Source organism: Actinomyces sp. (genome assembly GCF_030524025.1).
Taxonomy (GTDB): domain Bacteria; phylum Actinomycetota; class Actinomycetes; order Actinomycetales; family Actinomycetaceae; genus Actinomyces.
On sequence record NZ_JAUNHI010000008.1, the window covers coordinates 1 to 57,671 of the forward strand.

Annotated in this window: 41 protein-coding genes and 1 riboswitch (1 of these 42 running past the window's edge); of the genes, 19 read left to right on the top strand and 22 right to left on the bottom strand. The window is 72.0% G+C overall.

Annotation, left to right across the window (positions count from 1 at the left end; all coding sequences use genetic code 11):
• The first annotated feature begins 147 nt into the window (after positions 1-147).
• Positions 148-1,566, top strand: coding sequence for a glycosyltransferase 87 family protein (locus tag Q4C85_RS04785; RefSeq protein ID WP_303140169.1), 1,419 nt, complete (start codon positions 148-150; stop codon positions 1,564-1,566).
• 234 nt (positions 1,567-1,800) lie between these two features.
• On the top strand, positions 1,801-2,949 hold the full coding sequence (locus Q4C85_RS04790) for an App1 family protein (protein ID WP_303140172.1): 1,149 nt from the start codon (positions 1,801-1,803) through the stop codon (positions 2,947-2,949).
• A gap of 51 nt (positions 2,950-3,000) precedes the next feature.
• On the opposite strand, the gene Q4C85_RS04795 is transcribed toward Q4C85_RS04790, so the two are convergent.
• The gene (locus tag Q4C85_RS04795; protein ID WP_303140175.1) at positions 3,001-3,915 is read right to left on the bottom strand and encodes a VIT family protein; all 915 of its coding nucleotides are present in this window, start codon (positions 3,913-3,915) and stop codon (positions 3,001-3,003) included.
• 321 nt (positions 3,916-4,236) lie between these two features.
• On the opposite strand from Q4C85_RS04795, the gene Q4C85_RS04800 reads away from it, so the two are divergent.
• Positions 4,237-4,536 (top strand): YtxH domain-containing protein, encoded by a 300-nt coding sequence (locus tag Q4C85_RS04800; protein WP_303140178.1) that lies wholly within the window; start codon positions 4,237-4,239, stop codon positions 4,534-4,536.
• Between the two features lie 108 nt (positions 4,537-4,644).
• On the opposite strand, the gene Q4C85_RS04805 is transcribed toward Q4C85_RS04800, so the two are convergent.
• Positions 4,645-5,448, bottom strand: a complete 804-nt coding sequence (locus Q4C85_RS04805) for a trimeric intracellular cation channel family protein (protein WP_303140180.1) — start codon at positions 5,446-5,448, stop codon at positions 4,645-4,647.
• Between the two features lie 85 nt (positions 5,449-5,533).
• Here Q4C85_RS04805 and Q4C85_RS04810 point away from each other — a divergent pair, with 85 nt between their 5' ends.
• Complete coding sequence (locus tag Q4C85_RS04810) at positions 5,534-6,451, top strand: cation diffusion facilitator family transporter (protein ID WP_303140183.1); 918 nt, start codon at positions 5,534-5,536, stop codon at positions 6,449-6,451.
• Between the two features lie 106 nt (positions 6,452-6,557).
• Here the strand turns inward: Q4C85_RS04810 and Q4C85_RS04815 are convergent, their stop codons facing one another.
• Both Q4C85_RS04815 and Q4C85_RS04820 read right to left on the bottom strand, forming a co-directional pair.
• Positions 6,558-8,396 carry an ABC transporter ATP-binding protein gene (locus Q4C85_RS04815; RefSeq protein WP_303140185.1) on the bottom strand — a complete coding sequence of 613 codons (1,839 nt, stop codon included), beginning with the start codon at positions 8,394-8,396 and terminating at the stop codon, positions 6,558-6,560.
• Complete coding sequence (locus Q4C85_RS04820) at positions 8,393-10,201, bottom strand: ABC transporter ATP-binding protein (protein WP_303140187.1); 1,809 nt, start codon at positions 10,199-10,201, stop codon at positions 8,393-8,395. Before Q4C85_RS04820 ends, Q4C85_RS04815 begins: the two co-directional genes overlap by 4 nt.
• A gap of 298 nt (positions 10,202-10,499) precedes the next feature.
• Between Q4C85_RS04820 and Q4C85_RS04825 the strand changes: the two genes are divergently transcribed.
• Together Q4C85_RS04825 and Q4C85_RS04830 are read left to right on the top strand one after the other, a co-directional pair.
• Positions 10,500-10,778, top strand: a complete 279-nt coding sequence (locus tag Q4C85_RS04825; protein WP_303140190.1) for a hypothetical protein — start codon at positions 10,500-10,502, stop codon at positions 10,776-10,778.
• A gap of 134 nt (positions 10,779-10,912) precedes the next feature.
• A complete protein-coding gene (locus Q4C85_RS04830) occupies positions 10,913-11,845 on the top strand; it encodes a copper homeostasis protein CutC (RefSeq protein ID WP_303140192.1) in 933 nt (310 codons plus the stop codon).
• 195 nt (positions 11,846-12,040) lie between these two features.
• Here the strand turns inward: Q4C85_RS04830 and metE are convergent, their stop codons facing one another.
• Together metE and Q4C85_RS04840 are read right to left on the bottom strand one after the other, a co-directional pair.
• Positions 12,041-14,374 carry a 5-methyltetrahydropteroyltriglutamate--homocysteine S-methyltransferase gene (gene metE / locus Q4C85_RS04835; protein WP_303140194.1) on the bottom strand — a complete coding sequence of 778 codons (2,334 nt, stop codon included), beginning with the start codon at positions 14,372-14,374 and terminating at the stop codon, positions 12,041-12,043.
• Between the two features lie 103 nt (positions 14,375-14,477).
• A complete protein-coding gene (locus tag Q4C85_RS04840) occupies positions 14,478-15,596 on the bottom strand; it encodes a methylenetetrahydrofolate reductase (RefSeq protein WP_303140196.1) in 1,119 nt (372 codons plus the stop codon).
• 4 nt (positions 15,597-15,600) lie between these two features.
• A riboswitch (SAM riboswitch) is annotated at positions 15,601-15,687 on the bottom strand.
• A gap of 262 nt (positions 15,688-15,949) precedes the next feature.
• Between Q4C85_RS04840 and Q4C85_RS04845 the strand changes: the two genes are divergently transcribed.
• Positions 15,950-16,753, top strand: coding sequence for an alpha/beta hydrolase (locus tag Q4C85_RS04845; protein WP_303140198.1), 804 nt, complete (start codon positions 15,950-15,952; stop codon positions 16,751-16,753).
• 43 nt (positions 16,754-16,796) lie between these two features.
• Here the strand turns inward: Q4C85_RS04845 and Q4C85_RS04850 are convergent, their stop codons facing one another.
• Both Q4C85_RS04850 and Q4C85_RS04855 read right to left on the bottom strand, forming a co-directional pair.
• Complete coding sequence (locus tag Q4C85_RS04850; RefSeq protein ID WP_303140200.1) at positions 16,797-17,165, bottom strand: DUF192 domain-containing protein; 369 nt, start codon at positions 17,163-17,165, stop codon at positions 16,797-16,799.
• A 71-nt stretch (positions 17,166-17,236) separates the two neighbouring features.
• A complete protein-coding gene (locus tag Q4C85_RS04855; protein ID WP_368501412.1) occupies positions 17,237-18,103 on the bottom strand; it encodes a PfkB family carbohydrate kinase in 867 nt (288 codons plus the stop codon).
• 149 nt (positions 18,104-18,252) lie between these two features.
• Here Q4C85_RS04855 and hrpA point away from each other — a divergent pair, with 149 nt between their 5' ends.
• Positions 18,253-23,025, top strand: coding sequence for an ATP-dependent RNA helicase HrpA (gene hrpA / locus Q4C85_RS04860; protein ID WP_303140201.1), 4,773 nt, complete (start codon positions 18,253-18,255; stop codon positions 23,023-23,025).
• Between the two features lie 21 nt (positions 23,026-23,046).
• Here hrpA and Q4C85_RS04865 read toward each other — a convergent pair whose 3' ends face one another.
• On the bottom strand, positions 23,047-24,606 hold the full coding sequence (locus Q4C85_RS04865; RefSeq protein ID WP_303140204.1) for a phospholipase D-like domain-containing protein: 1,560 nt from the start codon (positions 24,604-24,606) through the stop codon (positions 23,047-23,049).
• 412 nt (positions 24,607-25,018) lie between these two features.
• The gene (locus Q4C85_RS04870; protein ID WP_368501413.1) at positions 25,019-25,819 is read right to left on the bottom strand and encodes a hemagglutinin; all 801 of its coding nucleotides are present in this window, start codon (positions 25,817-25,819) and stop codon (positions 25,019-25,021) included.
• Positions 25,820-26,177: 358 nt separating this feature from the next.
• Between Q4C85_RS04870 and Q4C85_RS04875 the strand changes: the two genes are divergently transcribed.
• Positions 26,178-26,714 (top strand): SprT-like domain-containing protein, encoded by a 537-nt coding sequence (locus Q4C85_RS04875; protein WP_303140210.1) that lies wholly within the window; start codon positions 26,178-26,180, stop codon positions 26,712-26,714.
• A 126-nt stretch (positions 26,715-26,840) separates the two neighbouring features.
• Here the strand turns inward: Q4C85_RS04875 and Q4C85_RS04880 are convergent, their stop codons facing one another.
• The 3 genes from Q4C85_RS04880 to Q4C85_RS04890 all read right to left on the bottom strand — a co-directional run bounded on the left by Q4C85_RS04880 (position 26,841) and on the right by Q4C85_RS04890 (position 29,107).
• Positions 26,841-27,287, bottom strand: a complete 447-nt coding sequence (locus tag Q4C85_RS04880; RefSeq protein ID WP_303140212.1) for a methylated-DNA--[protein]-cysteine S-methyltransferase — start codon at positions 27,285-27,287, stop codon at positions 26,841-26,843.
• Positions 27,284-27,604 carry a hypothetical protein gene (locus tag Q4C85_RS04885; RefSeq protein WP_303140213.1) on the bottom strand — a complete coding sequence of 107 codons (321 nt, stop codon included), beginning with the start codon at positions 27,602-27,604 and terminating at the stop codon, positions 27,284-27,286. Before Q4C85_RS04885 ends, Q4C85_RS04880 begins: the two co-directional genes overlap by 4 nt.
• 462 nt (positions 27,605-28,066) lie before the next feature.
• Positions 28,067-29,107, bottom strand: coding sequence for a LacI family DNA-binding transcriptional regulator (locus Q4C85_RS04890; RefSeq protein WP_303140214.1), 1,041 nt, complete (start codon positions 29,105-29,107; stop codon positions 28,067-28,069).
• Between the two features lie 404 nt (positions 29,108-29,511).
• On the opposite strand from Q4C85_RS04890, the gene Q4C85_RS04895 reads away from it, so the two are divergent.
• The 6 genes from Q4C85_RS04895 to Q4C85_RS04920 all read left to right on the top strand — a co-directional run bounded on the left by Q4C85_RS04895 (position 29,512) and on the right by Q4C85_RS04920 (position 39,440).
• Complete coding sequence (locus Q4C85_RS04895) at positions 29,512-30,837, top strand: MFS transporter (RefSeq protein ID WP_303140216.1); 1,326 nt, start codon at positions 29,512-29,514, stop codon at positions 30,835-30,837.
• Positions 30,838-30,914: 77 nt separating this feature from the next.
• Positions 30,915-32,099 carry an L-rhamnose isomerase gene (rhaI, locus tag Q4C85_RS04900; RefSeq protein WP_303140218.1) on the top strand — a complete coding sequence of 395 codons (1,185 nt, stop codon included), beginning with the start codon at positions 30,915-30,917 and terminating at the stop codon, positions 32,097-32,099.
• A gap of 12 nt (positions 32,100-32,111) precedes the next feature.
• Positions 32,112-33,659 (top strand): rhamnulokinase family protein, encoded by a 1,548-nt coding sequence (locus Q4C85_RS04905; RefSeq protein WP_303140220.1) that lies wholly within the window; start codon positions 32,112-32,114, stop codon positions 33,657-33,659.
• Between the two features lie 52 nt (positions 33,660-33,711).
• Positions 33,712-34,539, top strand: coding sequence for a class II aldolase/adducin family protein (locus Q4C85_RS04910; RefSeq protein ID WP_303140222.1), 828 nt, complete (start codon positions 33,712-33,714; stop codon positions 34,537-34,539).
• 96 nt (positions 34,540-34,635) lie between these two features.
• Entirely contained in the window at positions 34,636-36,414 is a 1,779-nt protein-coding gene (locus tag Q4C85_RS04915) for a CocE/NonD family hydrolase (protein WP_303140224.1), read from the top strand.
• Positions 36,415-36,446: 32 nt separating this feature from the next.
• Positions 36,447-39,440, top strand: a complete 2,994-nt coding sequence (locus Q4C85_RS04920) for a glycosyl hydrolase (protein WP_303140226.1) — start codon at positions 36,447-36,449, stop codon at positions 39,438-39,440.
• Positions 39,441-39,626: 186 nt separating this feature from the next.
• Here Q4C85_RS04920 and Q4C85_RS04925 read toward each other — a convergent pair whose 3' ends face one another.
• A complete protein-coding gene (locus Q4C85_RS04925) occupies positions 39,627-40,895 on the bottom strand; it encodes a glycoside hydrolase family 1 protein (protein ID WP_303140228.1) in 1,269 nt (422 codons plus the stop codon).
• Positions 40,896-41,354: 459 nt separating this feature from the next.
• On the opposite strand from Q4C85_RS04925, the gene Q4C85_RS04930 reads away from it, so the two are divergent.
• Genes Q4C85_RS04930 through Q4C85_RS04940 form a run of 3 tightly spaced genes read left to right on the top strand, consistent with a single transcriptional unit; the run spans position 41,355 to position 47,400 of the window.
• Positions 41,355-42,974, top strand: a complete 1,620-nt coding sequence (locus Q4C85_RS04930; RefSeq protein WP_303140230.1) for a family 78 glycoside hydrolase catalytic domain — start codon at positions 41,355-41,357, stop codon at positions 42,972-42,974.
• Positions 42,886-44,427 carry an alpha-L-rhamnosidase C-terminal domain-containing protein gene (locus tag Q4C85_RS04935; protein ID WP_303140231.1) on the top strand — a complete coding sequence of 514 codons (1,542 nt, stop codon included), beginning with the start codon at positions 42,886-42,888 and terminating at the stop codon, positions 44,425-44,427. Before Q4C85_RS04930 ends, Q4C85_RS04935 begins: the two co-directional genes overlap by 89 nt.
• A gap of 33 nt (positions 44,428-44,460) precedes the next feature.
• Entirely contained in the window at positions 44,461-47,400 is a 2,940-nt protein-coding gene (locus tag Q4C85_RS04940; RefSeq protein WP_303140233.1) for an alpha-L-rhamnosidase, read from the top strand.
• Between the two features lie 409 nt (positions 47,401-47,809).
• On the opposite strand, the gene Q4C85_RS04945 is transcribed toward Q4C85_RS04940, so the two are convergent.
• The 3 genes from Q4C85_RS04945 to Q4C85_RS04955 form a co-directional block, all read right to left on the bottom strand.
• The gene (locus Q4C85_RS04945; protein ID WP_303140235.1) at positions 47,810-47,998 is read right to left on the bottom strand and encodes a helix-turn-helix transcriptional regulator; all 189 of its coding nucleotides are present in this window, start codon (positions 47,996-47,998) and stop codon (positions 47,810-47,812) included.
• 239 nt (positions 47,999-48,237) lie between these two features.
• Complete coding sequence (locus tag Q4C85_RS04950) at positions 48,238-48,423, bottom strand: hypothetical protein (protein WP_303140238.1); 186 nt, start codon at positions 48,421-48,423, stop codon at positions 48,238-48,240.
• Positions 48,424-49,134: 711 nt separating this feature from the next.
• Positions 49,135-50,406, bottom strand: a complete 1,272-nt coding sequence (locus tag Q4C85_RS04955) for an MFS transporter (RefSeq protein WP_303140241.1) — start codon at positions 50,404-50,406, stop codon at positions 49,135-49,137.
• Positions 50,407-51,245: 839 nt separating this feature from the next.
• Here Q4C85_RS04955 and Q4C85_RS04960 point away from each other — a divergent pair.
• Entirely contained in the window at positions 51,246-52,847 is a 1,602-nt protein-coding gene (locus Q4C85_RS04960) for a carboxylesterase/lipase family protein (protein ID WP_303140242.1), read from the top strand.
• Between the two features lie 78 nt (positions 52,848-52,925).
• On the opposite strand, the gene Q4C85_RS04965 is transcribed toward Q4C85_RS04960, so the two are convergent.
• The 5 genes from Q4C85_RS04965 to Q4C85_RS04985 all read right to left on the bottom strand — a co-directional run.
• Positions 52,926-54,404: an MFS transporter gene (locus Q4C85_RS04965; protein WP_303140244.1), complete on the bottom strand. Its 1,479-nt coding sequence runs from the start codon at positions 54,402-54,404 to the stop codon at positions 52,926-52,928.
• Positions 54,405-54,550: 146 nt separating this feature from the next.
• Positions 54,551-55,309, bottom strand: a complete 759-nt coding sequence (locus Q4C85_RS04970; protein ID WP_303140247.1) for a 2-C-methyl-D-erythritol 4-phosphate cytidylyltransferase — start codon at positions 55,307-55,309, stop codon at positions 54,551-54,553.
• Positions 55,310-55,336: 27 nt separating this feature from the next.
• Positions 55,337-55,831 carry a CarD family transcriptional regulator gene (locus Q4C85_RS04975; RefSeq protein ID WP_126382938.1) on the bottom strand — a complete coding sequence of 165 codons (495 nt, stop codon included), beginning with the start codon at positions 55,829-55,831 and terminating at the stop codon, positions 55,337-55,339.
• 112 nt (positions 55,832-55,943) lie between these two features.
• Positions 55,944-56,642 carry a response regulator transcription factor gene (locus Q4C85_RS04980; protein WP_303140253.1) on the bottom strand — a complete coding sequence of 233 codons (699 nt, stop codon included), beginning with the start codon at positions 56,640-56,642 and terminating at the stop codon, positions 55,944-55,946.
• Positions 56,642-57,671 carry the 3' portion of a cell wall metabolism sensor histidine kinase WalK gene (locus tag Q4C85_RS04985; protein WP_303140255.1) on the bottom strand. Its footprint extends 257 nt past the window's final position, so only the last 1,030 of its 1,287 coding nucleotides appear in the window; its start codon lies beyond the right edge, outside the window; the stop codon is at positions 56,642-56,644. The genes Q4C85_RS04980 and Q4C85_RS04985 overlap by 1 nt, the downstream gene beginning before the upstream one ends.

The window sequence follows — 57,671 nt, forward strand, 5'->3', positions numbered from 1 at the left end:
GTCATATGTCCCGATCTCGAGGTGCCATATCTCCCGATCTCGGCGAGGGGGAGGGCACCCGACTCGGGACCTCGGCTCCGGACCCGTGTCGCCCAGCCCCGTGTCACCCAGGCCACCCCCTGGAATCACTCATCTAGACTGCCAGGCGTGCAATCCCTGAGACGCGCGCTCAGCGCGCCAGCAGCCGTGGTCTGCGGGTGGCTCGTGCTGGCCGCTACGTGCTATCCGAGTCTGTGGGACAAGGACGGCGCCGGCCTGTTCAAGCTCGACGCCTGGATCTACTACCACGCAGTGGCGCAGTGGCATGCCGGCGGGAGCCTGTACGACTGGTACGCCAATCCGGCGGACCACCTGTGGCCCTTCACCTACCCTCCCTTCGCCGCTGCGGTCTTCACACCGTTGACCTGGGGAAGCGACCGCACGGCCCAGGTCCTGCTCGTGGCCGCCACACCGGTGTGCGCGACGGCGGCCGCGTGGGCGGTGCTGCGCGCCTTGGGCGTGGCCCGCTCCGTGGCCCGCGGCGGCGCGCCGTGGCTGGCCGCCGCCGGGGTGATCGTCCTGGAGCCACTGCCCAAGACGATGGAGTACGGCCAGGTCAACGCCATTCTCATGGCGCTGGTGGCCCTCGACCTGCTCGTCGTGCCCAAGCGCTCGCGGTGGCGCGGGGTGCTCAGCGGGCTTGCGGCGGCCTTCAAGCTGACCCCGGCCATCGCGGTGCTCGTCCTGCTGGCGCGCTGCGAGCTGCGGGCCGCGGCAACGATGGTACTCACCGCGCTGGGCGTGACCGCGCTGTGCTGGGTGGTGTGGCCTGCGGAGTCCGCCGAGTTCTTCGGCTCGGCGATGTGGGATCCGGGTCGTGCCGGGCTGAGCGACTACTCGGGCAACCAGAACATCATGGGGCTCGTGGCCCGTTGGCTTCCCGAGCAGGCGTGGCGCCCCGCCTGGGCCCTCGGCTCCCTCATCGTGCTGCTGGTTGCCTCCGCCCTTCTCGTCGCGCTGACGCCGCAACGCTGGGGCCCCGCCGCTCAGCGCTCCCGTGGAATCCTCGGCCGTGTCCTCAGCGGTGTGGCCGGGGACGGCGGTCCTGCTGGCGCCGACGGCACCGCGGCCGATCGCCGGACGCGCGAGGCCGACGACGGGCTCGTCATGCTCCTGGGACTCGTCGTCACCATGACCGCGGGACTACTCGTGTCCCCGATCACCTGGTCGCACCACTGGGTGTGGTGCCTGCCGCTGCTCATCGCGCTGACGGCAGCCGCCCACCGGTGGCAGAGCCCGGCGCTGTGGGTGACCGCGCTCATGGGGGCGGCCGTCTTCGCACTGGCGATGCAGTGGTGGTTCCCCGAGCAGAACCACGTCGAGCAGGACTGGCCCCTGTGGGCCGGCGCCGTCGGATCGTCCTACACGTGGTTCGCGCTTGCCGCCGGGGCGGTTCTGTGGCGCGAGATCCCCTGGCGCCGCGCCGCCCGGGCCGGGGCCGCACAGGCCCCCGGCACCCCTGACACGGACCCACGGGGCGCCGCCACCGGCCCAACTGAGCCGGCCAGACAGAACCCGCCCGACTGAGCCGGCCCGACGGCGGTCTGGGGCCGGTTCGAGGTGCTGGTCCCACCGGTGCTCGGCACCCACCTGCTGTGCTGCCGTCCCCGGGTGGCTGACCGTGTCGTCGTCGACGAGCTTGTCCAGGTCCTCACGTGGGGCACCTGCCAGGCTGGCCAGCGCGAACCGGCGGAAGCCCTGACCTGTCGGCGAACGCTATAACGTGTGGGGCCGGGGCCGAACTCACCGTAAGATCTGCCCGTGCCTTTCTCCGCCATCGCCCGTGCCGTCGAGGACCAGTTCCACCACGACACGATCCCCGTCCTGCGACGCCGCGGGTGGCGACCACGCGTCATCCCCTACGACGGCTACGGGTCCTCCGCCAACGGGCACCGGCGGCAGGGTGAGGGGGACATGGCTCGCGTCCTGGCGCGCATGGTCCTGCGTCCCCACGACGCCCCGAAGGAGGGGCCGCTGTTCGCACGCCTGCCCGAGGAGATCCCCACCTCAGCTCGGGACGTGCGCGCGGTCCGCGACATCACGGCGACCAACCTCCTGGCCGCTCAGCGCGGATGGCGGATGTTCATCGACGTGCCGGTGCCCTACCTGCCGGTGACCGTGCGGGTCGGTGCCGCTTCGGTGCGCACCCGGGCCGACCGCAACGGTTACGTCGACGTCGTCGTGCGCGGTCACGGCCTGGCCCCGGGCTGGCACGAGGCGAGCATCGAGGCCGCCGGCACCCCCACGGTGCGGGCGTCACTGCTGATCGTCGCCCCCGGGCCGCGGCTGGGCGTCGTCTCCGACATCGACGACACTGCCATGGTCTCCCATGTGCCCCGCATGTTCGTCGCGGCATGGAACCAGCTGGTCAAGCACACCTCGAGGCGCGAGCCCGTGCCGGGCATGGCGCAGCTGCTCACCGGCATCCAGCAGGCCCATCCCGGCACCCCGGTCATCTACCTGTCCACCGGTGCGTGGAACGTCGTGCCCACCCACCGGGCCTTCTTCAGGCGCCACGGATTCCCGCGCGGGCCGATGCTCATGACCGACTGGGGACCGACCAACACCGGCCTGTTCCGCTCGGGCATCGAGCACAAGCGCACGGGCCTGCGCCGTCTCATGATCGACCTGCCGGAGGTCAGTTGGGTGCTTGTCGGCGACGACGGCCAGCACGACCCGCTCATCTACGGCGAGGTCGCCCGCGAGCACTCCGACCGCGTGGCCGCGGTGGCGATCCGGCGCCTGAGCCCCGCCGAGCATGTCCTGGCCGGCACCCAGCTCGCCCATCCCACCGGGCTGGGCCCTGAGGCACGCACGCTGGCCGAGGCCGACGTGCCCGTCGTCGTCGGCGCCGACGGTTACACCCTGGCCCGCCGCCTGCCTCCCGGGCTGCTCGCCGCCGAGGCATAAGCCGCCGGGGCCGCCCGAGCCACCGGGGCCGCGGGGCAGGCGGTCACGCAGTCAGACGCTGACGCCGATGAGGTGGCCGATGCACCAGGTCACGGCCATCGCCAGCGCCCCGCCGGCGACGACGCGCAGGATCGCGGGACGTACGGGCGCATAACCCAGGTGCGCGGAGACCCCACCGGTCAGGGCCAGGCCCAGCAGCACCGCCACGAAGGTGAGCGGGATCTGGACCGACACCGGCAGCAGGACGATCGCCAGCATCGGCAGCATCGAGCCGATTGTGAAGGCGACGGCGCTCGACAGCGCCGCGTGCCACGGGTTGGTGTAGTCGTCCTCGCGCAGGCCCAGCTCGGCGTCGAGATGCGCACCGACCGCGTCGTGCGCGCTCAGCTCGATGGCGACCTGCCGGGCTGTGGCCGCCGACAGTCCCTTGTCCCGGTAGTGGGAGGCGAGCTCGTCGACGCCCGCGGCGGGATCGGCCGCCAGCTCGGCGCGCTGGCGCTCGACCAGCGCCCTCTCGGTGTCGGACTGTGTCGAGACCGACACGTACTCCCCGGCCGCCATCGACACCGCGCCCGCCAGGATGCCTGCGACACCCGCCGCGACGATCGCGCCGGTGTTGGTCGGGTCGGCGGCGGCGACACCGATGACCAGACCCGCCACGGAGACGACGCCGTCATTCGCGCCCAGGACGCCCGCGCGCAGCCAGTTGAGTCGCTTGGCCAGTAAGGAGGCGGCGTCGCGCGCCGTCGCGCCATGGTCCTGGGCCTCGTCGCCGTCCTGGGGCTCGCGAGTCTTCTCCCGGGGACCCGGGCGCGGACCACCGCCGGGGCTGTCCGCGGTGCGCGCCACCGGTGCAAGCCAGACGGCGGTGGGGCAGTGGGCACCCGCCTGACCGGGCAGGGGCCCGGCGTCCATCGGGGACAGGAGGCTGTCGCGCGTCGGGTGGGAGGTGCTGATCGTGTTCACCCTTCAACGGTAAATCTAATGATTTTGGCTGTATAGCAACGAAAGTCTTACCTAAGCGAGGTGTGGCTGACCTGCAGGGGTGCCCGCCGACCAGGCGCGGCGGGCTCCCGACCCGACCGGTGGCGGAGCGCCTGCCTCAGGTCGGTGCTGCGCCCCGCCGTGTCATATGTCCCGATCTCGCGGTGCCATATGTCCCGATCTCGCGGAGGGCGTGGGTCCGGGGCACGTGCGCCCGGCCTGAGGCTCCCGCTCCACCCCCGGGGATCGATCATCTAGAGTAAGGCCGACACACCTGCCCTCGATCCGCCTTCAGGAGGCACCATGGCGAGCAAGATCCCCTTCCTCCTCGGACTCGGCGCCGGCTACGTGCTGGGCACCCGTGCCGGGCGAGCGCAGTACGAGCGGATGAAGACCGCCGCCTCCCGCCTCGCCGAGCAGCCCTACGTGCGCGACAAGGTCGACGCGGCCTCGAGCCGCGCGGGCGCCTTCGTGCGTCAGCAGGGCGAGGTCGTCACCGACAAGGTCGCCGACGCGGTCAAGGAGCGGCTCTTCGGCGCCCCCGCGCCGCAGTCCACCTCGCCGGTGCAGGTCGACGATGCCGAGGTCCGCCCGGCCCCCTGAACGGCCGGCCCGCAGGACGCGCCGTCCTCACTGGCGCCGCCGTCCGCACGGGGCGCACCCGCCCCGCCTCCGCGCGGGCCGCAGCCCTCGAGGCGGTCATCACTCGTCTCAGAGGTCCTCGGGGTCCACGTGACGACGCCTGCGCGCCGCAGGACCCTTGGCCGGACGCCTGGGACGGGCGAGCAGGGTCCGGCGCCACCCGGTGGCCACCGTCCCGCCGACGGGCCGACACCGCGCCGCCCCCGAGCGCTCCGCCCGTCGTCGCTCCCGGTCCCCGACGACCGGGAGCTTCCAGGACCTCCAGTAGGCCATGAGGCAGGTCACCGCGCCGACGAGCGTGGCCGCCAGCATGGCCACCGCCTCGGGCAGGCCGAGCCGGACCAGTGCGACCTCGGTGGCGGCCGAGCACAGGGCAGGCACGGCGTAGAGCTTGTTGCCGCCGAAGACCGCCGGCGTCTCCCCCACCGACACGTCCCGGATCATCGAGCCGCCGATCGCGGTCAGGCATCCCAGGAGCAGGGAGGGCATGACCCCCAGACCGTTGGACAGTGCCTTGGAGGCGCCGGTCGCCGCCCACGTGCCCAGCACGACGGCGTCGGCGACGACGAGGAAGCGACGGGCCGGGCGCGAGGTGAAGGGGATCCACCAGGCGATGGCCGCTCCGGCGCAGGCGGTGTAGAGGTAGTACGGGTCGGTCAGCGCGAAGGGAGGCCCCGCCTGGATCATGAGGTCGCGCAGAATTCCGCCGGCCGTGGCCGTCAGCATCGCCAGGACCACGAAGCCGACCGCGTCGAAGTTCCTCCTGCGGGCGATGAGGCCGCCCAGGATGCCGTTGAGCAGGACGCCGCACAGGTCCAGGACCCGGAAGGTGCCCGACAGGGTGGTCGAGGAGACGAGATCATAGGCGGTCACGCCGTTATCCTGCCCCGAGCGCCGCCGGAACGGTCGACCGAAACCCTGAGTCGGACGAGGACGGGGCCTGCGGCAGACTGACGGGGTGACATCCCCCCGCTACGCTCCGCCCACCGACCTCAGCGCCTACGCCTGGTTGTCCATTGGCGCCGCCTTGGCCACCATCGGCATGAAGGCCTTCGCCGCCTGGCTGACCGGATCGGTGGGTCTGCTGTCGGATGCCGCCGAGTCCCTCGTCAACCTCGTGGCGGCCGTCGTCGCGCTCATCGTCCTCAAGATCTCGATCAAGCCGGCCGACGAGGACCACCAGTTCGGGCACTCCAAGGCCGAGTACTTCTCGGCAATCACCGAGGGGGTCATGATCTTCGCGGCCGCGGCCTTCATCGTCGTGTCGTCGGTCGAGCGGATCATCACCCCGGTCATGCCCGTCCAGCTCGGCATTGGCCTGGCGATCTCGGTGGGCGCCTCGGTCATCAACGGCGCCGTCGCGTGGGTGCTCTACCGCAAGGGCCGTGCCGAGCGCTCGGCCACCCTGCTGGCGGACTCCAAGCACCTGGCCACCGACGTCGTCACCTCCGTGGCCGTGCTCCTGGGAGTCGGGCTCGTCGCGCTCTTCGAGATGCCGGTGCTTGACGCCGTGGTGGCCCTCGGCGCCGGGCTCAACATCATGTGGTCGGGGTACAAGGTCATCAAGGAGTCGATCAACGGGCTGATGGATGTCGCGCCCAGCGCCGAGGCGCTGGCGGCGATCAACGAGGTCCTCGACCGGCACCGCCACGAGGGCAGGATCGACTTCCACGCCGTGCGGGTGCGCGAGGCCGGCAGCCGGCGCTTCGCCCACATCCATGTCCTCGTGCCCGGAGCCTGGAGCGTCAAGCAGGGGCACGACTTCACCGAGGAGCTCATCGACGAGCTCGTCCGCGTCGACGCCAACCTCCGGGTCTCGGCGCACCTCGAGCCCATCGAGGACCCCCGGTCCTACGAGGACGTCGAGGACGTCTGAGCCCGGCCCTGAGACAGGCCCCGTGGCCGGTCGGGGGCGGCGCGGACCGAGGGCGCCACCAGCGGGCGGGGCACCGGCATCGGGGCCCCGCGGCGGCGAGCTGCGCTCAGGACTCGCGGGCGAGCAGGCGGCACAGCGGGCCGTCCTCGACCGCGAGGAGCTCGGCCGGCCCGCCCTCCTGCACGACGCGCCCCTGGTCGAGCACGACGACGTGGTCGGAGACGGCGATGTCGTGCAGGCGGTGCGTCACCTCGACGACGGTGACCGGCCGGCCCTCGCCCCGGCCCACGGCCGCCCATCGGCGCACCGACTCCCGCACCCGCGCCTCGAGGGCCGGGTCGAGGTGGCTGGTGAACTCGTCGAGGATGAGCACGCTGGGGCGCTGGAGCAGCGCCCGGGCCAGCGCGAGCCGCTGACGCTGCCCCCCGGAGACAGTAGCGCCCCGCTCCCCGATGACGGTGCGGTACCCGTCCTCCATGGCCACCACCTCCTCGTGCACGCAGGCCACGCGGCACGCCGCCTCCAGCTCGGCGTCCTGCGCTCCGGGGGCGCCCAGCCGCAGGTTCTGGGCGACCGTTGCGCGGAACATGTGCGCGCGCTGGGTGACCAGGGCGAGCTCGCCGCGCAGGGACTCGGCGCTCAGGTCACGCACATCGGCGTCGTCGACGAGCACGCGGCCGCCCGACGGATCGTCGAAGCGCAGGGCGAGCTGGACCACGGTCGTCTTGCCCGAGCCGGAGGCACCGACCAGGCTCGTCCACCGCCCGGCGCGTGCGCGCAACGACACTCCCTCCAGGGCGGGCCGCGAGGCACCGGGGTAGGTGTAGACCACCTCGTCCCAGACGAGCTCGTGCGCCGGCGCCGGGGCCAGGTCGAGGCCGCCGTCGGGCAGCTCGACCGGCGCCGTGACCACCGCGTGAACGCGCTCGGCGGCGGCCAAGGAGTCGCCCAGCGCCGCGGTGAAGTCCTCGACCCCGCGCACCGTCTCGCTCAGGCGCAGCACTGCCGCCGCGGCGGCCGCCAGGGCGGCGATGCTCGCCGTCCCCGCACGCACGGCCCCGGCCCCTGCGGCCACGACGGCCACCGGCCCGGCCAGGACGAGCAGCTGGACACCGCCGCGGCGCAGGGAGGCGGCGAGGGCGGCCGGCGCCCCGGCCCCGACGACCTCCCGGTCGAGGCCTGCGGTCTGGGCCATGCGCTCAGCGCTGCGCCCGTAGCCGACGACCTCGGCCAGGCCCTGGACGGAGTCGGCGACGTGCTGGGTGAGTCCGGCGCGTGCCGCCGCCCGCCGTCGGGAGGAAGCCAGGCCGGCCCCCCAACCCGCCGCGGGCACGGCCAGGATCGCCAGGGCCAGTGTGAGCGCGCCCGCGCCGGCGGCCCACCAGGACACCGAGCCACCGATGACGGCCAGGACGGTCGGCGGCACGGTGGCGGCGCAGACGGCGGGGGCGAAGGTGTGGGCGAAGAAGACCTCGATCCGGTCGACGTCCTTGGTCGCCCGCGCCAGCAGGTCGCCGGAGCGGGAGGTCACGGTTACCCTGGGGGCCCGTGGGGCCAGGGCACTGAAGATCTGGGCACGCAGCAGCTCCAGGGAGGCGAAGGCGACGAGGTGCCCGAGGAACTGCTCGCCGTAGCGCAGGAGCGCCTTGAGCAGGGACAGGCCCGCCATCGCCACGACGGTCCGCCACACGGCGCCGGGCTGCCGTCCGTCGGCCAGGGCCAGCGCCGCGACGACCACGGCATGCGCCGCGAGCGCGAACAGGCCCACCCCGGCCAGGTGGTCCAGGACCCGGCAGGCCGCCGAGCCCAGCAGGGGAGGCAGGACGGGGCGGGTCACGGACAGCAGCCAGGCCACCAGCGTCCGGCGGGAGGGGACGGTGGCCCGGGCCCCCGCGGTGGTGCGGGCCGGCTCGTTGGAGGGCACGCTCTCGTCCCGAGTGCTCATCGCAGACCTCCGGCCTCAACGGCGATGACCCGGTCGGCGCCGCTCAGCGCCCCGGCCCGGTGGGAGACGGTGACGACGGTGCGCCCCGCCGAGATCCGGTCGATTGCCTCGATGATCCGCGCCTCGCTGGTCAGGTCCACCTGGCTGGTGGGCTCGTCGAGGAGCAGCAGGGGCCGGTCGGCCAGGAAGGCCCGGGCCAGGGACACCCGCTGAGCCTGGCCGCCGGACAGACCCATGCCCTGCTCGCCGACCTGGGTGCCCAGGCCCTCGGGCATGCGGCGGACCTCCTGGGCCAGTCCGGCGGTCTCCAGGGCGACCCACAGGCGCTCGTCGGTGGCGTCGGGGTCGGCCAGGCGCAGGTTGTCGGCGATCGTCCCGGTGAACAGCCAGGTCGTCTGGGCCACGACGGCGCTGGCGGCCCGCACCTGGTCCTGGGTGGCGGCGCTCGCCACGACCGTCCCTACGCGGACCGTTCCGGCCGCGGGCAGGAGGTCGCCGGACAGCAGGGACAGGAGGGTGGACTTGCCCGATCCCGAGGGTCCGACCACGGCGAGCCTCTCACCGGGGGCGACCTCGAGGTCGACGTCGCTGAGGACGGCGGCTCCCCGCTGGCCCCAGGTGGCCGTCACACCACGGAGACTAACGGCGGCCTGCCGGGACGGCGGCCGGCCGGGTGCCTGCGGCGTCGTGCTGGGCAGTGCCCCTCCGGGAACGGCGGGAGCCTGCCGGTCGGCCTGGGCTGCGAGGTCTGCCCGGTCGCCCGGATCGGTTCGGTCGCCCCGGTGGGCCCGATCAGGCCGGTCGGTGCGCCGACGGCCCAGGAGGGCGCGCAGGGCGCGCTGGTTGGCCAGGCCGCCCATGCCGACGTAGAAGAAGGCCCCGACATGGTCGAGCGGCACGAGGAGCACGAGGGAGACGAGGACCAGGGCGAGGGCGCCGTCCAGCCCGATGCTTCCCGACTCCAGGCGTGCCAGGGCCATGCCGGTCGAGGCCGTCACGAGGAACAAGGAGAACAGGGCGTCGGTGACCAGGATGACCGTCTGGTTGCCTGCGAGCAGCCCCATGACGGCCCGGCGGTTGTCCTCGCCCGCGGCGCGCAGCTCACGGGACCGGCGCTCGGCGGCACGCGCCAGGACGAGGGTCGTCAGGCCCTGGATGGCGTCGAGATACTCCGCGCTCAGGCGGGTGCGCTGAGCGCGCGAGGCCGACGAGGAGCGGCGGAAACGCCGGTGGAAGCCCACGATGACGGCGGGGACGAGGATGAAGGCTGCGGCCAGGACGGCGGCCGGTGGGCCGTCCACCGTCACGCCCACCAGGAGGAGGACGAGCAGCGGTGCGGCGGCCGCCGCGATGGTCGGGGCCAGGAAGGTCTGGCGGTACAGGGCGACACGCTCGACGCCGTCGGTCAGGAGGCTGATCGTCGCCCCTGAGCGGGCCGATCCGGCGTGAGCCGGGCCGAGGTCGAACAGGTGGGCCAGGGCGCGGCGGCGCAGCTCGCCCTCCTCAGTGGCGGCGCTGCGGCGGGCGATGAGCTGGACGGCGGTGGCGGCCAGCGCCGAGATGAGCGCCGCCGTGCCCGCCTCGACGAGAGCAGCACCGGGGGTGTCCACGGCCGGCCACGCGCTGAGCAGGCCCGCGCTCGCCGCCAGGGAGGTGATGGCCCGGGCCAGGCAGATGAGCGCCCATGCCTCGGCCAGACAGGAGACGACCGTCAGCGCGGCCGCGGCCGTATTGGCCCGGCGGCCGCTGCGGGTGCCGACCGGGACACGGGCGCCGGGTCGATCCTCAGGCGACGGGTGAGGCATCGGGCTTTCTCCTCGGGCATGCGGGCGTCAAGCACTCGTCGACGGCCGGCCGGCGTCGCCCGCCGGAGCCGGCCGTTCGAGCCGGTGGTCGTTCACTGCGAAGAGTACATCATGACGCAGCGTCATAAAATTGGCTGTCGTAGCCGCATCGCCGGGCAGCCGGAGCGAGCGCGGCGGGACCGGCGCTCCCGGTGCACAGACGCCCCACAGCGCACGCCGGTTGTCCCGACAGGCCCAGGAGGTCAACTGGTTCCACACCGGGGCACCCGCCCCGGCCGTCCAGACCACGGAGGCCCTCATGAACAGCACCACACCCGCCAGCCTCGCCCGGAGCCTCGAGATCCGCCAGGCCGTCGCCGGGAGCAAAGGCGTCGGCATCCTGCGCACAGGCGCCGGCGCGCTCCAGGTCCTGGCGATGATCGGCAGCGCCATCCTCATCCTGCTCGGGGTGCTCATGGGCGGACGCGCCTTCGTCGCCGCCGTCGACCCCAGCGGCCTGGTCACCCACACCACGGTCGTGACCTCCTCGGCGACCGCCGACCTGCGCGAGCCGGCCACCCGCAGCCGCGAGTCCTGAGTCGGGCCGGTCGCCTTTCCAGCCGGACGCCCCTCCAGGAGGACCGGCGCGCACACCCGACCGAGCCGCGATGAGCAGCCCTGGGACGGGGACACGGTGGCGCCGTCCGTGACACACTCCTGTCCATGAACGCGATGAGGCTTTCAGGAGCCGCGCCCTCCCTGCGCCACCACACGGCCCCCCAAACCGAGACGCCGTGGCGTGACCCGGCCCATGTCGTCGTCGAGACCTGCGTCGAGGACGTCGAGGGTGTGCGCTTGTCGGCCCGAGCCGGCGCCGACCGGGCGGAGCTGTGCGACAACCTGGCCGTCGGGGGGACAACGCCGTCGATCGGCACGGTCGAGGCGGCGATCTTCGCAGCCGCCGAGGAGGTCGCGCATCGACGGGCCGTAACGGGGCCGCGGTGGGCCGAGCGCCCTGAGGGCGCCCCCTTCGGACTGCGCGTCATGATCCGCCCGCGGGGCGGCGGATTCATCTTCACCTCGGACGAGCGCCGCTCGATGATTGCCGACGTGCGGCGCATCGCCGCCCTGTCGCGGGAGATGAGCGAGTACACCCGGCCCCAGCGCTTGGGACGCCACGGCAGGGCGCTGCCCCCGGCCGTCGACCTCGGCTTCGTCATGGGGGCGCTCACCGAGGACCGCACAGTGGACCGCGGCCTGCTGCGTCTGCTCATCGACACGGCCGACGGTGCTCCGGTCACCTTCCACCGGGCGATCGACACCTGTCGCGACCTGGTCGAGGCCTACGGCGACCTGGGCGGGATCGGCGTCGACTACGTCCTGACGGCCGGAGGGGCCCCCACCGCGGCACAGGGGGCGGAGATCCTGCGCGGGATGGTCGAGGCCGGGGAACCCAGGGTCATCGCGGCGGGCGCCGTGCGCCCCGACTCCCTGGCGGCTGTCATTGAGGCCAGCGGCGCCCGGGAGGTGCACATGCGCTGCACGGCGCCAGGCACGACCCTGGCCGAGCCGCAGCGCACCGACGAGGCACAGGTCCGCCGCGCCGTCGAGGCCGCCCGCCGCCTCACCCCGCCCCCTGTCCCCCGCCGAGATCGGGACAAGTGACACCTCGAGATCGCCGCATCCGGCACGACATGCGGATCCCCGGGACGGATGGTTCCCGGGGATCCGCACGTCGTCGGCTCCGCTTCACATCACGGCGTCATATCTACCGATCTCGAGGTGCCATAAGTCCCGATCTCGAGGTGCCATATCTACCGATCTCGGCGTGAGAAGGGTGCGCGGGGTGGGGCGGGCGGGTCAGGGGCGCAGGCGTCGCGCCGCCTCGACGAGGTTGCGCAGACTGGCCTCGGTCTCGGCGTAGGCGCGGGTCTTGAGACCGCAGTCGGGGTTGACCCACACGCGCTCGACCCCCAGGGCGGTCACGGCCCGCTCCAGCAGCTCGGTGCACTCCTCGGCACTGGGCACGCGCGGGGAGTGGATGTCCCACACGCCCGGGCCGAGCTGCCGCTCGAAGCCGTGGGCGGCCACCGCCGGCAGGATGTCCATGCGCGAGCGGGAGGCCTCGATGGAGGTGACGTCGGCGTCGAGGTGGTCGACCGCGTCGATGACGACGTCGAACTCCGAGTAGCACAGGTGGGTGTGGATCTGGGTCGACGGCGCCGCACCACCGGTGGCCAGGCGGAAGGAGCCCACCGACCACTCGAGGTAGTCGGGACGGTCCTGGCGGCGCAGCGGCAGGGTCTCGCGGATGGCGGGCTCGTCGACCTGGACCACGCCGATCCCGGCCGCCTCGAGGTCGGCGACCTCCGCGCGCAGGGCCAGGCCGAGCTGGTCGGCCACCTGGGCGCGCGGGACATCGTCGCGCACGAAGGACCAGGCCATAATGGTCACCGGACCGGTGAGCATCCCCTTCATCGGCTTGTCGGTCAGCGACTGGGCGTAGCTCGACCACGCCACGGTCATCGGAGCAGGGCGGGTGATGTCGCCCCACAGGATCGAGGGGCGGGTGCAGCGCGAGCCGTAGGACTGCACCCAACCGTGCTCGGTGGCGCTGAATCCGTCGAGGAGCTCGGCGAAGTACTGGACCATGTCGTTGCGCTCGGCCTCCCCGTGGACGAGGACGTCGAGGCCCAGCTCCTCCTGGAGGGACACGACCCGGGCGATCTCGGCGCGCATCGCCGCGTCGTAGCCGGCGGCATCCAGCTCGCCCTTGCGGTGGGCGGCGCGGGCCTTGCGGATCTCCGCGGTCTGGGGGAAGGAGCCGATGGTCGTGGTCGGCAGCTCGGGCAGCCCGAGGCGCTCGTCCTGGGCGGCCTTGCGCGCCGCGTAGGGGGCGCGGGTACGGTCGGCGTCGGTGACGGCGGCGACCGCCGCACGCACCTCGGGGCGGTTGACGCCCGGGTGGGCGGCGCGCTGGGCGCGCAGCTCGGCGTCGCGGGCAAGCTCGTCACTGATGGCCTCGCGCCCCTGGTCCAGACCACGGGCCAGGGTGAGGACCTCCCCGACCTTTTGGTCGGCGAAGGCCAGCCAGGAGCGCACGGCCGGGTCGAGCGCGGTCTCGCGCTCGACGTCGTGGGGCACGTGCTGCAGGGAGGTCGAGGTGGCCACCGAGATCGCCGTCCCCTCGGGCAGGGAGGCGCGCAGCCCCTCGAGGGTGTCCAGGGCGGCCGCCAGGTCGGTGCGCCAGATGTTGCGGCCGGACACGACCCCGGCGACGACGGACTTGCCGGCCAGCGCCGCGAGGTCCTCGGCCGGCGGCACGGCGCCCGCCACGAGGTCGAGGGCCACGGCCTCGATGGGGGTGGAGGCCAGGACCGGCAGCGACTCCCCCAGGGAGCCGTAGGTGCCGGCCACGAGGATCGCGGGGCGCTCGACGATCGCCCCCAGCCAGGTGTAGGCGTCGCGCACGGCGGCCAGGATCCGCCCCTCCTCGACATCCCAGGCGTCGGAGGTCAGGGCAGGCTCGTCGAGCTGGACCCACTGGGCGCCCGCGGCCTGTAGGTCGGCCAGGAGGTGGCCGTAGGCGTCGACGACGTCGCCCAGGCGGTCCAGCGGGTGGAAGTCCTCGCCGGCCTCGTCGGAGGCCTTGGACAGCAGGAGGTAGGACACGGGCCCCACGACGACCGGGCGCGGGGTGACGCCGGCCGCCACGGCCTCGCGGACCTGGCCGGCGATGGTGGCCTCGGCGTAGTCGATCGGCGTGGTCTCGTCAATCTCGGGGACGAGGTAGTGGTAGTTGGAGTCGAGCCACTTCGTCATCTCCATGGCGGGCCTGTCGCCCTCGCCGCGGGCCAGGATGAAGTACCCGTCGAGGTCGACGGCGCCGGGACGTGCCGGGTCGACGCCGAGGAGGTCGCGGAAGCGGGCCGGAACGGCCCCGAGGGTGGCGGTGACCTGAAGGACCTGGTCGTAGAGGGTGAAGTCCGCCGGAACGGAGGAGGGCTCGGTCAGCCCCAGGCCCGTGAGGCGCTCACGGGTGGCGGTGCGCAGCGCCGCGGCCTGCTCGCGCAGGGTCGAGGCGTCCGAGGCGCCGCGCCAGTAGGCCTCGACGGCGCGCTTGAGCTCGCGGTCGGCCCCGATGCGGGGGTATCCGAGGATGGTGGCTGCGGGCAGTGCGGCGGTTGTGCTCATGGGGTGGTTCGTTTCCTGTCGTGGTGCTGGAACGGACGGGGGGCGGTAGGTTGCGCGGTCGCACGGTGGTCGCACGGTGGTCGCACCGTAGCGTGCGGGGGGGTCAGGGCCCTGCTCCGGGGTCGGGAGGGCGGGGCGCAGGGGCGGGCCAGCCCGGTCCCGGCGGGCCCGGGTGGGCGCGCCGGTCCCCTCCCGGGCTGGCGTTGAGGTAGTCGCGGCTGACCTCGTGCTGGGCCTGGCGGCTGGGCACGGAGCCCGAGAGGATCCCGCCGAGCCGGAGCTGGGAGATGACGTCGAGGGCGGGGCGGGTGCGGTTGAAGGTGTAAAGGTGCAGGCCGGGGGCGCCCCCTTCGAGGACCTCGGTGGCCAGCCGGAGCGTGGCGTCGATGCCCCGGGTGACCTGGCCCGTGCCGACCGCGCCCTCGCTGCTCAGGGCGGCGCGCAGCGCGGTGGGCACGCACACCCCGGTGAGGGACTCCAGGCGGGTCAAGCGCCGCAGGTCGGTCAGCGGGATGATGCCGGGAAGGATGGGCATGCTCACCCCGGAGTAGAGGCAGGAGCGGGTCAGTGCGAGGTAGTCCTCAGCCTCGTAGAAGACCTGGCTGATGGCCAGGTCGGCGCCCGCGGCCTGCTTGGCGGCGAGGATCTCCACCCCGAGCCCGTGGTCGACGTCGGCGGGGTAGGCGGCCACGGCCACCTGGAGGTGCCTGGCGCCGTCGTCGAAGTACTCGGCCTCGACCTCCCGGATGACGCGCACGAGGTCCTCGGCATGGGGCAGCTCGCCGACGACGTCGTCGGGCTGGACGCCGGCGGGCGGGTCGCCGCGCAGTGCCAGGAAGCGACGCACCCCCATGTCCAGGAAGCGGCGCACGATCCCGACGGCGTCGCGCTTGCGGTAGCCGATGCAGGTCATGTGGGCCATGAGGGGCACCTCGGAAGTGTCCAGGACGTGGGCGACGACGTCCTCGGAGGGATTGTGCTCCTCGACGACATGCACCCGGGTGGGCCGCGGCGATCCGGGGCCCGTGTCCACATCGCGCGGCCCGCCGGCCGTTGTCACGAAACGGGGGCGGTAGGTCACCGAGACGAAGTCGGGCCGGGCGCGCAGCAGGCGGCCGAGCGCCCCCCAGGTCTGGGAAGAGTGCGGGCCGGGTCGGGGCGGGAAGAGCTCGAGGGACAGGCTCGGGCGGCAGGTCCCCGTGCCGGGGTGCGTGCGGGTCATACGGGCTCCATCGGTCCTGGCGGAAGCACCCACCGGATCGGGGTTGCTGCGGCGTCGCGGAGCCAGGTCTCTCAGCCGCTCTGGATGGACTCCGCCACCTTATCGTCCCCGAAGCCGGAGGCGAAATCCAGGTCCGTGGATCAAGACGGTGGATCAAGAACATCGCTCAAGACCATCGCTCAAGACCATGGCTCGCCGGAGCCGGGTGGCCGCGGGTGGGGTGCGGCGGGCACGGGCGAAGCGGTGGGCGCGGGCGGGCGCGGGGCGCCGGCGGGTCACGCTGGGAGCGCAATCATGGGTCCTCCTCCTAGAGGATGGTGACCCGGGGGCTGCGCTGCCCTAGGTTGGCCACTATGACCGAGGTCCGCATCGCCACCGCCCGAGGCATCGCCCTGGCCGGGACGCTGCACCTGCCCGAGGACGCCGCTGCGCTCGACCTTGAGGCAGAACCTCCTGTTCCCATGCGGTCGGAGGGCGTGGTCATCCTCGCCCACGACTTCCTTACCGACCGTCACGGCCTGGGCGACCGGCTCGACATGATCGCCGCCGCCTACCGGGGCAAGGGGCTGGCCACCCTCCAGTTCGACTTCTCGGGCCTGGGGCAGTCCGAGGACGACGTCATCACCCTGGCCGGGGAGGTGGAGGACATCCAGGCGGTGTCCGGGTGGCTGGCCTCGCACGGCTACGTCCGTCAGGCGATCCACGCCAACGGCTTCGGCGCGACCGCAGCGCTGCTCGCCAGGCCGGAGCGGGTGCGCACGGCTGTGCTCGTGGGGGCCGTGGTCGGACCGCAGTCGATCCTGTGGGAGAACGTCTTCTCCCCCGAGCAGCTCGACGAGCTCGACCGTCACGGCATGACCCGGCTGCCCGACGACAACCCCAACCCGCGCCAGTGGGACGTGCTGAGCAAGGAGACGCTCGCCGATGTCTCGCTCCAGTCCCCGGACAAGACGATGGCCGACCTGCCCTGGCCGGTGCTCATGCTGCAGGGGGCGCTGACCGACGAGCTGCCGGACACCGCCGACGCCGCCGCCCAGGGCTTCGCGCTGCTGCCCGAAGGCAGCCGCCTGCACCGGGTGCGGGCCGCGGACACCGCCGAGGCGCAGGCGGAGGTGGCACGCCTGGGCGCCGAGTGGGTCACCCGGCGCCTGCGGTAGACACGGCCGGGCCGTCAGCCGGCTCGGCACACATGGCGGGGTCCTACCGCCTGGCCAGGTGGCCACCGGGCTCGATGCCCAGCCGGGCGGCCTGTCCGGCAGGCAGTTCGACGACGGCCGCGGCCCTCAGCCGCGGCAGACCGACACGTCCTGGAGGCATGCTCCGCACGGACAGCACCCGCCCAGTCCTCGTCACGTGAACGACGTCAATCGTGTACCTCATGCCCACGCAGTGCACCGAGCTGCACCGGGTGATCCACAGCGCACCGTCGAGGTCGTCCGTGCCGAGCAGCCCGATCCGCCGCTCACGCCTCCGGTCGGCCACCCACAGAGGAACACCACTGTCGACCCCGTTGACAACGAGTGTCTGTCCTGCCTGCCCTTCAGCCCACACGGGGGCGTTCCTCGCCATACGGAGCAGAGTAGGTCGACTCCCAGAAGGAGCGGCAAGGGGCATGCGGCCCTAGACAAGGGACTGGAGCGTCACGTGCCTGACCAGGCGACCCACCCGGACCGCGGCCGCAACCGGCAGGGCCGGCTTGCCGCGTTGACGACGCCCATCTTGAGGCGCTCCGGCACTTCGTGACGGTCATCAACGACCGCCCCCGCCTGGACCGCCTCATGAGCGCGACCAGCGTCGAGGAACTCCAGAGCGTCCTCCGCCAGGAGATCTGAGCCGCATGCGCCCCTCCGGCGGGCCCGCGGCGGGCCCCGGGACCACACTTCGCACCCCCACGACACAGGAGCGCCCGACATGACCAAGAGACTCGACATCTCCTTCATCTGCGGAGCAGGCCTCGGTTCCAGCCTCGCCTGCCAGATGGAGGCCGAGGAGGTCCTCCACCAGGCAGGCGTCCGCGCCGACATCATCGTCTCGGCGGAGAACTTCAAGCCCACCATCGAGAAGTACGAGCTCGACCCGTCGATCACCGTCGTCGACCGCGCTGCCACGGCACTGGCCACCTCGACGGCCGGGGCAACAACCTCACCCGTCAACCCCTGACGGTGGGTCCCCGCAAGAGCCCACGCCAACGCGCCGTGGAAGACGTCCCCGGCGCCCAGGGTGTCGACCGGGTCGACGGCAGGCGGGAGGACCTCACCGCTGCTGGGCTCCGGGGCAGCACCGCACCACCAGCGCACCCTCTCAGGCCCGCGGGTCAGCACAACAGCCGCCACCCCACGCTCCCGCAGCCACCGCATGACGTCGTCGGGCTCCGTGAGCGGGCCCTGGGGCCCCGGTGGGAAGAACCGCGCCGAAGGCGCGACGAGGTCGCACACCCCCCGCAGATCTGCAGCAGTGTCCTTCCACGAGCCCGCAGAACAATCCGGTGTGGACGGCGCCATCAGCATGCGAGTGCTCGCTCATGCCCCTATCCAAGCGCACGGTCCCGCCCCGGGCGAGATCAGCGTCGAACCGGCCTGCCCGCATCATCACCGGAAACATGACCTGACGCGCCCGGAGCCACTCCCCCGGGCGGATGGGGGACAATGGGCCGCCTATGGACACCGCCGAGAGCCCCGAGGACATGCCGCTGCCCGCCGTTGCCGGCGGGCTCGACGACGCTCCCGTCGAGGAGCCCGCCGACTCGGCCTCCGGCCGACGGCCCCATCGCGAGAACCGGCCCGGTGGCGGTCACGGCCGGGCGGAGCACGACGAGAACCGTACCGGTCGCAGGGCGCGGCGTGGTGACCCCGGCGGCCGGCGGAACCCGGGCGGGCAACACCGCCCGGCCCGGCCCCGACGCCGGCAGTGGACCGGCTACACCACCGAGCAGCTGGCTGCGCGCGCAGCCAGTGTCCCGGCCATCGTCTACCCCGAGGAGCTGCCCGTCTCGGCCCGCCGCGCGGAGATCGCGACAGCCATCAGCGACCACCAGGTCGTCATCGTCGCCGGGGAGACCGGCAGCGGCAAGACCACCCAGCTGCCCAAGATCTGCCTCGAGCTCGGCCGGGGCGTGGCCGGTATGATCGGGCACACCCAGCCCCGGCGCATCGCGGCGCGCTCGGTGGCCGAGCGCATCGCCCACGAGCTGGGCACCCCCATCGGACGCGACGGCGTCGTGGGCTACCAGGTGCGTTTCACCGAGGAGACCGGCCCGGCCACCCTCGTCAAGCTGATGACCGACGGCATCCTGCTGGCCGAGATCCAGTCCGACCCGATGCTGCGCCGCTACGACACGATCATTGTCGACGAGGCCCACGAGCGCAGCCTCACCATCGACTTCATCCTGGGCTACCTCGCGCGTCTCCTGCCCGACCGCCCCGACCTCAAGGTCATCATCACCTCGGCGACCATCGACTCGGCCCGCTTCGCCGAGCACTTCGGGCGGATACTCACTCCTCAGGGCGGATCCGGGCCGCAGTCGGACGGTGACGGCGTCCCCGGTGCCGACGGCCCTCACAACCGTGAGCAGGCCGGCCCCACGGCGGTGGTCCCCGCCCCCGTCATCGAGGTCTCGGGACGCACCTATCCGGTCGAGATCCGCTACCGGCCCCTGCTCGTCCAGGACGAGGAGGACACCGGCGACGGGGGCACGGCGGGCGAGCGCCCGGCCGAGGAGGACCGCGACCAGGTCACCGGGATCCTCGAGGCCGTCGATGAGCTCATCGCCACCGGCCCTGGCGACATCCTCGTGTTCCTGGCCGGCGAGCGCGACATCCGCGACACCGAGGCGGCCCTGATCGACCACCTCGGGCCCCGCTACACCCCCGACGGACGCAGCCGCACCCCCGGGGCGGTCGAGGTCGTGCCCCTCTACTCGCGCCTGAGCGCCGCCGAGCAGCACCGCGTCTTCGAGGCCCACTCCACCCGCAGGATCGTCCTGGCCACGAACGTGGCCGAGACCTCCCTGACCGTCCCCGGCATCCACTACGTCGTCGACCCCGGCCTGGCACGCATCTCCCGGTACTCCAACCGCACGAAGGTCCAGCGCCTGCCCATCGAGGCGGTCAGCCAGGCCAGCGCCAACCAGCGGTCGGGGCGCTGCGGGCGCGTGGCCGACGGCGTGGCCATCCGCCTGTACTCCGAGGCCGACTTCCTGGCGCGGCCCCAGTACACCGAGCCGGAGATCCTGCGCACCTCCCTGGCCAGCGTCATCCTCCAGATGGCGGCGCTGGGCCTGGGAGCGGTCCAGGACTTCCCCTTCCTCGACGCCCCCGACCCCCGGGCCGTGCGCGACGGGATCCAGCTGCTCACCGAGATCGGCGCCATCGAGCCGCCCGGCCCCGCGGGCGGCTCCCCGTCCAGGCAGGGCCGGGGGACGCCCGGCGGCCGGGGCGACCGGGGCTCGGGGTCCGGGGCGCCGGCCCCATCGTCCCGGGGGCCACGGCTGACCGCCGTCGGGCGCCGGCTGGCGCGCCTGCCCATCGACCCGCGCCTGGGGCGGATGCTCCTGGAGGCCGGTGATCTGGGCTGCGCCGGCGAGGTCATGGTCATCGTGGCGGCCCTGTCGATCCAGGACGTGCGCGAGCGGCCCGCCGAGCGCCAGGAGGCCGCCGACGCCATGCACCGGCGCTTCGCCGACCGCACGAGCGACTTCCTCACCTACCTCAACCTGTGGCGCTACCTGCGCACCCAGAGCCGTGAGCTGTCCGGCTCGGCCTTCCGGCGCATGTGCCGCGCCGAGTTCCTCCACTACCTGCGGGTGCGCGAGTGGCTCGATGTCCACACCCAGCTGCGCCAGCTCGCCCGCCCCCTGGGGCTGGACGCGGCGCCCGTCGAGCTGCCCACCGCCCGCGCCATCCGCGCCGCCCGGGCGGCCCTGGAGCCCGGCAGCCACGAGGCGCAGATCGCCCATGGGGATGTCGCGGCCGCCGTCGTGGCCCTGGGCCGGTCGGCCGACACCCCCGACGCCGACTCCATCCACCGCTCCCTGCTCGTGGGCCTGCTGTCCAATGTCGGCCACTGGGACGAGCGCCGCCGGGAGTACGCCGGGGCGCGGGGCACCCGGTTCACGATCTGGCCCGGTTCGGGGCTGCGCCGCACGACCTATGACTGGGTCATGACCGCCGAGCTCGTCGAGACCAGCCGCCTGTTCGCGCGCACGGTGGCCAAGGTCGACCCCGGTTGGGTCGAGGAGGCCGCCGAGCGAGCCGGCCTGGCCAAGCACGTCGTCTCCGACCCCTACTGGTCGACCCGCCACGGCGCCGCCATGGTCCATGAGAAGGTGCTGCTCTACGGGATGACGCTGGTCGCCGACCGCCCGGTGACGCTGGCCTCGGTGGGCACCCCGGCCGCCCGCGAGGTGGCCCGGGAGATGTTCATCCGCTCGGGCCTGGTCGAGGGCGGTTGGCACGCCCGCCACGGCTTCGTCGAGCGCAACCGGGCCCTGCTCGAGGAGCTGGCCGATGTCGAGCGCCGACGGCGGACCCGCGGGCTGCTGGCCGACGACGAGGCACTGTTCCGCTTCTACGACGACCGCCTGCCCGAGGAGGTCACCGGGGCCGCGGACTTCGACGCCTGGTGGCGGCGCGAGCGCTCCCGCCGCCCCGAGCTGCTCGACTTCACCCGCGAGCTGCTCCTGCCCGAGGGGGAGGACACGAGCGGTTTCCCCGACGCCTGGGTCCAGGGGGACCTGACCCTGCCCCTGTCCTACCTCTTCGAGCCGGGCCGGGCCGAGGACGGCGTGACGGTCCAGGTCCCGGTCGAGGTCCTGGGCCGGGTCTCCCCCGAGGGCTTCGACTGGCTCGTGCCGGGGCTGCGGCCCGAGCTCGTCGTGGCCACCATCCGGGCCCTGCCCAAGCGGGTGCGCCGCCAGCTCGTGCCGGCCCCCGACGTCGGCGCACAGGTGTGGCGGGCCATCGTCGAGCAGGACCCGCGGGCCGCCGGGGCCCCGCCCGAGGCCGCCCCGGGCGCTCAGTCCGCCAGGGCGGCCGGCACGAGAGGCGCTGCCGGTCGTGAGGGCGACACGGCCCCGTCGACGTCCTTCCGCCACGCCTTCAGCCAGGCGGTGCACGGGCTGCGGCAGGTCGAGATCAGCGACGAGCACTGGTCCGAGGCCCGCGAGCGCCTGCCCGAGCACCTGCGCATCACCTTCGCCGCCCTCGACGCCGAGGGTCGGGAGGTTGGCCGCAGCCCCGACCTCATCGACCTGCGCACGCGTCTGGCCCGCAGCACCGAGCAGGCCGTGCGTTCGGTGGTGCACGGGGCGGTGGCCCAGGCGATGGCCGAGGCCCAGCAGCGGGCCGGCCGCGGGAAACGCTCCCGGGCGGGGGACCGACGTAGCCGTGGACGCACCGGGGCCTCCACGGCGCAGATACCCCCGGGCGCGCCGGGTCGGGGCGGGCCTGGGGACAGCCCCGCCGACGCCGGTCGGGCGCAGGCAGGACAGGGACTGGCCGAGCGCACCGGGCTGGAGGACTGGCCGGTCGGCGTGCCCGGCCTGAAGGCCCCCGACCGCTCCACCATCCCCCAGACCCTGGAGACCACGGGGACGGCCGGGCTCATCGTTCGCGGCTACCCGACCCTCGTGGCCGATGGGGCGCGCACCGCGTCCTTGACGATCCTGCCCGACGCCGCCGCCCAGGCCCGCGAGCACGGGGCCGGGGTGACTGCCCTGGCACTGGCCCGCACCTTCTTGCCCACCGGTCGCGTGACCAGCCGGTGGACGGCCACGGAGTCCCTCACCCTGGCGGCCGGCCCCTACCGCTCCACCGAGGCCCTTGTCGAGGACATGGAGCTGGCGGCCGCACGGGTCGTCGCCCGGGGCTGGGCCGCCCAGGAGGGCCGGGAACTGGGGTCGGTGCGCGAGCGCGTCGTCTTCGAGGAGCTCGTGGCGTATCTGCGCCAGCGGCTCGAGGACGAGGTCCACGCCGTCGCCCGCACGGTCGTCCGGGTGCTCCAGGCCCAGCGCGAGCTCGAGCGCACGGTGGCGGCGCACACCTCACTGGCCCTGCTGGGCACGCTCCAGGAGGTGCGCGAGCAGGCCGCCGCGCTGGTCGGCAAGGGCTTCGTGGCCGCGACACCCGCCGAGCACCTGCCCCACCTGCCGCGTTATCTCAACGCCCTGGCGATGCGCGTGGGCAAGGCGGAGGCCTCCCCCGCCCAGGACGCCGCACTGGCCCACCAGGTGCGCGAGGCAGTCGCCCTGGTCGAGCAGGCACGGGCGCGTGCGGCCGGCATGGAGCCCGACCCCGAGCGCGAGGCGGTCCTTGAGGAGGCCCGTTGGCTCGTCGAGGAGCTGCGGGTCAGCCTGTTCGCCCAGACCTTGGGCACGAGCAGGAAGGTGAGCCTCAAGCGGATCTCCCGGCTCGTGTCGACTGTGGGCCGGTAGCCCCGCGCATGCCCGTCCCGCTCACAGCACGGCGGACATGAGGCGGCACACGTTGTCGATGTAGCGCCGGTACCAGGGCTCGCCGGCCCACTCCTCGGCGGTCAGCTCGGTGGACACCGAGCGGTAGTAGTCGTCGTTGTCGCGCAGGAGGTCGTCAAGGTCCCCGCCGAAGGCGAGCAGCATCATCTCGTAGTTGAGCGCGAAGGACCGGAAGTCCATGTTGGCCGAGCCGATGACCCCGACCTCGCCGTCGACGGTCATGTACTTGGCGTGCAGGACCGCCGGTGCCGGATAACGGTAGATCCGCACGCCGGCGGCCAGCAGGGCGGTGTAGTAGGAGCGCTGGGCATGGTTGACGATGAACTGGTCGGACTCCTGCCCCACGAAGAGCTCGACGTCGACACCCTTGTACGCCGCCGACTGCATGGCCGACAGCAGCGCCTCGTCGGGAATGAAGTACGGGCTGGTGATCGACACCGTTCTCGTCGCGTTCTGGATGAGGGACAGGAACATCTTGAGGTTCGGCTCGGTGGGGTAGCCGGGGCCGGAGGGCACGAGCTGCATGGCGTTGACGACCGCGCCGGGCCTGCCCGGCTGGGGCGCGGCGTCCCCGACCACCGGCCCCGGGCCCAGTGGGACGACGGGGACCTTACCGTTGATTCCCAGGGCCAGCTCCTTGGCGGCCTCCGGGGAGATCGAGGGGGCCACCGCCTCGAGGTCGAGGATCTCGCCGGACTCGAAGAACCAGTCCATGGCGAAGATCGCCTGGGCCTCGAGGACGACCTCGCCGGTGACCTCGATACTGAGGTCCACCCACTGACGGCCGGCACGGATATTGCGGCGCAGGTGGTAGCTCGGGTCGATGAGGTTGTGGGAGCCGACGAAGGCCCGCACGCCGTCGACGATGAGCACCTTGCGGTGGTTGCGCAGGTCCGGGCGCCGGAAGCGTCCTTTGAAGGGCAGCAGCGGCATCATGAGCCGCCACTTGATGCCCGCGGCGTCGAGGCGCTTGCCGAACTGCTTCCAACCCGGGTACTTGCGCGAGCCGAGATGGTCGACCAGCAGCCGCACATCGACCCCCCGGGCGGCGGCGCGCCGGAGCGCGTCGTAGAGGATGTCGGTCACCTCGTCCCAGCTCTGGATGTAGAACTCGACATGGACATGGTGCTCGGCGGCGTCGACCGCACGCGCCATGGCCTCGTAGGTGGCTGGGGACTCGGAGTGCAGCGCGATGACCTCCCCGGTCACGCAGGGCAGCCCGGTCAGGGTGCGGTTCATGCGCAGGACCGCGTCGAGCTGTGGGGAGGGATTGGCGCCCTCGGGCGCGTCGGGCAGGTCGCGGGTGTACTCGAGGGTGGCCTTGTTCGCCGCGACCTGCTGCTCGAAACGCTTGCCGTGTACCCACGGGCTTCCCAGGAACAGGTAGAGCGGCAGCCCCACGACCGGGATGAGGAAGATGAGCAGCAGCCATGCCGTGGACGACGAGGGCCGGCGGTTCTCCGGGACGACCCCCAGCGCCACGACCCTGATGACGACCTCCACGCCCAGCCAGATGTTAGCAATCGTCAGCTCCAGCGTCATGGTGCCATCCAACCATGCCTGGCCTTCCGGGCTGAGCCGCCGTGCCCGACGGTCCCGGGCACGGCGAAGGCCCGCCCCGGTATGGATCCACCGGGCCGGGCCCTTCGCGGCGAGGTCGCTCACCGGTTCCCATACCCGGGAGCGGGTCCTCCTTCGTCGGGCGCGAGTCCGCATTCCCTTGGCTGCGGGGTCTCACTCAACGACTGCCCGTCATCAGCACTCCCCAGTACCTCGTGACTGCCGCCGTCCGACGGTACGAAGAACTATGCCGACAGGTCCTGGGAGAACACCACCAGAGGAACTGTGAACATCCTGGAAAACGGCTCAATAAGATCACAATGCGGTGACAAAGCGTCCTGGACGGTCCGGGTGGGCTGGTATCGGCAGTGCCGCACCCTGGGGATGGATTAGCTCAGGGAGAGGTGGACGGCGTCGGGTCGCCGAAGAAGGTGCGGAAGTAGCCGTAGAAGCTCCAGTTGCCCCAGCTCGTGCAGGAGTCGCCTCCCGAGGCCGCCTGCGCGTTGGGCTGGTAGGGGGTGTAGTTGTACAGGCTGGCCGTCGCCTGGTTGGCGATGGTCAGGTCGGTGGCGCCGCAGGCGGGCTCCGGGGAGTAGGCGATCGTGTTGGCCCTGCCGGCGACGACGTCGTACTCGCCGGGGTTGATGCGGTAGCGCTGGAACTGGGAGGCCGCCCCGTAGAGCTGCTGGAAGAAGCCGGCGTAGCGGGGGTCGCAGTCGGCACCGTCGGGGCAGGCGTAGCCGGCGGCCGCCTCGTAGTCACGCGCCGTCAGGCTGGAGCCGGAGGCGGTGAGCAGGCCCTGCTCCTTCTGGATGAGCACGAGGAGGACCTGGGGGCTGATATCGCAGCTCGCGGCGACCTCGGCGATGATCCGGGCGGCACTCTGGGAGTCGGCGCCGCTGTAGCCGCCGGGGCAGAAGACGGTCGGGTCGCGATCCTCGGTGTCGAAGGACGCCTGGGCCAGGCAGGGGGTCGAGTCGGCTCCCGTGCGGCATCCCGCGTTGACCTCCTCGATGAAGGAGGCGATCTCCTCCTCCCCCATCGTCGTGGAGTCGTAGAAGACCTCGTCGTCGATGAGCAGGGCGGGGTCGAAGCCCTCGGTGTCCAGCACGACCGGGGCCGGACCGTCGGCGGCAGCCGTGGTCGAGGCGGGGTCGGCGCCCGGTGGGCCGGCAGCCAGGAGGCCGAGGAGCACGGTGACGATGAAGGCCGCCGCTCCCAGTCCCAGGGCGCCGCCCAGCCCCGCCCGGGGGCCGCGCCGGCGGCCATTCCCGCGACCGCGGGAGCCGGCGCGCGCCGAACGGTTGAGGCGCTGCCCGCGTGGGGCCGAGGGCCGGGTTGCCGGGCGCCTCGAGGCGGGCGCCGAGCGCGACGGCGCCGACCGGGGGGACGGCGTCGGGCGCGCGGCAGGGCGATGGGGCATCGGGCTCATGGTCGCACAGGCCCACGCCGGGACGTACCCGCCCGGTCGAACGAGCCGATCGGTGCGTGGAGGGGCATGTCGGCGGCCTGCCGCCGCATCCGGGGCCGGTGACAGGACGTAGGCTCGCGGCGTGAACCTGCCCGATGTCCTGGACCTGGCGCGCATGCTCATGGAGCGTCATGGCGTGGGCGACTGGGAGCTGGGCCTCGACCGGGCGCGGCGCCGGGCAGGGCAGACCGACCACCGGCGGCGGCGCATCACCCTGTCACGCCATCTCATGGCGCTCTACGAGGAGGCCGAGGTCCGCGAGACGGTGCTGCACGAGATCGCCCACGCCCGGGTGGGCGCCACCCACGGGCACGACGCCGTGTGGCGGGCCGAGGCCCGCCGGATCGGGGCCTCGGGCGAGCGGCTTGTGAGCCAGGAGGCCCCTCGAATCGAGGGCAGCTGGGTCGGCACGTGCCCGGCGGGGCATGTCGCCACCCGCATGCGGCGTCCGGCGGCGCCGTTGTCCTGCGCGGTGTGCTCGCGCCGCTTCTCCCTGGCCAACCTGCTCAGCTGGCGGCACGAGGGCCAGGAGGTCCCCCACCGGGAGATCTCCCCCGGCTACTGGCGGCGGTTGAGCGCCGCACGGCAGGCGTGTCCGTCGGCCGCGGTGGAGCCCTGACGCCCGCCGGGCCCACAACGCAGCCGCAGCGGACCAGTCCCCGCGGCACACCCACAACACACCGTCCGAAAAACACCCAGCACTCCACTCATGGTCACCGCCTCGGGCACCGCCGTGCGCTCGCGGTCATCGACGGGCTTCGTGCTCCAACAGGAGGCGCTTGAGGTCCAGGCCGAATGCGTAACCTCCCAGCCCGCCGTCGGCGCGCACGACGCGGTGGCACGGGACGATGAGTGGGATCCGGTTGGTCGCGCAGCCCGAAGCCGCGGCGCGCACCGCGGCCGGGCGGCCGGCGCGGCCGGCGAGCTCGGTGTAGCTGATCGGTGCACCGGGTGCAACGGTGCGAAGCTCCGCCCAGACCCGCTGGCGAAACTCGCTGCCCGGCTGGCGAACCGCGATGCGCTCGAGCGCCACGACGTCACCCGCCGCGTAGGCGCGCAGCGCCGATGCCACGGGGTGGTCGTCATCGACGAGCGGTTCCTCCGGTGGCTCACCGAAAGTGGCGAAGGTGACGGTATCGCCCTCGACGACGGCGTGGAACGGGTGGCCGCAGATCTCGACGGTCGCTCTCACAGGTAGCTCTCCTTGGTCCACAGGTGCATGGTTGCGTAGGCCCGCCATGGGCGCCACCGCTCGGCCGCCCGGGCAACCGGACCGCCGGGCTTGATACCCAGTGCTCGCGCAAGGACGAGGTCGCCGACCGGACAGGCGTCCGGATCCGCCAGAGCGCACATCGCGACGAACTCGGTGGTCCACGGCCCCACCCCCCTGATCGCAAGCATGCGGGCACGGGTGCCGGCCAGGTCGGCCCCTGGCCGCAGGTCCAGGCCATCCGCGACCGCAGCGGCCACGGCGTGCAGCGTCGCGGCCTTGGAGCCCGTCAGGCGCAAGGCCGCACCGAGCCTCTCGGTCGCCTCGGCGTCGATGAGATCCTACGGCCCCGCCTGCAGCATCCGCCGGAACACCTCCGAGTGGGCAAGGCCCGGATCAGCCAGGACTTCCCGGATCAGCGTGGACAGGGCCCACTGGTTGCGGGTCATCGTGGGATCACTTCCTTGCTTCTTGCCGGAAACAACTGGGACTCCCGCGATGACCCCTCGACGTCAACACCGACGAGGGATCCGCGGGAAGCGACCCCACACTAAAAGACGCACCCCAGGCACCGGCCACAGCACACGGGTCGGGGCTCACGGTCGCGGCGAGCACTCGCGCCGACCGCACCGACCACAGCGCATAGGTCGGGGCCAGCAGTCAGGCCGTCCCCAGTCCGACCCCCGGATGGACGCACCTCCCGGCGGGAAGTCGCCAATGAGATCCGCTCGCCGGGAGACCACCTCATGGCGATCCCACCATCACTGAGGACGGGGCGAAGACCCGGCCGCGGGCGGCGCCGAGGAGGCGCGTACAACGAGTCCGGGGAGGAAGGTCACGTGCTCGACGTCATCGCCCGGGGACAGCAGCAGGTCTGCCGCTGCTCGACCGATGTCCCGCATGGGCTGGTGGACACTGGTCAAGGGGGTGATGAGCTCGGAGGCGATGGCCACGTCGTCGTAGCCGACGATCGCCACGTCCCCGGGAATGCTCAGGCCACGACGGCGGATCTCGCGCATAGCCCCGATGGCCAGCTGGTCGTTGGCGCAGAACAGGGCGGTGGGCGGGCGGGCCTGGTCGAGGAGCTCGGCGGCCCCGGCGGCTCCGGCGTCGGCCGAGTATCCGCGGCCCTCGACCACCGGACGCACCTCCGCCAGTGCGGTGCCCGGGTCGAGCCCGGCGTCCTCCAAGGCTGCCAGCACGCCCTGGCGCCTGTCCCGGGACTGACGCACCGAGATCGGGCCGTTGACGAAGCCGACCCGCTGGTGGCCCAGCCCCACCAGGTGGGCGACGGCGGAGCGCGCCCCCGCGACATCGTCCCCCGAGACGGTGGACAGCTCCGGGGAGATAGGCGGGTGGTCCATGAGCACCACCCGGATGCCCCGCCCGGCGAGCACCGCCAGATTGTCGAGGGTCGAGGCCGAGGGCGTCACGATCACCCCCCGCACGTCCATGCCGGCCAGGAGCCCCATCAGCTCGCGCTCCCGGTCGGGGTCGGAGTCGGTCGAGCTGAGCATGGGCAGACGCCCGTCCTCGCGCAGCCGGTCCTCGATGCCGCGGGCAGCCTCGGTGAAGAAGGGGTTGGCGATGTCGTGGACGAGGACCCCGACCAGCGAGGATCCTCCCCGGCGCAAACGTCGCGCCGTCTCCGAGCGCACGAAGCCCAGCTCCTCGATGGCCTTCTCAACCCGCTCGCGGGTGGCGTCGGCGACCCGCTCGGGGTGGTTGAGCACATGGGAGACGGTGCCGACCGAGACGCCGGCCATCACGGCGACCTCACGGACGGACGGGCGGGATGTCACGGGATGAACCCCCTGGGCGGCTGGCGCGCGTCAGGCGGGAACCGGCTTGGGGCCTCGGCCCGGCGAGCCGTGGACGGACCCTCAACCTCGGTCGCACCTGCTTGTCGACGACGAGCATATCCGGTGCCGGGCCGGCTCCGGTGAGCCGTCGTCACGCGGCTCGCTGTTGGCCGACCACACCCTCGTGCCGTCCGGACCGCAGCGACCTCACCGGCTCCCGCCCGGCCGATGCGAGCGATGGCCGCACAGGCCCCTTGCGCCACCGCGGGGCGGGTGCTACCGTTCACCGAAATTGATTCGTTTCAATTCTGCTCGTGAGCTTCGCGCCCTCGACCGTCCCGCCTCACTCGGCACGTCGGCCCCGGGCGCGCAGCCCCTGACCCACCCCGTTCAAAGGAGAACCCATGTCCACACCAGCCACGCCCGCCAGGACGCCGAACCAGTGGTGGGTCGGCATCGTCTCCGGCATGGCGTCCTACATCGACGCGTGCGCCATCGTGTCGGCCGGGATCGCGCTGGTCATCTACCAGGGCGCCCTGGGCCTGACCAACTCCCAGGTCGGCCTCGCATCGTCGGGCCTGACACTCGCCATCGCCTTCGGGGCACTGTTCGGCGGGCGCCTGGGAGACCGATTCGGCCGCAAGCACGTGTTCTCCGTGACCATGCTCGTCATCGTGCTCGGCTCGGCCCTCCAGACCTTCTCACCCAACTTTATCGTCCTCCTCGCGGGCACGTTCCTCGTCGGGTTGGGAACCGGCGCCGACCTGCCGGTCTCCCTGGCCACGATCGCTGAGACGGCCGACGAGGACAGCCGGGGCAAGATCATCGGACTGTCGAACGTCCTGTGGATCGTCGGCATCCTCGGCGCCATCCTCACCTCCTCCATCGTCGGCAACTGGGGGCTCCTGGGCGGCCAGATCCTCTACGGGCAGGTCGGGGTCATCGCACTGGTCACGCTGCTACTCCGCCTTCCCCTGCCCGAGACCCAGACCTGGCTGGAGGCGCGCGCAGAGCGGGAACGCGGCGTCGAGACCGTCCGCGCCGAGCGCGCCTCGCTGTCCAGCCTTATGCGGACTCCCTATCTCAAGCCCTTTGTCGCCCTCATCGTGTTCTACTCGCTGGTCAACGTCCCGGCCAACACCGGTGGCCAGTTCACAACCTGGATCAACGTCAACATCATCGGGATGGACGTGGCCTTCTCCTCCCAGCTCAGCCTGCTGCTCATGCCGCTGGGCTTCATCTGGGGGGTGTGGTTCATGCGGATCGTCGACACCGACCGGCGCATGCCCTACTTCTACCTCGGCGCGGCCTGCTACGTGGGTGCCTACTTCATCTACATCCTCGCGGGCTTCCACGTGTGGAGCTTCGTCGCCGTCACCGTCATCAACGCCTTCGGCGGGGCCTTCGCCTTCGAGGGGATCATGAAGGTGTGGACCCAGGAGTCCTTCCCCACCCTGCTGCGCACGACCGCCCAGGGGTCGATCATCTTCGTCGCCCGCCTCGTCGCAGCACTGACCGCCGCCGTGACCCCTGCTCTCCTCGCCCTCAACCCCAGGATCGCCTACCTCATCCTCGCCGGCATCGCTATCGTTGGTTACGCCTTCGCGATCTGGGGCTTCCGCGGGGCACAGCGCAACGAGTTCGCCCTCGAGGGGCACGCTGAGGCCGACGTCGCCGCGGGCGAGGCGGAGGGACTCGACTTCTCGGTCACCGCCGCGCCTAAGAGCTGAGCCCGCCCCCCGAGGTTCCGCACCATCCGGACCGCCACGCACCCGCGCCACCAGAACCCGCAGACAAGGAGACCGTCATGTCAACGCCCGCCCTGTCCGATCTCGCACCCCAGGCACTCGACCTGCTGCGGAACCAGTCCATCGAGCTGCCCAGCTGGGCCTTCGGCAACTCCGGGACGCGCTTCCGGGTCTTCGCCACCGCAGGGGTGCCGCGCACCCCATTCGAGAAGATCGATGACGTCGCCGAGGTCAACCGCCTCACCGGCATCACCCCCCGGGTCTCCCTCCACATCCCCTGGGACGCCGTGGAGGACTACGAGGCCCTGCGCGCCCACGCCAAGAACCAGGGGGTGAGCATCGGCACCATCAACTCCAACGTCTTCCAGGACGAGGACTACAAGCTCGGCTCCCTGTGCAACCCCGACGAGCGGATCCGCGCCAAGGCGGTCGCCCACCATCTCGAGTGCATCGAGATCATGCGGGCCACAGGGGCTCCCACCCTCAAGATCTGGCTGGCCGACGGGACGAACTACCCCGGGCAGGACTCCATTGGCGAGCGCCAGGACCGCCTGGCCGACTCCCTGGCGCAGATCTACGCAGCCCTGGACGATGACCAGCAGCTCGTCTTGGAGTACAAGTTCTTCGAGCCGGCCTTCTACCACACCGACGTCCCGGACTGGGGAACCTCCCTCGTGCACTGCCTGGCGCTGGGTGAACGCGCCAAAGTGGTCCTCGACACCGGTCACCACGCGCCGGGCACGAACATCGAGTTCATCGTCGCCCAGCTCCTGCGCCTGGGACGGCTGGGAGCCTTCGACTTCAACTCGCGCTTCTACGCCGACGACGACCTCATCGTGGGCACCGCGGACCCCTTCCAGCTGTTCCGCATCATGAACGAGATCGTCACGGCCGGGGCGCTGGCCCCCGACTCGGGCGTCAACTTCATGCTCGACCAGTGCCACAACTTGGAGGAGAAGATCCCCGGGGAGATCCTCTCGGCCACCAACGTCCAGGAGGCGACCGCCAAGGCCCTTCTCATCGACCGCGAGGCGCTGCACGCCGCCCAGGTCACCGGCGATGTCCTGGCCGCCAACGGCGTGCTCATGGACGCCTTCAACACCGATGTCCGCCCGCTGCTGGCCGAGCTGCGCGCCTCCCGCGGACTGCCCACCGACCCGATGGCGGCCTTCCTCGCCTCGGGATATCTGGAGCGGATCCGCGCCGAGCGGCTCGGGGGGCAGGCCGCCGGCTGGGGCGCCTGAAAGGACCACACCATGTCCACCACCGGGCACGACACCCCCGTCCACGTCGCCGCCATCGACCTGGGCGCCTCCTCCGGACGCGTCATGGTCGGAAGCATCGCCGGCGGGAGGATCACGCTGACCGAGACCCGCCGCTTCACCAACGCCGTGGTCCCCCTGCCCACCGAGGACGGAATGCGCCTCTACTGGGACGTCCTGCGGCTGTGGGAGGAGATCCGTGAGGGTCTGCTCGCAGCCGCGCGCGACGTCGGGCCGCTGTCCGCCGTCGGCATCGACACCTGGGCGGTGGACTACGGACTGGTCGACCCTCAGGGCGCGCTCACCGGGCAGGTCGCCTCCTACCGCTGCCGGCGCACCCGCGCTGTGCCTGCGGAGGTGTTCGCGGCCATCCCGGCGGCCGAGATGTACGCAGTCAACGGTCTCCAGGTCCAGGACTTCAACACGGTCTTCCAGCTCCTGGCCGAGTCACGCGACGGCGCCCTGGCCGAGACCGCTCCGGCCGACGACACCGACGGGGCGCAACGCACCATGCTGCTGCTGCCCGACCTGCTCGCCTATTGGCTGACCGGTCGGAAGATCGCCGAGATCACCAACGCCTCGACCACCGGCCTGGTCGACGCCCACGAGCGCACCTGGTCCGCCCCGCTGCTGGAACGCCTGCACGCCGATCTGAACCTCGACCTGCGCGGCCTGCTGCCTCCGATCGTGGAGGCCGGAACTGTCGTGGGACCGGTGCGCCGCGACGTCGTGGACCTCCTCGGCCCGGACGGGCACCCGACGCCGGTGGTCGCCGTCGGTAGCCACGACACCGCCTCCGCGGTCGCGGCCGTCCCCGCCCGGGCCCCGGACTTCGCCTACATCTCCTGCGGCACCTGGTCACTGGTCGGCCTGGAGCTCGACGCGCCCGTCCTGACCGAGGCCTCCCGGGCGGCCAACTTCACCAACGAGCTGGGCGTGGACGGCACGGTGCGCTACCTCAAGAACGTCATGGGCCTGTGGGTGTTCAACGAGGCCGTGCGCACCTGGCGCCGACAGGGCCTGGACCTGTCCTACCGGGAGCTGGATCTCGCCGCCGAGGCGGCCGAGCCGCTGCGCACCGTCGTCGACGTCAACGACCCGGCGTTCTTCGCCCCCGGCGACATGGCCGCCCGCATCGACGAGGTCGCCGCCCGCACCGGTCAGCCCCGCCCACGCAACCCCGGCGAGTACGTGCGCTGCATCGACGACTCCTTGGCCCTGGCCTACCGGCGTGCCGTGCGCCAGGCCGGCGAGCTGTCCGGCAAGCAGGTCGGCGTGCTGCACATGGTCGGCGGCGGCACCAGCAACCGGCTGCTGTGCCGGCTGGCCGCCGACGCCACCGGCCTGCCGGTGGTCGCCGGTCCCACCGAGGCCACCGCCCTGGGCAACGTCGTCGTGGCCGCCCGCGGCGCCGGCCTCATCACCGGCGACCTGGCGGACCTGCGTGCTGTCGTGCGCGCCTCGACTGAGATGACCGAGTACACCCCGGACCCGGCGACGGCCGACTCCTGGAACGCCGCCGAGGACCGCCTCTTCGGCTGAGCTCCGCCCGCGCTCCCCCAGAACTCACCACCAGTGACAGGAAGTAGGAACCATGAACGCACCTCTGAGTCTCGACCAGATCCTCAGCCAGATGGGCTCCGCCGGGCACCGCCTCGACCACATGCAGGCCGTGGAAGCAGGCGCCGGCAACATCTCGGTGTCGGTCGCCCGCGGTCCCGAGGAGCTCGGCCTGGCCGGCCGCTTCCCCGACGCCACCCCCGGCACCGAGCTGCCGCTCGCCGTCCCGGCGCTTGCCGGCCGGACCGTCCTGGTGACCGGCTCGGGTTGCCGTCTGCGCGACATCGCCGATTCGCCCGCGGCCAATGTCTCGGCCTTCGTTGTCGACCAGGACGGGGTGACGGGCACCTGGTACACCCACCCGGACAGGGCCTTCGAGCGACCCACCAGCGAGTTCAACTCTCACCTGGCCGTTCACAATGACCAGGTCGAGCGCCGCGGCGTGTCCTTCCAGGCCGTCATCCACGCCCAGCCGCCCCACCTGGTCCAGCTCTCCCACATCAAGGAGCTGCGCAACACCACCGACTTCAACCGCCGCATCCTGCGCTGGGAGCCCGAGACGATCGTGCAGCTGCCCGACGGCATCGAGGTGCTGGACTTCATGGTCCCCGGCAGCGCCGAGCTCATGGAGAACAACGTGCGCGCGCTGCGCGACCACGTCATCGTCCTGTGGTCCAAGCACGGCATCATGGTGCGTTCCGACGACTCCCCCCTGGCGGCGGTCGACAAGGTCGAGTACGCCGAGACCGGCGCCATGTACGAGATCCGCGACATGATGGCCGGCGGCCGCGGGGAAGGAGTCACCGAGGCCGAGCTGCGCGCGGTCGTCGAGGCATTCAGGGTCCCCACCACCCTCCTCTAACCCCGAGATCGGGAGATATGACACCTCGAGCTCGCCGCAGCCGGGCGCCCCTCGGGCCACCACCGACCCCACCGGAACCACAGCAATGGAGTAGTCATGGCGCAGCCCACCACGCCTGTCATCCTGGAGACCCTTCGCACCACCATGCCCGACGGGGTTGTCCTGCACGCCGAGGTCGCCCGCCCCACGGGCTCACAGGACTCCCCCGTCCCCGTCCTGCTCGCCCGCTGCCCCTACCTCGGCGGCTGGCGTCCGGCCTTCGCCGAGGGCTTCGGTTGGGCCACCCGTGAGCCGGGACAGATGACGCGGGTCATCGGACTGCAGGCCGGGGTCGAGCTTGAGGAGGTGATCGCAGCGGGCTTCGGGGTCGTCGTCCAGGCCTGTCGCGGCACCGACCGCTCCGAGGGCACCTTCCGCTTCTACCGCGACGAGGCCGCCGACGGCGTCGCCACCCGCCGGGCGCTGGCCGCACTGCCTTGGTGCGACGGCACGGTCCTGACCTTCGGCGCCTCCTACCTGACCACGACGCAGTTCACTGCCGCCCTGTCCTCCACGACGCACCTGGCGGCGATGACCACCTGGGTGGCTCCCTCCACATACGACGACGACCTCATGATGCGCGGTGGTGTCCTGGAGGACGGGCCCGGGTACGACTGGGCGCGCCAGCGGGTGCGCGAGGGCCGCCTCCACGACGGCCTGGAGGACGTGCCCGCCGAGGAGCTGCCCGAGGCGGTCCCCGACTTCACGGCGATGCTGGCCCGCATCGGCATCCGCCGCGCCGCCGCGGCCCTCGCCTGCGCCCACCCGGCCGGAGCCCACGTCCTCGACGCCGTCAACCACCCCCTGCACGACCCCTACTGGGAGTCCCTGGGCTATCCCGAGCCGGCACTGCGTCGGCTCGGCTCCCGGCTGCCGGTGCTCTCCGTGGCCGGCTGGTACGACCTCTTCCTGGGCGGCACTCTGCGCAACCACGAGCTGCTCAGCTCCGCCCCACCACCGGTGACCGGACCCCACCGCCTCCTCATCGGGCCGTGGACCCACATCAACCAGACCCGGGACCAGCCCGGCCGCTCCTTCCCCCACGGAGGCCTGGAGGACGCCGGCACCGCCGCGCTCCACCTCGACTTCTGGAGGGCGGCCTGCGGCGACACCGACGCTGCAGCCCGCCTGCCCGATCTGCCGGTGCGTGTCTACATCATGGGCGCCGACCGCTGGGTCGACCTGCCGTCGTGGCCCGCGCCCCAGGCACGCGACACCTGCTGGCACCTGGCCGGCGGCGACGACGGCGTCCTCCTTCCCCCGACTAAACCGGCGCCGTCGGGCCCGGGACGCAGCTCGTGGGTCCACGATCCCGCCGACCCGGTGCCCACTGCCGGCGGTCAGGTGCTCATGGGGCCGCCTGAGGCGGCCGGCCCCCATGACCAGCGCCCTGTCGAGGCTCGCGACGACGTCGTGTCCTTCACCACCGCGCCGCTGGGTGCTCCGGTCACCGTGCTCGGGCCGGTCAGGCTGCGGGCCTGGGTATCGGCCGGCGCCGAGGACGCCCACCTGCACGCCGCCCTGACCGAGGTCCTGCCCGACGGCACCTCTGTCCTGCTCACCGACGGCGTCCTGCGACTGAGCGCCCGCCACGGGGCTGACCGCAGGGACCCTCTGGCACCCGGGGAGGTCGTCGAGGTCGAGGTGGACATGTGGGCCACCGGCATCCAGCTGCCCGCCGGCCACCGCCTGCGGCTCAACCTGGCCGGATCGAACTGGCCCCGCTACAGCATCGCCCGACCGCACGAGGAGGAGCCCGTCACTCTGAGCGTCCACCACGACGCCACCCACCCGTCCCATCTCGTTCTGCCGCTGGTCGAGCTCGCCTGCGCCTGACCAGACCGACCTACGACTCGCAGGAGAACCACATGACCAGCATCGACGACCTGCGTCGAGCCGTGAAAGACCCGCCCATCGAGTACCGTCCCGAGCAGAGGTGGTGGCTCGCCGAGGGCCTGCACACCGACGACACCATCCGCCACGAGATCAGCCAGGCGCACCGGCTGGGCTTCGGCGGCATGGAGTTCCTCGCCATGCCCGAGGACAACATCGACGAGTCCCGCTACGGCTGGGGGAGCGAGGAGTGGAGCCATGACTCGCTGACCGTCGCCCGGGAGACCACCGAGCGCGGCATGTCCTTCTCCTTCACCTCCGGGACCAACTGGTCCAACGCGAACCTGCCCACCATCACCCCCGACGACGACGCCGCGGCCCAAGAGCTCGGCCTGGTCTGCGAGGACGTCGACGGCACCCGTTCGGGCCCACTGCCCACGGCCGACCTCAACAGGAGGAACGACGGCCCGGACTTCATCCTCGAGCGCATCCCCGGCAAGCGCCAACGTTTCGTCGCCGTCGTCGCCGCGGTCGTCACCGACCGCAGCGACGCACCCGGGCTCCTCGACGTCGACTCCCTGACGGACCTGTCCCCCCTGGTCACCGGCCGCGGCGAGGACCGCGCCCTGGAGTGGACCGCACCGGATGACCGGCGCTGGCGCCTGTTCATCTTCTGGCAGCACGGCACGGGCCAGATCGCCAAGCCGTCGGCCTCGGTCAACTACACGGTCAACTACCTGGAGCGCGACGGGGTCGATGCTGTCATCGCCTACTGGCGGGACGTCGTCCTGACCGACGAGCTCAAGGCGCAGATCGCCGCCAACCCCCGCGCTCAGATGTACATGGACTCCCTCGAGCTCAACCTCTCGGGCGAGGCGGGGATGTTCTGGGGCCGCACCGTCGCCGAGGAGTTCCGCGCCCGTCGCGGCTACGACATCATCCCCTGGCTACCCGTCCTTGTGCGCCGGGTACCGCTCATGGCGGTCTCGACGGTCTACACCTACGAGCCCGAGGGCTCGGACACCGCCGTACGCACCGCCGTGGCCAAGGTCCGTCACGACTACGTTGAGACCCTGACCGACCTGTACATCGAGAACATGCTCCTGCCTTTCCGGGACTTCCTCAGGGCCAACGGGATGTCACTGCGCGCCGAGATCTCCTACGGGCTGCCCTTCGAGCTGACCCGCCCGGGCATCGCGGTGGACGGCATCGAGAACGAGTCCCTGGAGTTCGGCTCCCAGATCGACGCCTACCGGCTCATGGGCGGAGCCGCTCACCTGCTGGGCAAGCAGTACTCCTCCGAGACTGGAGCGACGACGCGCAACCATATGCTCGACCACCGCTTCTACGACCAGATCATCAACACCCAGCTGGCCGCAGGCATCACCAAGACCGTCCTGCACGGTTGGTCCTCCCCGCGCGGGGCCGAGGGCACTGTCGAGTGGCCGGGTCACGAGGGCATGCTGCCCCTGTTCTCCGAGCGCTTCGACACCCGTCAGCCCGGCTCGGAGTTCTATCCGCTGTGGACACGGGCGGTGGGCCGCCTCCAGTACGTCCTGCGGCAGGGTCGCCCGCGCATCGACGTCGGCATCCTGCGCACCGACCACTTCACAGACAACTCCTCGGGCATGATGCTCATCGACGACCGGGGCGAGCGTGTCGCCGACGAGGTGGCCTACGGCACGAGATGGATGAGGAACCGCCAGAACCATTGGTGGGCCGACCTGGGCATGCAGGACGCCGGATGGACCTACGAGTTCTTCGAGGGGTCCTACCTGCTGCGTCCGGAGGTCTCCTTCGGCGACGGCGTCGTCCAGCCCGACGGCCCCGGCTACCAGGCGCTCATCGTCTACCAGGAGGCTCTCGACGCCGACGTCGCCGCCCGGCTCCTGGAGCTGGCGGAGGCGGGTCTGCGGGTACTGGTGGTCAACGGCGTCAGCGAGCTCAAACGCCTCGAGACCGGCGAGTACCTCCGCCACGACGCCCCAGCCTCGCGTACCCCCGGACTGGATGGGCGTGACGAGGAGCTGGCCACGACGATGGCGCACCTGCGAGCCCTGCCCACGGTCGCCGAGATCGATGACCAGTCCCTCACGCTCCGGGCGCTGCGCGACCTGGGGGTCCGGGGGTACCACGAGCTGGTCGAGCCAAGCCCCGCCGTGCTGACCTACGAGCGCGAGGACGGCGACCTCATCCACGTCTACCTCTACAGCTTCCTGTACGAGACCGGGCGGGAGACCACCGTCGAGGTGCGCGTTCCGGGGCGGGGCGCCGCCTACCGTCTCGACCAGTGGAGCGGCGTGATTCGCCCCGTCCCCTCCAGGTCCGACGGCGAGGCCACGGTCATCGCGGTGACGCTGCGTCCCGGTGAGGCCACGATCGTGACGCTCGACCGCTCGGTCGGCGGGCGGGGGCCGGCCGACCGGACCGGCACGACGGCGGGAGCCTGTCACCAGTCGCAGATCGGCTCAGTGGTTGCCGAGCTCTCCGACTGGTCGATCGCCGTGGAGTCCTGGGACGCAGGCGACAACGAGATCGTCCAGGAGGACCGGGGCCTGGGCTACGTGACCCGTGAGGTCGTGCCGACCACCGTCGTCACCCGCCTCCAGTCCAGCGCACGTGCGCTGGCACCGTGGAAGGATCTGCCCGACGTCGGCCCGGAGGTCTCCGGCGTCGGCGAGTACCGCACAACGCTCACCCTCGAGGAGGTGCCCGAGGGGCGGCTCGTCCTCGACCTGGGGGACGTCAACGGCGGGCTCGGCTCACTGAGTGTCAACGGCTCGGAGCCGGTCGGTTTCGACACGTCCGCTCCGGCCGTGGATGTAACCGGGCGGCTGCGAGCAGGGGACAACGAGCTGGTCGTCCGGGTGTCCTCCTCGCTGAGCAACCGCTTGAGGGCGCGCGGCTACTACGATCGCGTTCCCGACGTCCTGCTCATGCTCAACGAGGGTGTCAGCACACCGCATGAGGTGCCCGAGCGCTCCTACGGGCTGGTCGGCCCCGTGCGCCTGCTGGCACGGAGCAGCTGAGGAGGCCGGGCGAGGCGGGTCCACACCGCCGCGCACCCTGTTCCGCCCATCGGGCTGCCGACCGGTCATGTCGGCGACTCCGTGGAGCCCCCGTGCATCCACGGAGTCGCCGGGACCTCGTTCCCGCACGTGTCATATGTCCCGATCTCGAGGTGTCATATGTCCCGATCTCGCGGTGGGGCGGGGTCAGAACAGCACGGCTCCGTTCGTCCGGGCGATCTCGCCCAGCACATGAGCACTGGGCTTGGGCCTGCGCTCCTGGGTGACCCTGTCCACGGCGATGATGCCGAACTTGGGGCCGTAGCCGAAGATCCACTCGAAGTTGTCCATCGCCGACCAGCACATGTAGCCGCGCACGTCCACGCCGTCGGCGATCGCACGACCCACCTCGGTGACCGCGGTGCGCAGGAAGTCCACCCGCTGGGTGTCGTCCTCGGTGTTGAGCCCGTTCTCGGTGACGATGATCGGCACCTTGACCGTCTCCCACGCCTGGCGCACCACCGCCCCGATCGCCCAGGGCCAGATCTCCTCCCCGCCCTGGTTGAGCACCGCGCCGTCCTCCGGCGGTACCGGGCCATCGGGACCCAGCACCGTGCGGTTGTAGGTCTGCAGCCCGACGAAGTCGTCGCCCTCGCTGAGGCGCAGGTAGCGCAGGTTGTTGTCCTCATTCATGCGCGCCACCCGCTGCTCGCCGCCGGGTGCGGCATGGAAGTCGGTGTTGGCCAGGGTCCAGCCGACCTGCATCTCAGGCCTGACCTCTTTGATCGCCCGCCTGGCCTGGCGGTGCGCCTCCGCCGCGACCTCGAACGCCTCCTCGGTGGCGGCGAGCTGGAAGCCGGCGACCTTGTCCGCCGTCGTCCCCAGGGCACGCGCAGCCCCCTGCCAGGTGGGGTTGCCCAGGCGCTGGGCCGGGCTGGTCTCGGCCAGACCCATCTCGGCCAGCAGGACGGAGAGGTTGGGCTCGTTCATCGTGCAGGCGATGTCGAACAAGTCGCCGAGCTCATCGGTGACCACCCGGCAGTAGCGGGCGAACAGGTCCGGCGTACTGGCATCCTCCCAGCCGCCACGGGCGATAAGCCATGCCGGAGAAGTGAAGTGGTGGTAGGTGACCAGCGGGGTCAACCCGTGCTCGTGACAGGCGCGCAGCATGTCGCGGTAGTGCTCGATGGCCACCGCGGAGAACTCGCCCTCGGCCGGCTCGATCCGGCTCCACTCCAGGGAGAAGCGGTAGGAGTTCAGGCCCAGTGAGGCCAGCAGCGCGATGTCGGAGCGGTAGCGGGTGAAGTGGTCGCAGGCATCTCCCGAGGACTCGGCGAACATGGTGTTCGGGACGTGCTCATAGAGCCAGCAGTCGTTGTTCGTGTTGCCTCCCTCGACCTGGTGGGAGGCGGTGGCGGCTCCCCACAGGAAGTCCTCGGGGAAGGGCGTGGCGGCGGTAGCGGTCATCGTGGTCATGCTCCTGGGCGTGGTGGGCGGTGGGTGCAGGTGCTGACGGCGACACCCGGCGCGCACGAGGCGGCGCGGGGCGCCGCCGTCGAGTCGGGTGACGGACGGCGTAACTGGCAGGCGGGGGTCACGTGACTCCCTTGACCAGGGGAATGACGAGGCCCCTGCCGCACTCCCCCGGATCATGGAGCACAGCGCCACGGTCCCGGACAGACCCATCGCTGCGCCGTCACCCGCGCCGAAGCAGCCGACCTCGTGCACCCCCGACCACCAACAGACGTCGCGCAGGACGGGACCGAGATCGACTCTTGACGGGTGGGACCAACCCCCTAGTATGTCGCACACTACTATATGAATCGATTCAACACATCTGGAGAACCGATGCCCCCGCCCAACAGCCTCCCGCCCGCACCCGCAGGACAGACTCCGCTGGCCACCGCGCCCACGGCTGCCCGGTCCACCGCCTCCATGCCTACCCCGGCATCACCCGACCCGCTCATGTCGGGCCAGCCGAGCCGTGCGCCCGCCTCGCCTGCCACCTCCTCCCCCGCCCCGACCCCAGCGGCAGCTCTCGGAGACGGCTCACCCCGAACCACCGACCTGCTGCGCGCGCCCGCGCCCGCGCCGACGGACCCGGTGGGCCCGCTGGCGGCACCCGTGCGCCTGCGTGTCGACCACCACCGCCCCGACCTGCCCGTTCTCGGCGGGACCGGGGCCAGCCCCACGCTGTCCTGGGAGGTGCCCACCGCCCCCGCAGGCTGGCGACAGGTGCGCGCGGAGGTCGAGATCACCCGCGGCCCCCTCGGCGATCCGACCGTCACCGAGACCCATTCCCTGGCAGGACCCGACGCGCTGTTCATCCCCTGGCCGGGAGCACCTCTGACCAGCCGTGAGACAGCGTCCTGGCGCGTGCGCGTGGCTGGGGCTGATGGCACCTGGTCGCCCTGGTCCCGCCCCGCCGTCGTCGAGACGGGTCTGCTGGAGCGCTCCTGCTGGACCGCGCGCCCGATCACCGCGCCCGGCAACGCGCGCACCGACCCCGCCCCCGTCCTCGTGCGCCGTCTGACCGTCCCCGCGGGCACCACCGCCGCTCGCCTCCACCTGACCGCCGCCGGTGTTTACGAGGCCTTCATCGACGGCGTCAAGGTGGGAACCGACGAGCTCGCCCCGGGGTGGACCGAGTACGCCGACCGCCTCCTGGTCCAGACCCACGACGTCACCGCCGCCCTGGGCCCCGGCGAGCATGAGCTCGCCATCGTCCTGGGCAACGGCTGGTACCGCGGCCACCTGACCTGGGAGATGCGCGAGTGCGTCTACGGCACCGACTTGTGGCTGCTCGCCCAGCTCGAGCTCACCGGTCCGGAAGGGACGACCACGATCGGCACGGACGGCGACTGGGTCTGGCGCCCCTCCAACGTCACCGCCAACGACCTGTACAACGGCCAGTCCACCGACCTGCGTCTGCCCGCACTCGGCACCGAGGACGCCGAGTCCGCCGTCGCCGTTCTCGCCCTGCCGGAGGCCGACCTCGTTCCGACCGCGCTGCCCCTGCCCACCGTCGTCGGCGAGCTGCAGCCGATCGAGGTCCTCACCACGCCGTCGGGCAGGCGGATCGTCGACCTCGGGCAGAACCTGACCGGGCACATGCGCCTGACAGTCGTGGGCGACGCCGGTCGGGTCATCACCTTGCGCCACGCCGAGGTCCTCGAGGACGGCGAGCTGGGCACCCGTCCCCTGCGCCACGCCGAGTGCACCGACCGCGTGACCCTGGCCGGTACCGGCACCGCTGATCACCCCGAGGTCTTCGCCCCCACCCTGACCCAGCACGGCTTCCGGTACGTCGAGGTCGAGGGATTCGACGGCGACGACGAGGCCCTGGCCGCGGCCCTCACCGCCCGCGTGGTCTCGGCCGGCATGGAGCGCGCGGGCTGGTTCAGCTGCGACCAGGAGGACGTCAGCCGCCTGGTGGAGAACACGCGCTGGTCGACACTTCATCACCGTGCCCACCGACTGCCCGCAGCGCGACGAGCGCCTGGGCTGGACCGGCGACATCGGCGTCTTCGCCCCGACCGCCCTGACGCTGTATGACTCGGCAGCCTTCCTGGCCTCCTGGTGCGCCGACCTTGCCGCCGCACAGGCGCCCGACGGCTCCCTGCCAGTGGTGGCCCCCAACGTCCTTGGTGACACGAAGCTGACCTGCGCCTGGGGCGACGCCATCACCCTGGTGCCCTGGGCAGTCTACGAGGCGACGGGGGACACCGGAGTTCTGGCCGCCACCGTCGAGGCCATGTCCCGCTTCGTCGACGGCGTCGAGATGGCAGCCGGACCGCGGCTTCTGTGGCGTGGTGGCTTCCAGTTCGGCGACTGGCTCGACCCCGACGCTCCACCCCAGGACCCGGCCGACGCCAAGGCCGACCCCGACGTCGTGGCCACCGCCTACTTCGCCCGCAGCGCCGAGATCACCGCGCGTGCCTACGCCGCCCTGGGACGGCCCGAGCGGGCCCGGCACTACGAGAAGCTGGCCGCCGGCGTGCGCCGCGCCTACCTGGACGCCTACGTCACCGTCGACGGCCTGATCGTCTCCGACTGCGCCACGGTCTACGCCCAGGCCTTGGCCTGGGACCTGCTCGACACGCCGCGACGGGTAGCGGGCGCCGGGGCCCGCCTGGCCGACCTGGCGCACAGTCGGGCCTTCCGCATCTCGACGGGCTTCGTGGGCACACCACTGGTCCCCACCGCCCTGGTCAAGGGCGGCCAGGGCGCCACCGCCTCCCGCCTCCTGCTGGAGAGGGGGTGCCCCTCATGGCTGTACCCGGTGGAGATGGGCGCCACGACCATCTGGGAGCGTTGGGACTCCATGCTTCCGGACGGGACCATCAATCCCGGGGAGATGACGAGCTTCAACCACTACGCCCTGGGCGCGGTCACCCAGTGGCTCATGACCGAGCTGGCCGGGCTCGAGCTGGTCGCGCCCGGCGGACGGGCCCTGAGAGTCGAACCGCGGTTCGGCCACGGGTTCGGCTCCGCGGGCGTCACACGCCGCCTGCCGCTGGGCACGGCGAGCGCCGCCTGGGAACTGAGCGGGCAGGACCTCGGTCTGCGCGTACAGGTGCCGGTCGGCGCAACGGCGCGGATCATCCTGCCCGGCGTGGAGCCCGAGACCGTCGAGCACGGCGTGCACGAGCGCACAGTGCGCGTGCCCGAGGACGTGTTGGGGAGGCCCGGGACCGTCGCGACGGTCCGCGGCCTCATGGCCGACACCGACGCCTGGCAGCGGGCGGTCACCGCCGTGAGCTCGGCAGGGCACCCGATGTACGCCCAGGACCCGGCCGTCACGCTTGCCAAGCTGCTGCGCCGTGAGCTCGACGCCCCCGTGTCGATGGCACCGGCTGCGGCAACCGTGTACGGCTTCGTCCCAGGAATGGAAGAGGTGCGCGACGCCCTGGAGAAGGTCGTACGCACGATCGGCTCTCCAGCGATGGCGAGCAGGGGCCGCGGCGCAGCCGCCGAAACGATCGACCAAGAGGCCGAGCCCCTCTAGAATTGATACGTTTCAATAGGGAGAGAGGTTGCCTTGTCCCCCCTGCCCCACGCCCGTCCGACCATCCCGGAACCACCTATCACCGCCGCCGCCCTGCCCGACCCGGTGGGACGCTTGGCCGCCCCGAGCCATCTGCGCCTGGAGCGCCACCTGCCCGGCGACGTGCTGGGCGGTGCCGCACCGAGTCCTCGCTTGAGCTGGGAGGTCGCCAGCGCCCCAGCCCAGTGGGCACCCACCGACGCCGAGCTCGAGATCACCCGGACCTGCCTGGACGGCACCGCCCTCGGCGAGCCCGAGGTCCTGCGCCTGCCGAGGGCGGACGGCATCCTGACCGCCTGGCCCGCCGCTCCCCTGGGTTCGAGGGAGCGCGTCAGCCTGCGGGTGCGCGTCACCGGGGTCGTACGGACCAACGCCTCAACCTCCGGGGCCTCCCCATCGGGATCCGACTCACCCGGACCCTCCTCCTGCGCAACCACGGGTCCGGCCGTCGGCGCCACGGCCGGGGCCGCGCCCCTGACGGCCACGGCCGCCCCCCGCACGCCGTCTGCCGACGGCAGCAGCGCCACCGTCTCGACATCCGCCTGGTCGGAGCCGGTCGTCTACGAGACCGGCCTGCTCTCCGCCGAGGACTGGCAGGCCCTGCCCGTGGGGCCCGCCTGGCCCGAGAACCCCGACTCCGACCGGCGCCCGCCGCTCGTGCGCGGCGAGCTCACGGTCAAGACCCCGGTCGTGGCCGCCCGCGCCTACATCAGCGCCCACGGCCTCATCCGCGCCGAGCTCGACGGCCTGCGCATCGGCACCGATGAGCTCGTCCCCGGCTGGACCGTCTACGGCAAGCGGCTGGTGGCGCGCGCCTACGACGTGACCGAGACGCTCCTGTCCTCGTCTCCCAACGGCGACGGCGTAGGTACCCACGCCCTGGGCGCCCAGCTCGCTGACGGCTGGTACCGCGGGCACATCGGCTTCGACGGCGGATACCGTAACCTCTACGGTGACGATGTCGCCGCGATCATCCAGCTCGAGCTCACCCACGCCGACGGCTCACGCTCGACGGTGTCCACCGGTCCGACGTGGCGGGCCGGGGCCGGCGAGATCCTGTTCACCGGCCTGTACGAGGGCGAGCGTGTCGACGCACGCCTCAGGGCCCCGGGCTGGTCGACCCCCGGCTTCGACGACTCCACCTGGCAACCGGTGCGGGTCCACACCAGCGATGCCGACCGTCTGGTCATGCCCACTGACGCGCCGGTACGCGCCATGGAGACTCTCGAGCCGGTGGAGGTCACCGTGCTGGACCGCCAGGTCCTCCGTCTGGGCGGCGGCGAGACCGAGACGGCCCCCGAGCGGGTGCTCGTCGACTTCGGCCAGAACATCGCCGGTCGACTGCGGATCACGGTCTCGGGCCCCAGGGGCACGACGATCACTCTGCGCCACGCCGAGATCCTCCAGGACGCGCAGCTGTGCACGCGCCCGCTGCGTGAGGCCGCCGCCACGGACACCTACACGCTGGCGGGCGAGGGGGTCGAGGAGTGGGAGCCGGCCTTCACCATCCACGGCTTCCGCTACGCCGACGTCACCGGCTGGCCAGGCGGCGCCCAGGCCGCGCGCGAGGCGATCGAGGCGGGCGCGGTGCGTGCCGTCGTCGTCCACACCGCCATGGAGCGGCTAGGAGCCTTCACGTGCTCGGACGAGCGGGTCACCCGCCTGCACGAGAACTCGCGCTGGTCGATGCGGGACAACTTCGTCGCCCTGCCCACCGACTGCCCGCAGCGCGACGAACGCCTGGGCTGGACCGGCGACATCCAGGCGTTCGCGCCGACCGCCGCCTTCCACTACGCCTGCACCGGCCTGCTGGGCTCATGGCTCGAGGACCTGTCCATCGAGCAGGAGGAGCACGGCACTGTGCCCTGGTACGTCCCAGTCATCCCCGGCGGCTTCTGGACCCCGCCCAAGCCCGCCGCCGTGTGGGGCGACGCCGCCACCATGGTGCCCTGGGAACTGTTCCAGGCCACAGGGGACCGGGGCCTGCTGGAGCAGCAGTACGACTCGGCCCGCGCCTGGGTGGATCTGGTGGACTCCCTGGCGGCGGAGGACCACGTGTGGGACTCCGGCCTCCAGCTCGGCGACTGGCTCGACCCCTCGGCACCGCCGGACAACCCCCTCCAGGCCATGACCGACCCCTACCTCGTGGCCACCGCCTTCTTCGCCCGCTCGGCCCGGATCGTCTCACTGTGGGCCGCCGAGCTGGGCAGGGCTGAGGACGCCGAGCACTACGCGAGCCTCGCCGATGCCGTCGGCGAGGGCTTTCGCGCGCGTTTCACCGACTCCGCAGGAAGGATGACCTCCGACACCCAGACGGCCTACGCGCTGGCCATCGTCTTCGACCTGTGCGGCGACGCCGAGCGCCGCGCGGTCGCCGGCAGGCGTCTGGCCGAGCTCGTCGAGCGCTCCGGAGGCAACGTGTCGACGGGCTTCGCCGGCACGCCCGTGCTCACCGAGGCCCTGTCAGCCACCGGTCACGCCGAAGACGCCTACCGGCTGCTCATGGAGACCTCCTGCCCGTCGTGGCTCTACGCCGTGACCATGGGGGCGACCACGACGTGGGAGCGCTGGGACTCGATGCTGCCCGACGGCTCGGTCAATCCCGGCGGGATGACCAGCTTCAACCACTACGCCTTGGGCGCTGTCTCGGCCTGGCTGGAGCGGACGGTCGGAGGCCTGACTCCCGCCGAGCCCGGCTACGACCTCATTGAGGTCGCACCCCGACCCGGCGGCGGGCTGCGCAGCGCCGAGTCGGTGCATCGCACCCCCCACGGCTGGGCGGCATCATCGTGGTCGCTCGACGATGCCGGTCGGCTGGACCTCGAGGTGGTCGTGCCGGTGGGGGCGCACGCCCGGGTCGTGCTTCCCGGCCAGGCGGGTGCGGCGGCCGGGCCGATCCTGCTGGCGCACGGCCGCCACCACCTGGTGGCATGAGCGGTGCCGTTCCGGGGGAGCCGACCTTTCCCGGGACGAGAGCTCACATCGTGCGCAGATAGTGGGCCTTGGTCCCCAGCTGCACCGCGATCATGACGAACATCCCGACCACCGCAACCACCTTGACCGGGCCGTCGCATTGTCATGCCCCCGGCGCGCCCGCCAGACGGCGACCGCCATGGCCACCGCCGTTGTCAGCGCCCCGACGGCGAAGCCGACCACGAGACCACGGCGACTGTCCGGTCAGCTCGACGGGACGAACGGCACGTAGGCGAGGGCGGCGACAGCGACCACCGACCAGACCACGACCCATGTCTGCTGGATACGGGCCTTGCAGCGGCGGCGCTCGTCTCCGGAGACGGCCCGCCCCGCGCCGGAAGTCTCGGACGGTACAGAGGACCTGCGGTTGTCAGATATGGAAGATCTCCTCGACCGTCGTGTCGAAATAACGGGCAATGGCGATGGCCAGGGGCAGAGAGGGGTCGTACTTGCCCTTCTCGATGGAGTTGATGGACTGACGCGAGACGCCCACGGCCTCACCGAGCTGCGCCTGGGTGAGGCCGCGGGCTTCCCTCAGCTCCCGCACATCGTTGTTCACACACGCCCCTTGACGAGGAATCTCCCCCAGCTCCCGCCGGGCAGGTCGAGCCCACGCCCTTCGGCCGCCCGGCCGAGCTCGGCCAAGCGGGCGGAACGGACACTGAGAACCATCAGGCTGGCCACCTCCACGACTGCGAGCCCGATGAGGGCGCCGTCCGAGAAAAGATGGAGCACGGCGCTGGACGCGCACATGACGGCCCCTACCGTACAGGCCCCGGCGGTCACGGTGACGACGCTCTACTCGGCGGTAATCGCCCTCAGAAGCGCCTCGTTGTCCAGTGGGTGGGCCGACAGGGCACGGCGGAGGCGTCGGCGGGCGATAGCTGTGATGACGACAATGACGACGACTGCAACGGCAAGGCCGGCGACGACGCCGAGGACGAACTCGAGGGACATGGCGCCCTCCTGGGATGGGTACTGCACGATGAGAAGTCGAACGGCGAGCCGGATGACGCGACAGGTCCGGGCGGCCGCCGGGCCTCCCACAACCACCTCGCCATGTCAGGCGCCCTTGACATGTCTAGTGTGCTTGACATGAGTCGTCATGTCAAGCGGCCTTGACCCTGAGGCGTCTCGCACACGCCCCACGTCATTTCAGGTCGTTGCAGCAAACGTGACACACCGCCTAAGCGCAAGCCTGGACCCACAACTGACCGATCGTTAGGTTGGTGGGCGCCGGCCGGCTCCTGGCCAGTCGACACCCGGCGGGAGAGTCCTCCGGGGAACCCAACCGAAAGGAACCGACATGTTCATCGACATCAACCTAGCCGTCAGTGCCGCCGACGCCCGTCAGCGCGAGCTCGCCCGCGAGGCCGCCGCTGCGAACAAGCAGCGCTGACACCCGAGCGATACCCGAGCGATACCTGAGCGATACGGCAACCGCCCGAGGCGGTACACCCGCGGGACCACCCGCGACGGCCATCAGGCCACTGCACATCAGGGCGAGGACAACGAGGTCCTCGCCCTTCTTGGTGCCCCGACGCCGAGTTCGCACCGCAGACCCCATGGCGGCCGACGAGGACCGCCATCTCGCGAGATCGGGACATCTGACACCTCGAGATCGAAACCGAGAGACGGAGTCGCAAGGTGGCGGCCGAGGCCGCGCCCGGGTGTTGCCGGCAGGCGGCGCAGGGGTCAGCGGGCCGACCGCCCCACACGTCGCCGAGCCCCTAGGAGGGCCACCACCGCCGAGTACAGCAGGGGGATGACGGCGCACAGGAGCAGTGCGGGCCGCAGCCCCGTGCCGGAGTCGGTCGGCAGCACCGCGACGAGACCGGCCAGGGACCCGCCGGCCGACGCCGACTGGGCCAGGACCCCGGCAGCGGCCGGACCCACGGCCGCACCGACGTCGCCGAACAGCGCGATGACCGCGAACATGGCGCCGCCGCCGGCGGGGAAGCGCGCCGCGGTCAGCGAGGTCGCGCCGGGCCACATGAGCGAGACGCACAGGCCCGTCAGGGCGCAGGCGAGCAGCGTGACACCCGCGTGGGAGGCGGCTGCGGCCACGACGTAGCAGGCGGCCGCGCCCAGGCCGGAGACGATCAGCACGCCCCGCAGCTGGATCCGCTCGCCAAGGAGCCCGTACCCCGTGCGGCCGATCGCCATGAGCAGGGCGAACAGGCCTGGGCCGAGCAGGTCGCCGAGCTCCTTGCCCACCCCGGCGCCCTGCTGGGCGAAGAAGCTCGACCACTGGCTCATCGTCAGCTCGCTCGCCCCGCCCAGCGCCATGAGGGCCAGGGCCAGGAGGAAGGCCGGGGCGCCCAGGAGGGAGCGCAGGGAGGTGCGCTCGTCGTCGGGCACGGTGCGTGGCATGGGCACGCGCGCGATGACCAGGCCGTTGACGATCGGCACGAGGGACCACACGAGCGGCAGGACCCACCATCGTTCGATGCCGACGACCGCCAGCAGGCCGGTCGTGCCCAGGACGACGGCCAGCTGGCCCCAGCAGTAGAAGGAGTGCAGCAGCGCCATCCCGGCCTCCTTGGAACGCCCGGGCTCGGCGGGCAGGTGCTCGACGATCGGGCTGGCGAGGACCTCGATGAGCCCACCGCCGACGGCGTAGACGACAACGGCCAGGCACAGTCCGACCAAGCCCGAGCCCAGCAGCGAGGGGACGAGTGCGAGCGCCATGAGCCCCGCGGCGGCCAGGACGTGGGCGATGACCATCATCGGCCGGTATCCGACGCGGTCGACGAGCCGGATCGAGACGAGGTCGGTGACCAGCTGGACGAGGAAGTTGAGGAAGGCCAGGAGCCCGAGCTGCGCGACGCCGATCCCGATCCTGGAGTGGAAGACGACGAAGAGCAGCGGGGCGAGGTTGTTGACGATCGCCTGGACGACGAAGGCCCCGTAGGCCGAGCGCCGGGTGGCGGCCCAGCTGGCGGCAAGGCGGCCGTGGTGCGTCATGGGACTCCGTAGGGCGGGGGCGGCGTACTGGTCGCATCCTACGCAGGCTACTTACTGCCCACTAGGTAGTCGGGCCGTCCAAGACAGATCGACGACAGCCGGAAAATGAGTCATACATCACGTTGATTGCCCGCTCATGGCGATCTCAACAAGTCCACCATCGTCACCCCCTCGTCTCATGCACCCGATGAGGCCCCTCCTCCACCCGTCCGGAGGCCATCTGGAGGAGGGGCGCCCCGATGACTCCCGCGACCGACCAGCCCCGACCCGCCCCCGACAAACCTTCCCGCACACCCGCTCACCGAGGATGGCGAGCGGATCGCCTGAAGGAATGGGTCCCCCCGTCGGGCGCAGGACCCACGCGACCCCTCAGCATTGCAGGTACATATCGGTAGGCAGTCACACATAGGACACAAAGGAGTTTACGCCGTCACCCGATCACCTTGTCGGATGACTCCCATCAACAACGCCTTCGGTTTGGGATTTCAACGAAAAACGCCTCCGCCCACCATCGGGGGCCGCGGCGGCACGCCCGCGCACATCACGACATAGCGACGTATTCGTGATACTTCTGTGATACCTCTGTGACAGTACAACGACCAGACGATCAACCCCGCCACCCACCCGGTCGGCTAAGCCATTAGGATGGTTCCATCCACCGACCGGGGTGGGTCGCGACACAACTCGACCACCTCACGTCGTCCGCTCAGGCACGGACAGGGACGGACCAGCATCGCTGGACCTCCACCAGCCGACAGACACGTTCAACGGACCGGTGACCAGTTCTCCGAGCCCCCTTCCCCAGGGGGTTGACCCACGCCCGCATCAAGGAGCCCTTCATGACCAGCCAGCACACCGACCACGTGGCGAACACCCCGCTCGCCAGTCCCGCCCGGGGACTCGACCCCGTCGTCGAGGCACCGTGCGGCCCGGTCCGTGGCGTCTGGCGCGAGGTCACGACGGCGGCGCCCGCGAGCCGCTTCAACCGCTCGGCCGCCTTCTACGGCGTGCCCTACGCCGAGGCCCCCGTCGGGCCCCACCGCTTCATGGCCCCTGTCCCCCGCTTCCCGTGGTCCGAGGTGCTCGACGCCACCCGTCCCGGCGCCAGCCCCCAGCAGACCCTCATGTGCGGGACCACCGCCGTGCCCGAGGCCGTCGTCCCGGGCGAGGACACCCTCAACCTCAACATCTTCACCCCCACCCCCGGCCAGGACGAGGCGGCCCTGCCAGTGCTCGTGTGGATCCACGGGGGCGGCTTCGAGACCGGTACGCTGTCGAGCCCGTGGTACGACGGCGCGACCTTCAACCGCGACGGCGTCGTGACCGTCTCGGTGTCCTACCGGCTGGCCTTCAACGGGTTCGGCTACGTGGAGGGCTCCAACGCCCCGGTCAACCGCGGGCTGTACGACCAGATCACGGCGCTGCGCTGGGTGCGCGACAACATCCGCGCCTTCGGCGGCGACCCGGACCGTGTCACCCTGGCCGGATACGGCGCCGGCGGAGCATCGGTGATGGCCCTGCTGACCTCGCCGATGGCCGAGGGCCTGTTCTCCCGCGCGATCTGTCAGTCGGGCGTCCCGTCCACCATGCCCCTCGAGCTCGCCCGCGAGCGCGCCGACCACGCCGCCGACCTGGCGGGGACCACCGCCGACCTCGCCGGCTGGCGCCGCCTGAGTGATGAGGAGCTCGACGCCGCCGCCGGCGAGCTCGCCGAGGAGGTGCCCCTGCTGGGCTCCGACCCGGTCGAGGTTGTGCGCGAGGCCGTCACCGGCACCGCCCCCGTGCCCGCCACCTTCGGCCCCGTGCATGGCGACGAGGTCCTGCCCGTCGAGGTCGAGCAGGCCCTCGCCTCGGGGGCCGGTGCACAGATCCCCCTCCTGACCGGTGCCACCGCCCACGAGGCCGTCTTCCTCGGCTTCCTGCTGTCCGGACCGGGCGGGGGCCCCTCGACCGCCGAGCTCCTCGATCAGGCCGGCGTCGACCAGCAGACCATCACCCGCATCGAGGACAACTTCCCCGAGCTGTCGGGCAACGACCCGGCCCTCCTGGGCGCCGTCGTGTCCTACGGCCGCTGCCAGCTGCCGCTGACCCGTTCCCTGCGCGCACGCGCCGCCGCCGGGTCCGGGGCGACGTGGGTGTACAGCTTCGCCCGCCGCGCCCAGCGCACCGGTGTCGCGGCGCACTGGCTGGACCTGCCCTTCGTCTTCGACTGCCTGGGCGAGCCCGGAGCCTCGGCCGCCATCGGTGACCACGGGTCCCAGGACCTGGCCACGGCGATGCACGCCGACTGGGTGTCCTTCGTCGCCGGCGAGGACCCGTCCTGGGCGGCGTGGGGGCCGGGGGGCACCGGGCGGGTCTATGGCGCCGTCGACGGCGTGGTGGCCGAGGAGGGGACCCCGCTCGCCCTGGCCGAGGCGCTGCTGGACGCCCCGCAGGGCTGAGGCACGCAGGCCCCTCCCCCGGCCACCACCAACGACGCGAGGCGTCCGCCGCAGTACCGCGGTCGTGAGCCGGGCGCCTCAGCCGTCCAGGTCGGTGATGTGTCCGGCGGGGTCCTGGACGCGGAGCATGAGAAGCAGGCCGAGCAGGAGCACGGTCACGATGCCCAGCACGCCCCAGTACGGGGCGTCCCCGCCCGTGACACGCCCGCCGACCCACACGCTCAGGCCGTACATGGCCGGCGCCAGGAAGGACACCGCCCGGCCTGTCGTGGCGTAGAGGCCGAAGATCTCGCCCTCCCGGCCGATGGGCACGACGCGGGCGAGGAAGGACCGGGCGGCCGACTGGGCCGGCCCCACGCAGGCCGCCAGGACCAGGCCCAGGACCCAGAAGGCGGTGGCCCCGGCGTCGTGGAGCACGAAGACGAGCGTGCCCGCCACGACGAGCACGACGAGCGAACCGAGGATGACCCGGCGGGGACCGATGACGTCGTCGAGGCGTCCGGCCACGATCGTGGCGACACCGGCGACGACGTTGGCCATGACCGCGAAGAGCATGACCCCCTCGCGGTCGAATCCGAAGGTGTTCTGGGCGATGATCCCGCCGTAGGTGAAGACGCCGGCCAGCCCGTCGCGGAAGACCGCCGCCGCCAGGAGGAACCACAGCACCTCGGGATGACTGCGGTGGAGGGAGCGCAGGGTGCGCCACAACCGCTTGTAGGAGGCGGCGATCGACTCGCGGCGGGCCGGGCGGGGGGCGTCGGGCCGCCCGCCGGGCTCGATCTCCATGCCTGCGTGCTCCCTGGCGCCGCCGCGCTCGGCGGCCTCGCGCGCCCCCTGGCGCAGGCGGCGTCCGCTGCGCCCCGACTGGGTGAGCACCACCGGCACGGCGCACACGCCGAACCAGGCCGCCGCCACGAGCATCGAGGCCCGGACGTTGAGCCCGTCGGCCTCGGTGACGCCGAACCAGCCGACGTCGGGCTGGATGAAGCCGGCCAAGAGGATGAGCAGGAGGACGATCCCTCCCAGGTAGCCCATCCCCCAGCCCAGACCGGACACGGCGCCGAGGCGGTCCTTGGGGGCCAGGTGCGGCAGCAGCCCGTTGTAGTTGACCGAGGCGAGCTCGAAGAAGATGTTGCCCACGCCCAGCAGGACGATGCCGAACCACAGGAACCCCGGCTGGGGCAGGACGAGGAACATGGCGGCGCTGACCGCCACGACCACCGCCGTATAGATGCCCAGCCACAAGACGGTGCGGCCGGCACGGTCGGCGCGTTGGCCCGTGACCGGAGCGAGGAGGGCGATGCAGGCTCCTGCGATGGCCAGTCCCACCGAGATGGAGGTCTCGTTGGCGGCCTTGTCCCCGAAGGACTCGCTGGCCAGGTAGGTGGTGAAGACGAAAGTCGTCACCACCGCGTTGAAGGAGGCCGAGCCCCAGTCCCACAGACCCCAGGCCACGATCGGCCAGGACAGGAGCCGGGTGTGTGGAGACTGCCCCACGTCAGGCGTGGCGGGGACGGTGGCCGGGGCGGCGACGTCGGGAGCGGAGGGCGGGGTCATGGCTCGAGCCTAGATGAGTAAGTCCAGGGGGCGCGGCTTGGGCCGGCGGGTATCAATCGGCGACCGCGATGGTCCGTGTGCCGGCGCTCGTCGTGGCGGTGCTCGTCGAACTGCGAGATCGGGACATATGTCCCGATCTCGCGGTGTCATATGTCCCGATCTCGGGACAGGAGGGTGGCCAGGGCGAGGTCCAGGGGGGTGGTCACCTTGATGGCCAGGGGGTCGCCGGGCACGACGACGACCGCGCCGCCGCCGGCCTCGACCAGCCCGGCGTCGTCGGAGGCAGCCAGCGCCTCGTCGTGGGCGCGCTCGGCGCCCAGGCGGTGGGCCGCCAGGAGCACGTCGGGCCTGAAGCCCTGGGGCGTCTGGACCGCCCGCAGCGCCGCGCGCCGTGGTGTGCCGGTCACGCGCTCAACCCCCTCGCCGTCCTGCGGTCCGGGCTCCGCCACCTGCTTGACCGTGTCGGTCACCGGCACGGCCGGCACGACCGCCTCATGGCCCGCACGCACCGCGGCGACCACCCGGCGCACGACCTGCGGCGGGGTCAGTGCCCTGGCGGCGTCGTGGACCAGCACGACCCCCGCCCCGGGCAGGGCCGCCAGCGCCGCGTCCAAACCGATGGCAACGCTCGCCTGCCGTGAGGCCGGGGAGCCCGCCACGACCTCGAGCGCGTCGTCGGCCAGGCCCGCCAGCTCCTCGGCGAAGCGTCCGACGTGGGCGGCCGGGGCAGTGACGACGACGCGGTCGACGACCCCGGAGTCCAGGAGCCCCGCGGCCGAGCGGCGCAGGAGGCTGACCCCGTCGATCTCGACCAGCGCCTTGGGCCCGCCCGCGCCCAGGCGCGCCCCCGAGCCCGCGGCGGTCAGGACGGCGACCACCCCGGTGGGCGAGGGGACCTGCGTCATCTGCGGGACCGTCGCAACGGCACGGGCTCAGGCGGCCGTGCCCGAGCCGAGGACCTCGTCGAGGGTGGACTCGGCCTCCTCCTCCGCCGTCTTCTGGGCCAGTGCCAGCTCCGAGACGAGGATCTGCCGGGCCTTGGACAGCATGCGCTTCTCTCCGGCGGACAGACCCCGGTCGGTGTCCCGACGGGACAGGTCGCGCACCACCTCGGCGACCTTGATGACATCGCCCGAGGCGATCTTCTCCTGGTTGGCCTTGAAGCGGCGCGACCAGTTCGTGGGCTCCTCGGTCAAGGGCGCGCGCAGGACGTCGAAGACCCGCTGGAGGCCGTGCTCGTCGACGACGTCGCGCACACCGATGAGGTCGACGCTGTCCGCCGGGACGAGAATCGTCAAATCCCCTTGAGCGACCTCGAGCTGCAGGTAGGTCTTTTCCTCGCCGCGGACACGACGCTGTCGGATGTCGATGATCCTGGCAGCGCCGTGGTGAGGATAAACGACGGTCTCTCCGACTTCGAAGGTCATACCTAGCGTCACTCCAGAAGGTTGTGGGGAGTGCCCAGTTTATCAGGGGATGTGGGCACCCGAACTGGGGAGGTACCTCACAGCCCGCGCCGCGGGCTGACGGCCGGGACTCTCATCCCGAGACGAGTTTGTAACCCAGGCCCCGGACGGTCACGAGCATGGTCGGCGAGCCCGGCTCGACCTCGATCTTGGCGCGGATGCGCTTGACGTGGACGTCGAGGGTCTTGGTGTCCCCCACGTAGTCCGAGCCCCATACCCGGTCGATGATCTGGCCGCGGGTGAGCACCCGGTCCGGGTTGCGCAGGAACAGCTCGAGCAGCTCGAACTCGCGCAGCGGCATGGACACGACCGTGTCCTCGACGCGGACCTCATGGCGCTCGACATCCATGGACACCCGGCCGACGGTGAGCACCGGTTCGACCTCGACCTCCTCGTGGCTGCGGCGCAGGACGGCGTGGACGCGGGCCACCAGCTCGCGGTAGGAGTACGGCTTGGTCACGTAGTCGTCCGCACCGATCTCCAGGCCCACGATCTTGTCCACCTCGGCGTCCTTGGCCGTGAGCATGATGACCGGGACCCGGGAGCGGACTCGGATGCGGCGGCAGACCTCCGAGCCGGAGACCCGGGGGAGCATGAGGTCGAGCAGGACCAGGTCGATGGCCGCGCCTCCCGGTGCGCCGGAGGCCTCGAAGCGCTCGAGGGCCACGGCGCCGTCCTCGGCCTCGACCACCTCGAAGCCGTCCCGGCGCAGGTTGAAGGCCAGGGGCTCGCGGAAGTTCTCCTCGTCCTCGACCAGCAGGATACGGGTCATCACAGTCCTCCTTGTCGGGGGTCGGCGCCACCGGGCGCCTGCGGGTCGGAGATCGCGGCGATGGCCGCGAAGGCTGCGCCGGCCGCGCCGGAGGCGACCGCGGAGCGGGCCTGTGACACCTCCGGCTCGGTCGGCGGCCTCGACCTCTCGACCCGGTGGCGCGGCAGGACGAGGGTGAAGGTCGAGCCCCGCCCCGGCGTCGACCACAGCTCGACGGTGCCCCCGTGGTCGGCCGCCACGTGCTTGACGATGCTCAGGCCCAGGCCGGTGCCGCCGGTGGCCCGCGAACGGGCCTTGTCGACCCGGTAGAAGCGCTCGAAGACGCGCTCCTGCGCCTCCTTGGCGATGCCGATGCCCTGGTCGACCACGGCGATGCGCACGAGCTCGGGGTCGGAGGGGTCGACCCCGACGCCCACGGAGACCCGGGTGCGCGGGTCCGAGTAGCGGATGGCGTTGTCGAGCAAGTTGCGCACGGCCGTGGCGATGAGCGAGGCATCCCCCAGGACATAGAGCCCAGGGGTGCCTCCCGACACGAGGCGGACCTCCTTGGCCTCGGCCTCCACGCGCACGCGGTCGAGGGACTCGGCGACCACCGCGTCGAGCTCGACCTCCTCGGGCTCGACCAGGGCGTCGCCCTCCTGGAGGCGGGAGAGCTCGATGATCTCCTGGACCAGCACGCCCAGGCGCTCGGTCTCCTTGCGCACCCGCGTGCTGTAGTCGCGCACCAGCTCGGGGTCCTCGACATTGTTCTGAACCGTCTCGGCCAGCAGTGCGATCGCCCCTACGGGCGTCTTCAGCTCATGGGAGACGTTGACGACGAAGTCGCGCCGCATGTCCTCGACGCGCTTGGCGGCCGTGCGGTCCTCGATGAGCACGAGCACACGGTTCCTGGCGATGCGGGCCACCCGCACCCGCAGGTAGAACTGCCCGGCGCCCTCGACCCGCCCGCGGGCCACGGTGATCTCGGCGTCCTGGGCCTGGCCGGTGGCACGCACGCGCGCCACCATCGCCGCCACCTGGGGCTCGCAG

Excerpts from the sequence above, each read along its gene's own strand:
- Q4C85_RS04800 (WP_303140178.1), top strand. The coding sequence starts at position 4,237 with ATGGCGAGCAAGATCCCCTTCCTCCTCGGACTCGGCGCCGGCTACGTG.
- Q4C85_RS04815 (WP_303140185.1), bottom strand. The coding sequence starts at position 8,396 with ATGAGCACTCGGGACGAGAGCGTGCCCTCCAACGAGCCGGCCCGCACC.
- Q4C85_RS04820 (WP_303140187.1), bottom strand. The coding sequence starts at position 10,201 with ATGCCTCACCCGTCGCCTGAGGATCGACCCGGCGCCCGTGTCCCGGTC.
- Q4C85_RS04825 (WP_303140190.1), top strand. The coding sequence starts at position 10,500 with ATGAACAGCACCACACCCGCCAGCCTCGCCCGGAGCCTCGAGATCCGC.
- Q4C85_RS04830 (WP_303140192.1), top strand. The coding sequence starts at position 10,913 with ATGAGGCTTTCAGGAGCCGCGCCCTCCCTGCGCCACCACACGGCCCCC.
- metE (WP_303140194.1), bottom strand. The coding sequence starts at position 14,374 with ATGAGCACAACCGCCGCACTGCCCGCAGCCACCATCCTCGGATACCCC.
- Q4C85_RS04840 (WP_303140196.1), bottom strand. The coding sequence starts at position 15,596 with ATGACCCGCACGCACCCCGGCACGGGGACCTGCCGCCCGAGCCTGTCC.
- Q4C85_RS04845 (WP_303140198.1), top strand. The coding sequence starts at position 15,950 with ATGACCGAGGTCCGCATCGCCACCGCCCGAGGCATCGCCCTGGCCGGG.
- Q4C85_RS04850 (WP_303140200.1), bottom strand. The coding sequence starts at position 17,165 with ATGGCGAGGAACGCCCCCGTGTGGGCTGAAGGGCAGGCAGGACAGACA.
- Q4C85_RS04855 (WP_368501412.1), bottom strand. The coding sequence starts at position 18,103 with ATGCTGATGGCGCCGTCCACACCGGATTGTTCTGCGGGCTCGTGGAAG.
- hrpA (WP_303140201.1), top strand. The coding sequence starts at position 18,253 with ATGGACACCGCCGAGAGCCCCGAGGACATGCCGCTGCCCGCCGTTGCC.
- Q4C85_RS04865 (WP_303140204.1), bottom strand. The coding sequence starts at position 24,606 with ATGACGCTGGAGCTGACGATTGCTAACATCTGGCTGGGCGTGGAGGTC.
- Q4C85_RS04895 (WP_303140216.1), top strand. The coding sequence starts at position 29,512 with ATGTCCACACCAGCCACGCCCGCCAGGACGCCGAACCAGTGGTGGGTC.
- rhaI (WP_303140218.1), top strand. The coding sequence starts at position 30,915 with ATGTCAACGCCCGCCCTGTCCGATCTCGCACCCCAGGCACTCGACCTG.
- Q4C85_RS04905 (WP_303140220.1), top strand. The coding sequence starts at position 32,112 with ATGTCCACCACCGGGCACGACACCCCCGTCCACGTCGCCGCCATCGAC.
- Q4C85_RS04910 (WP_303140222.1), top strand. The coding sequence starts at position 33,712 with ATGAACGCACCTCTGAGTCTCGACCAGATCCTCAGCCAGATGGGCTCC.
- Q4C85_RS04915 (WP_303140224.1), top strand. The coding sequence starts at position 34,636 with ATGGCGCAGCCCACCACGCCTGTCATCCTGGAGACCCTTCGCACCACC.
- Q4C85_RS04920 (WP_303140226.1), top strand. The coding sequence starts at position 36,447 with ATGACCAGCATCGACGACCTGCGTCGAGCCGTGAAAGACCCGCCCATC.
- Q4C85_RS04925 (WP_303140228.1), bottom strand. The coding sequence starts at position 40,895 with ATGACCACGATGACCGCTACCGCCGCCACGCCCTTCCCCGAGGACTTC.
- Q4C85_RS04930 (WP_303140230.1), top strand. The coding sequence starts at position 41,355 with ATGCCTACCCCGGCATCACCCGACCCGCTCATGTCGGGCCAGCCGAGC.
- Q4C85_RS04955 (WP_303140241.1), bottom strand. The coding sequence starts at position 50,406 with ATGACGCACCACGGCCGCCTTGCCGCCAGCTGGGCCGCCACCCGGCGC.
- Q4C85_RS04960 (WP_303140242.1), top strand. The coding sequence starts at position 51,246 with ATGACCAGCCAGCACACCGACCACGTGGCGAACACCCCGCTCGCCAGT.
- Q4C85_RS04965 (WP_303140244.1), bottom strand. The coding sequence starts at position 54,404 with ATGACCCCGCCCTCCGCTCCCGACGTCGCCGCCCCGGCCACCGTCCCC.
- Q4C85_RS04970 (WP_303140247.1), bottom strand. The coding sequence starts at position 55,309 with ATGACGCAGGTCCCCTCGCCCACCGGGGTGGTCGCCGTCCTGACCGCC.
- Q4C85_RS04975 (WP_126382938.1), bottom strand. The coding sequence starts at position 55,831 with ATGACCTTCGAAGTCGGAGAGACCGTCGTTTATCCTCACCACGGCGCT.
- Q4C85_RS04980 (WP_303140253.1), bottom strand. The coding sequence starts at position 56,642 with ATGACCCGTATCCTGCTGGTCGAGGACGAGGAGAACTTCCGCGAGCCC.